General features: G+C 70.8%; 41 protein-coding genes and 8 pseudogenes (1 of these 49 only partly in view). 29 read left to right on the forward strand and 20 right to left on the reverse strand.

The window, feature by feature from the left end:
• Window positions 1-123: 123 nt before the first annotated feature.
• The 4 genes and pseudogenes from OG410_RS40905 to OG410_RS40920 form a co-directional block, all read left to right on the forward strand.
• A pseudogene (locus OG410_RS40905) lies at window positions 124-351 on the forward strand (transposase); the annotation flags it as partial.
• 411 nt (window positions 352-762) lie between these two features.
• The gene (locus OG410_RS40910; RefSeq protein ID WP_329303806.1) at window positions 763-1,470 is read left to right on the forward strand and encodes a DUF6082 family protein; all 708 of its coding nucleotides are present in this window, start codon (window positions 763-765) and stop codon (window positions 1,468-1,470) included.
• Between the two features lie 169 nt (window positions 1,471-1,639).
• Window positions 1,640-2,122 carry a helix-turn-helix domain-containing protein gene (locus OG410_RS40915; protein WP_329298340.1) on the forward strand — a complete coding sequence of 161 codons (483 nt, stop codon included), beginning with the start codon at window positions 1,640-1,642 and terminating at the stop codon, window positions 2,120-2,122.
• Complete coding sequence (locus OG410_RS40920; protein WP_329298339.1) at window positions 2,119-2,673, forward strand: transposase; 555 nt, start codon at window positions 2,119-2,121, stop codon at window positions 2,671-2,673. Before OG410_RS40915 ends, OG410_RS40920 begins: the two co-directional genes overlap by 4 nt.
• A 341-nt stretch (window positions 2,674-3,014) precedes the next feature.
• Here OG410_RS40920 and OG410_RS40925 read toward each other — a convergent pair whose 3' ends face one another.
• Window positions 3,015-3,599: a tetratricopeptide repeat protein gene (locus OG410_RS40925; protein WP_329303807.1), complete on the reverse strand. Its 585-nt coding sequence runs from the start codon at window positions 3,597-3,599 to the stop codon at window positions 3,015-3,017.
• Window positions 3,600-3,751: 152 nt separating this feature from the next.
• Between OG410_RS40925 and OG410_RS40930 the strand changes: the two genes are divergently transcribed.
• A complete protein-coding gene (locus OG410_RS40930) occupies window positions 3,752-4,192 on the forward strand; it encodes a hypothetical protein (RefSeq protein WP_329303808.1) in 441 nt (146 codons plus the stop codon).
• Window positions 4,189-8,019, forward strand: coding sequence for a hypothetical protein (locus OG410_RS40935; RefSeq protein WP_329303809.1), 3,831 nt, complete (start codon window positions 4,189-4,191; stop codon window positions 8,017-8,019). Before OG410_RS40930 ends, OG410_RS40935 begins: the two co-directional genes overlap by 4 nt.
• Before the next feature lie 243 nt (window positions 8,020-8,262).
• Here OG410_RS40935 and OG410_RS40940 read toward each other — a convergent pair whose 3' ends face one another.
• A complete protein-coding gene (locus OG410_RS40940) occupies window positions 8,263-8,937 on the reverse strand; it encodes a hypothetical protein (protein WP_329303810.1) in 675 nt (224 codons plus the stop codon).
• A 47-nt stretch (window positions 8,938-8,984) separates the two neighbouring features.
• On the opposite strand from OG410_RS40940, the pseudogene OG410_RS40945 reads away from it, so the two are divergent.
• A pseudogene (locus tag OG410_RS40945) lies at window positions 8,985-9,348 on the forward strand (transposase); the annotation flags it as partial.
• A gap of 65 nt (window positions 9,349-9,413) precedes the next feature.
• Here OG410_RS40945 and OG410_RS40950 read toward each other — a convergent pair.
• A pseudogene (locus OG410_RS40950) lies at window positions 9,414-9,566 on the reverse strand (IS5/IS1182 family transposase); the annotation flags it as partial.
• A 31-nt stretch (window positions 9,567-9,597) separates the two neighbouring features.
• On the opposite strand from OG410_RS40950, the gene OG410_RS40955 reads away from it, so the two are divergent.
• Complete coding sequence (locus OG410_RS40955) at window positions 9,598-9,762, forward strand: VOC family protein (RefSeq protein WP_329303811.1); 165 nt, start codon at window positions 9,598-9,600, stop codon at window positions 9,760-9,762.
• Between the two features lie 180 nt (window positions 9,763-9,942).
• Here OG410_RS40955 and OG410_RS40960 read toward each other — a convergent pair whose 3' ends face one another.
• Together OG410_RS40960 and OG410_RS40965 are read right to left on the reverse strand one after the other, a co-directional pair.
• Entirely contained in the window at window positions 9,943-10,596 is a 654-nt protein-coding gene (locus OG410_RS40960) for a hypothetical protein (RefSeq protein ID WP_329303812.1), read from the reverse strand.
• 45 nt (window positions 10,597-10,641) lie between these two features.
• Window positions 10,642-10,854 (reverse strand): annotated as a pseudogene (locus OG410_RS40965) (response regulator transcription factor); the annotation flags it as partial.
• A gap of 234 nt (window positions 10,855-11,088) precedes the next feature.
• Between OG410_RS40965 and OG410_RS40970 the strand changes: the two are divergent.
• A pseudogene (locus OG410_RS40970) lies at window positions 11,089-11,667 on the forward strand (transposase family protein); the annotation flags it as partial.
• A 42-nt stretch (window positions 11,668-11,709) separates the two neighbouring features.
• Here the strand turns inward: OG410_RS40970 and OG410_RS40975 are convergent.
• Window positions 11,710-12,033: pseudogene (locus OG410_RS40975) on the reverse strand (transposase); the annotation flags it as partial.
• A 63-nt stretch (window positions 12,034-12,096) separates the two neighbouring features.
• Between OG410_RS40975 and OG410_RS40980 the strand changes: the two are divergent.
• A complete protein-coding gene (locus tag OG410_RS40980; protein ID WP_329303813.1) occupies window positions 12,097-12,537 on the forward strand; it encodes a hypothetical protein in 441 nt (146 codons plus the stop codon).
• A 188-nt stretch (window positions 12,538-12,725) separates the two neighbouring features.
• On the opposite strand, the gene OG410_RS40985 is transcribed toward OG410_RS40980, so the two are convergent.
• The gene (locus OG410_RS40985) at window positions 12,726-13,595 is read right to left on the reverse strand and encodes an IS5 family transposase (protein ID WP_329303814.1); all 870 of its coding nucleotides are present in this window, start codon (window positions 13,593-13,595) and stop codon (window positions 12,726-12,728) included.
• 529 nt (window positions 13,596-14,124) lie between these two features.
• Complete coding sequence (locus OG410_RS40990) at window positions 14,125-15,111, reverse strand: M20 metallopeptidase family protein (protein WP_329303815.1); 987 nt, start codon at window positions 15,109-15,111, stop codon at window positions 14,125-14,127.
• Window positions 15,112-15,172: 61 nt separating this feature from the next.
• Between OG410_RS40990 and OG410_RS40995 the strand changes: the two genes are divergently transcribed.
• Window positions 15,173-15,355, forward strand: coding sequence for a hypothetical protein (locus OG410_RS40995; protein WP_329303816.1), 183 nt, complete (start codon window positions 15,173-15,175; stop codon window positions 15,353-15,355).
• Between the two features lie 78 nt (window positions 15,356-15,433).
• Here OG410_RS40995 and OG410_RS41000 read toward each other — a convergent pair whose 3' ends face one another.
• On the reverse strand, window positions 15,434-16,198 hold the full coding sequence (locus tag OG410_RS41000) for a transposase family protein (protein ID WP_329303818.1): 765 nt from the start codon (window positions 16,196-16,198) through the stop codon (window positions 15,434-15,436).
• Between the two features lie 419 nt (window positions 16,199-16,617).
• Between OG410_RS41000 and OG410_RS41005 the strand changes: the two are divergent.
• The 5 genes and pseudogenes from OG410_RS41005 to pheA all read left to right on the forward strand — a co-directional run.
• A pseudogene (locus OG410_RS41005) lies at window positions 16,618-16,799 on the forward strand (LLM class F420-dependent oxidoreductase); the annotation flags it as partial.
• Between the two features lie 629 nt (window positions 16,800-17,428).
• Window positions 17,429-20,185: a non-ribosomal peptide synthetase gene (locus OG410_RS41010; RefSeq protein WP_329303819.1), complete on the forward strand. Its 2,757-nt coding sequence runs from the start codon at window positions 17,429-17,431 to the stop codon at window positions 20,183-20,185.
• Window positions 20,186-20,228: 43 nt separating this feature from the next.
• Window positions 20,229-21,152 carry an NAD-dependent epimerase/dehydratase family protein gene (locus OG410_RS41015; protein ID WP_329303820.1) on the forward strand — a complete coding sequence of 308 codons (924 nt, stop codon included), beginning with the start codon at window positions 20,229-20,231 and terminating at the stop codon, window positions 21,150-21,152.
• Window positions 21,153-21,169: 17 nt separating this feature from the next.
• The gene (locus OG410_RS41020; protein ID WP_329303821.1) at window positions 21,170-21,601 is read left to right on the forward strand and encodes a nuclear transport factor 2 family protein; all 432 of its coding nucleotides are present in this window, start codon (window positions 21,170-21,172) and stop codon (window positions 21,599-21,601) included.
• A gap of 9 nt (window positions 21,602-21,610) precedes the next feature.
• A complete protein-coding gene (pheA, locus tag OG410_RS41025) occupies window positions 21,611-22,465 on the forward strand; it encodes a prephenate dehydratase (protein WP_329303822.1) in 855 nt (284 codons plus the stop codon).
• A 98-nt stretch (window positions 22,466-22,563) separates the two neighbouring features.
• Here the strand turns inward: pheA and OG410_RS41030 are convergent, their stop codons facing one another.
• Window positions 22,564-23,631 carry a LysR family transcriptional regulator gene (locus OG410_RS41030; RefSeq protein ID WP_329303823.1) on the reverse strand — a complete coding sequence of 356 codons (1,068 nt, stop codon included), beginning with the start codon at window positions 23,629-23,631 and terminating at the stop codon, window positions 22,564-22,566.
• A 117-nt stretch (window positions 23,632-23,748) separates the two neighbouring features.
• On the opposite strand from OG410_RS41030, the gene OG410_RS41035 reads away from it, so the two are divergent.
• Window positions 23,749-24,420, forward strand: coding sequence for an FMN-dependent NADH-azoreductase (locus OG410_RS41035; protein ID WP_329303824.1), 672 nt, complete (start codon window positions 23,749-23,751; stop codon window positions 24,418-24,420).
• A gap of 30 nt (window positions 24,421-24,450) precedes the next feature.
• Here OG410_RS41035 and OG410_RS41040 read toward each other — a convergent pair whose 3' ends face one another.
• From OG410_RS41040 to OG410_RS41060, 4 genes and pseudogenes are all read right to left on the reverse strand, one after another.
• Complete coding sequence (locus OG410_RS41040; protein WP_329303825.1) at window positions 24,451-25,773, reverse strand: FAD-binding oxidoreductase; 1,323 nt, start codon at window positions 25,771-25,773, stop codon at window positions 24,451-24,453.
• A complete protein-coding gene (locus OG410_RS41045) occupies window positions 25,770-26,153 on the reverse strand; it encodes a TetR/AcrR family transcriptional regulator (protein ID WP_329303826.1) in 384 nt (127 codons plus the stop codon). Before OG410_RS41045 ends, OG410_RS41040 begins: the two co-directional genes overlap by 4 nt.
• Before the next feature lie 7 nt (window positions 26,154-26,160).
• A pseudogene (locus OG410_RS41050) lies at window positions 26,161-26,965 on the reverse strand (IS630 family transposase); the annotation flags it as partial.
• 912 nt (window positions 26,966-27,877) lie between these two features.
• A complete protein-coding gene (locus tag OG410_RS41060; protein ID WP_329303827.1) occupies window positions 27,878-29,677 on the reverse strand; it encodes a S8 family peptidase in 1,800 nt (599 codons plus the stop codon).
• Window positions 29,678-30,360: 683 nt separating this feature from the next.
• Here OG410_RS41060 and OG410_RS41065 point away from each other — a divergent pair.
• Window positions 30,361-31,275 (forward strand): transposase family protein, encoded by a 915-nt coding sequence (locus OG410_RS41065; RefSeq protein ID WP_329303828.1) that lies wholly within the window; start codon window positions 30,361-30,363, stop codon window positions 31,273-31,275.
• Between the two features lie 255 nt (window positions 31,276-31,530).
• Here the strand turns inward: OG410_RS41065 and OG410_RS41070 are convergent, their stop codons facing one another.
• Window positions 31,531-32,145 (reverse strand): hypothetical protein, encoded by a 615-nt coding sequence (locus OG410_RS41070; RefSeq protein ID WP_329303829.1) that lies wholly within the window; start codon window positions 32,143-32,145, stop codon window positions 31,531-31,533.
• Between the two features lie 228 nt (window positions 32,146-32,373).
• On the opposite strand from OG410_RS41070, the gene OG410_RS41075 reads away from it, so the two are divergent.
• The gene (locus tag OG410_RS41075; protein ID WP_329303830.1) at window positions 32,374-32,985 is read left to right on the forward strand and encodes a hypothetical protein; all 612 of its coding nucleotides are present in this window, start codon (window positions 32,374-32,376) and stop codon (window positions 32,983-32,985) included.
• On the opposite strand, the gene OG410_RS41080 is transcribed toward OG410_RS41075, so the two are convergent.
• Window positions 32,986-33,903, reverse strand: a complete 918-nt coding sequence (locus OG410_RS41080; RefSeq protein WP_329303831.1) for a LysR family transcriptional regulator — start codon at window positions 33,901-33,903, stop codon at window positions 32,986-32,988.
• Window positions 33,904-34,003: 100 nt separating this feature from the next.
• Between OG410_RS41080 and OG410_RS41085 the strand changes: the two genes are divergently transcribed.
• Window positions 34,004-35,026, forward strand: a complete 1,023-nt coding sequence (locus OG410_RS41085; protein WP_329303832.1) for an NADP-dependent oxidoreductase — start codon at window positions 34,004-34,006, stop codon at window positions 35,024-35,026.
• Between the two features lie 251 nt (window positions 35,027-35,277).
• Here the strand turns inward: OG410_RS41085 and OG410_RS41090 are convergent, their stop codons facing one another.
• The 3 genes from OG410_RS41090 to OG410_RS41100 form a co-directional block, all read right to left on the reverse strand.
• Window positions 35,278-38,697: a BTAD domain-containing putative transcriptional regulator gene (locus OG410_RS41090; RefSeq protein WP_329303833.1), complete on the reverse strand. Its 3,420-nt coding sequence runs from the start codon at window positions 38,695-38,697 to the stop codon at window positions 35,278-35,280.
• 75 nt (window positions 38,698-38,772) lie between these two features.
• Window positions 38,773-39,207, reverse strand: coding sequence for a DUF6924 domain-containing protein (locus OG410_RS41095; protein WP_329303834.1), 435 nt, complete (start codon window positions 39,205-39,207; stop codon window positions 38,773-38,775).
• 81 nt (window positions 39,208-39,288) lie between these two features.
• Window positions 39,289-39,699 (reverse strand): DUF6924 domain-containing protein, encoded by a 411-nt coding sequence (locus OG410_RS41100; RefSeq protein ID WP_329303835.1) that lies wholly within the window; start codon window positions 39,697-39,699, stop codon window positions 39,289-39,291.
• 638 nt (window positions 39,700-40,337) lie between these two features.
• Between OG410_RS41100 and OG410_RS41105 the strand changes: the two genes are divergently transcribed.
• From OG410_RS41105 to OG410_RS41120, 4 genes are all read left to right on the forward strand, one after another.
• Window positions 40,338-43,457 carry an AfsR/SARP family transcriptional regulator gene (locus OG410_RS41105; RefSeq protein WP_329303836.1) on the forward strand — a complete coding sequence of 1,040 codons (3,120 nt, stop codon included), beginning with the start codon at window positions 40,338-40,340 and terminating at the stop codon, window positions 43,455-43,457.
• A 214-nt stretch (window positions 43,458-43,671) separates the two neighbouring features.
• Window positions 43,672-45,120 (forward strand): ricin-type beta-trefoil lectin domain protein, encoded by a 1,449-nt coding sequence (locus OG410_RS41110; protein WP_329303837.1) that lies wholly within the window; start codon window positions 43,672-43,674, stop codon window positions 45,118-45,120.
• Window positions 45,121-45,145: 25 nt separating this feature from the next.
• Window positions 45,146-47,446: an AfsR/SARP family transcriptional regulator gene (locus OG410_RS41115; protein ID WP_329303838.1), complete on the forward strand. Its 2,301-nt coding sequence runs from the start codon at window positions 45,146-45,148 to the stop codon at window positions 47,444-47,446.
• Between the two features lie 51 nt (window positions 47,447-47,497).
• Window positions 47,498-48,772 carry a S8 family serine peptidase gene (locus OG410_RS41120; RefSeq protein ID WP_329303839.1) on the forward strand — a complete coding sequence of 425 codons (1,275 nt, stop codon included), beginning with the start codon at window positions 47,498-47,500 and terminating at the stop codon, window positions 48,770-48,772.
• A gap of 118 nt (window positions 48,773-48,890) precedes the next feature.
• On the opposite strand, the gene eccCa is transcribed toward OG410_RS41120, so the two are convergent.
• Complete coding sequence (gene eccCa / locus OG410_RS41125; RefSeq protein ID WP_329303840.1) at window positions 48,891-52,877, reverse strand: type VII secretion protein EccCa; 3,987 nt, start codon at window positions 52,875-52,877, stop codon at window positions 48,891-48,893.
• Between the two features lie 615 nt (window positions 52,878-53,492).
• Here eccCa and eccD point away from each other — a divergent pair.
• The 5 genes from eccD to OG410_RS41150 form a co-directional block, all read left to right on the forward strand.
• The gene (gene eccD / locus OG410_RS41130) at window positions 53,493-54,887 is read left to right on the forward strand and encodes a type VII secretion integral membrane protein EccD (RefSeq protein WP_329303841.1); all 1,395 of its coding nucleotides are present in this window, start codon (window positions 53,493-53,495) and stop codon (window positions 54,885-54,887) included.
• Window positions 54,888-54,996: 109 nt separating this feature from the next.
• Window positions 54,997-56,568, forward strand: coding sequence for a type VII secretion protein EccB (eccB, locus tag OG410_RS41135; protein WP_329303842.1), 1,572 nt, complete (start codon window positions 54,997-54,999; stop codon window positions 56,566-56,568).
• A gap of 125 nt (window positions 56,569-56,693) precedes the next feature.
• On the forward strand, window positions 56,694-57,038 hold the full coding sequence (locus tag OG410_RS41140; RefSeq protein ID WP_329303843.1) for a hypothetical protein: 345 nt from the start codon (window positions 56,694-56,696) through the stop codon (window positions 57,036-57,038).
• Window positions 57,039-57,088: 50 nt separating this feature from the next.
• A complete protein-coding gene (locus tag OG410_RS41145; RefSeq protein ID WP_329303844.1) occupies window positions 57,089-57,394 on the forward strand; it encodes a WXG100 family type VII secretion target in 306 nt (101 codons plus the stop codon).
• A 154-nt stretch (window positions 57,395-57,548) separates the two neighbouring features.
• Window positions 57,549-57,671, forward strand: partial view of a type VII secretion system-associated protein gene (locus tag OG410_RS41150; RefSeq protein ID WP_329303845.1) — the beginning only. The gene runs 309 nt beyond the window's last position; the window shows 123 of its 432 coding nt (coding positions 1-123); it begins with the start codon at window positions 57,549-57,551; the stop codon falls past the right edge of the window.

Below are 57,671 nucleotides of genomic sequence, written 5' to 3' on the forward strand. Positions count from 1 at the left end.
TGTCCCCAGGTGCTCCTCTACTCCGTGCACGCCCTGCCGGACCATTCCGTGCACGCCCTGCCGGACCATCTGAGCGCCGTCCACGTGATGTGCAACGTGACGAGTGTCGACCACGACAAGTACCGCCGCCTGCTCCGGGACCGCGGCATCCGCCCGGTCATCGCCCAACGAGGCGTGGAACACGGCTCCGGCCTGGGCATTTTCCGCTGGATGGTAGAGCGCACGATCGCCTGGCTGCACGGCTTCCGACGACTGCGGATCCGCTGGGAGCGACGCGACGACATCCACGAGGCCTTCCTCGGCCTCGCCACCTGCCTGATCACCCACCGGCACGCCCAACGCCTTTGTTAGGACCTCCAAAGCGAGGCGTTGCCCGCCAGGCAGCCACGAGGTGTCACGGTCCGGCACTCGAACATCACGGGAACCAACCGCTTCCTCGGAACGCCCTTAGCAACGGATTAGGGCCTCTTGGTAGCTCGAAGGGCGTCTACGCCAACAAGCTGTTCAGGAGGCCCTGTCGTCAAAGAGTTGTCCCGTAAATGATCTTCAGGTTGGTGAGGCTGTGGTTCGTCCGGCGGCGGGCCGTCCGCCCATCCGGCGAGGCTGCGGGTGTGCAGGTGGGCGACGTCGAGCACGTCGGCTGGAAGTAGGCTGCCCCAGGCTCGGCCTAGTCACTGGGGCAGGCTCTGCCTGGGGGTGATTGACCTGATAGTTCGTCATGGGTCCGCGGCTGCAAGGGCGGCGCGTCGAGTAGGCAGAACTTTGGGGCTGGTAGCTGCTGCGGCACTCGCGCTGACGGTGGTGCTGTTGTCGCCTTTCGTGCTGGAGGAGATCTCGGGCTCCAAGGGCGTGGACTGGAACAGGCTGAGTCAGGTCGGCGCGGCGTACGGATTCACGTCGGCGATCGTCTCGGCGCTGGCGTTGGCCGGCGTCGCCGTTTCCCTGGGCGTGCAGAACCGGCAGGCCAGGGCGGACCAGGTCCAGGGGATCCGCAGCTATTACCTTGAACTGGTTCGCCTGGAACTTGACGACATGGCGCTCTTCCAGCCTGTTTGGGGCGACACGGACATCGACGATCCTGATCAGCAGAAGCGGCATGTCTATGCCGACCTCATGATGAACTACGCGTGGATGGGCTTCGAGATCGGGACTATTCGCGAGAGTCTGCTGCGGGACATGCTCTCCGGGATGTTCACCGGAGAGGCAGGGCGGCACTACTGGAGCCGGGCTCACCCCTCGTGGATCGCCAGCTCCTCTGGAAGCCGTGTCGGTCGTCGTTTCCTGGCCATCGTGGGCGAGGAGCACGCTCGGGCGGCCGCTTCCGGACCGCCGACTCGCTCGCCCATTGCTCCCAGCCCGCCTGCCGTGCCCGTTGCGGGGGTGTCGCCCGCATGGCGGACATCGGTCGGTGCCCTGATCGGTCTGGGCGCCGGACTGGCGCTCGGAACGCTGCTGCGCAGCCGACGCTAGTGCTGGATTCCTCTTTGACTGGGTATATGTGCTGGTGGCGGGGTAGTTGCGGGTGCTCGGGGGCGGGTGCTGGGCGATGGTTTTATGGGCACGACCGGGGCGTGACGAGGACGAGCGGGCTCTCGTTCGCAGGTTGTCGCGGGCACGGAAGGCTCCTCGGGATGTGGTGATGCGGGCCCGGATGATCGAGCTGAGCTGGTCGGGGCTGCGGGTCCCTGCGATCGCCGTGGAGCTGGACTGCAGCCAGAAAACGGTCCGCTGCTGGCTGCACCGCTTCAACCGCCTGGGCCTGCAGGGACTGGATGATCTGGGCGGGCAGGGCCGCAAGCGACGCATCACCGAACAGGAACGATCCCAGATCATCTCCCTGGTCAAGACCATCCCGCCGGGACGACTGCGGTGGGAGCCCGTCGGGGAACTGTGGGCCTTCGATGAGTCAGGACCGCCCGAGTGGACGCTAGATTCCCTGGCCACAGCAGCACAGGCCGAAGGAATCGAGGTGGGCCGCTCACAGGTCAGACGCATCCTGCTCGCCGAGGGCGTGCGCTGGCGCCGTACCCGGTCCTGGATGCGATCGAAGGACCCGGACTTCGTCCCAGAAGGACAAGGATCATCGGCCTCTACACCCACCCGCCCGACGGTGCGACGGTGATCTGCGCCGACGAGCTGGGGCCGGTGATCCCCCGGACCTTCCCGCCCGCACCCGCCTGGTCACCCAACGGGCATCGGATCAAGGCGGAGCTCGACTACAGCCGCGGACCGGAGAAAACCTGGGTCTACGGCGGTCTACGGCCGGCCGACGGCCAGGCCCTGACCATGACAGCGTCCTCCCGCAACAGCGTCTTCTACCAGCAGTTCCTGCAACAGGTCGAAAATGCCAACCCGGACGGGGAGATCTGGATCGTCACCGACAACCTGTCCAGCCACAACAGCCTGTCCACCCGGACCTGGCTCGAGGACCATCCCCGCATCCACCACGCCTTCATCCCCGTCGGCGCGTGCTGGCTCAACCTCCAAGAAGGCTGGTGGCGCATCTTCCGCAAAGCCGCCCTCGCCGGCCGCTCCTTCGCCAACCCCGACGACATCGCCCAAGCCACAACCCTCGCAACCAACCAGCTCAACTCCCATGCCGGCCCATGGATCTGGGGCAGAACAGCACCGCCAACCCGCTCCCTACGACGCCGATACGTGTACACCGTTTGAGGAATCCAGCACTATGGAAGACGGTGCCGTCCGGCAGGAGTTTCACCGTTCGCGCCGTAGCCCGGCCGGCATACACCGCATTCGTCGCAGCGTAGATCGTCCCGACATGCCCAGGCGTAACCAGCACGCCGGAGGCGGTCCGGCGCGGCACGGGGCCGGCGAACGAGACCACGCCCCGCACAACCGCCCATGGTCGTCGAGCTGGAGGGCGACCGCTACGGCGTGTTGAAGTCGCACGGCGTCGGGGAACTCGCCCGGCGCATCCGGGAGACGGTCGCTGGACAGATCTGCTGAGGGGATCGGGCGGGCCTGCCGGTGGCGTCCCGTCGGGGCGCCGCCAGTCAGCCGCCCGCGTTCCGTTCCGCGATCCGCAGATTGTCGGCGATGTCCACACGCACCGGATGCCCGGCCGGCAGGCCCGTGCTCTGGGCGTGGGCGCGGCGCAGGACCGTGAGGCCGTCGTGGCGGAGGCCTGCGGCGAAGAGGGTCGCGCCGAGGGTGTTGGCGGTGGTGAGGGTGGATTCGTGGGCGGCTCCGAGGCGGCGGGCGCGGCGCTGCCAGGTGTCGTCGAGAACCGCGACGGACGCGGAGACGTCGCCCTGGATGGCCAGGGCCGCGCCGAGGTTGTGAGCGCAGTCGAGGGTCGCGGGGTCGTCGGGGCCCCAGGCGCGGGCCGCACGGTCGGTGGCCTCGCGGGCGATCTGCGCGGACGCAGCCGCCTTGCGCTGCTGGTAGAGGGTGGAGCCGAGCAGGTTGAGCAGGCCGATGGTCTCCCCGTGGTTCGCTCCCAGCTCCGCCTCGCAGTCGGGCAGCAGGCGGCGCAGGAGCACCTCCGCCGCGGCGAAGTCGCCGGTGTCGAACAGGACGCGCGCCATACGGAGTTGCCGGCGCAGGCCGGTGCGGTTCGGGCCCTTGCGACGCCACACGACGCCCCCTTGCCCACGGCGTCGTCGCCGTGTCGTTGTTCCGGTGGTGCGGCCGACCACCGTATAACCGCGGCACGTTGATCGGGGAGGGCGCGGGCGCGGGCCGCGCCGCGGTGGCACGATGGGGCGGGCACGGCAACGGGAGGACACCCATGATCGAATCCCTGGCGGCGGTCGCGACGGCCGCTTCGACGACGCTCGTCGCTGCGATGGCGACGGACGCCTGGGGCGCCGCGCGCTCCGGATTGCTGCGGCTGTTCGGGCGGGATGACGCACCCGAACAGGGCGCGCTGGTCGCGCTGTTGGAGAGCGAGGCCGCGTTGGTGTCCGAGGCGGAGGATCCGGAGGCGGCGCGTCGGCAGTTGGCACCGGCGTGGCAGTTGCGGCTCGAGCAGTTCCTTCACGCGCACCCGGAGGTGGCCGACGATGTGCGTGAGCTGACCCGGCGGCTGCAGGACGAACTGCCCGCCCAGCAGCGCCACTGGGTGCAGCACGTCGAGGCGCGCGACCACGGGCAGGCGTTCGGCGCGCAGGGTGGGAACGTGATCGTCCATCAGGATCCCGGCGCCGGCCGCGGTGACCGCGCGACGTGAGCGAGCAGCACGTCAGCGCGACGGGCGGGTTCGCCTACGGTGTCGTCGGCGCGGACATCCATGTGTTCGGCGACGGCACGCCGTTGTACGTGCTGCGCCGGTGGGCGCCGACCCCCGAGGCGGATCCGCGGTGGCTGCGGCAGCAGCCCAGCCGGATGCTCCACGCTCGGTTCGCCGTGGCGCCGTTCACCGGGCGGGAGGACGAGCTGGGAGCGCTGCACGCCTGGTGCGCCGACGGTCCGCAGCGGGCGGCGCGCTGGCTGCACGCGCCGGGCGGGCAGGGCAAGACCCGGCTGGCCCAGCAGCTGGCCGCCGAGTTGTCCGGGCAGGGCTGGAAGGTGGTCACCGCGGTCGAGGGGCCCGGGACCGTGCTGCCGCCACCCGGCAGCCAGGACCTGACGCCGGACAGTGCGGCCGGGCTCCTGCTCTTGGTCGACTACGCGGATCGCTGGCCGCTGACCACCCTCACCTGGCTGTTCAGCAACGCCCTGCTGCACCGGCCGGACGTGCGCGCCCGCGTCCTGCTGCTGGCGCGCGGCACCGATCCGTGGCCGGCGCTGCGCGGGGCGCTCGCCAGTGAGCAGATCGATGTGTCGACACAGGCTCTCGGGCCTTTGGACGAGCCGAGCGGCCCGGCGGCCGGGCAGGGCGAGCGGGGGGCGATGTTCCGTGCGGCACGCGCCGCCTTCGCCGAGCGGTACGGGATCGTAGCGCCGGCGGGCGAACCCGACCTCGCCGACGACGACTTCAGGCTGGTGCTCGCCGTGCACATGGCCGCCCTGGTTGCCATCGACGCCGCGGCCTCGGGGCGGCGCGCCCCGCCCGATCTGGCGGGGCTCACCCTCTACCTCCTCGACCGCGAGCACCTGGGCTGGGTGCTGCTGCACGACCGGCGGGGCGCGGGACGGATCACCCTGTCCCCCGCGGTCATGAACCAGGTGGTCTTCGCCGCCTCCCTGAGCGGCGCGCAGCCGCAAGAACAGGGAGCATTGCTGGTGGACGCGCTGGAGGTCGGGCAGCCGACGCCCACCGTGCTGGCGGACCACGGCGTCTGCTATCCGCCGCCCGAGGGCGTGGACGGCACGGTCCTGGAACCGCTCTATCCGGACCGGTTGGCGGAGGACTTCATCGCTCTGACCGTGCCGGGCCACGCGGCCGACTACCCGGCGCAGGCGTGGGCGGCGGACACCGCGAGCGCCGTGCTGCGGTACGGCTCCGGCCCCGCCCGGGGGGTGTCGATGCTGATCGCGGCGGCGGGCCGCTGGCCGCACCTCGGGCCCGCCTGCCTGTATCCGCTGCTGGCCGCCGATCCCGGTCTCGGCGTGGCCGCCGGGGGCGCTGCGCTCACCGCTCTGGCCGAACTGCCCGACATCACGACGGCGCTTTTGGAGGACGTGGTGGACGCCGTACCGCACCCGACCCCCGCGAACCTCGTGGTGGGACGGGCCGCCGTCGACGTCCGGCTGTTCGCGTCCCGGATCGTGGCGGCACCGGACCGGCACGAACGCGCCTGGCTGTACGCCGGGCACGGCAACGACCTGCACGAACTGGGGCGCACGGAGGAGGCGCTGCGGGCGGCGCGGCGCGGGGCCGAGCTTTTCCAGGAGCTGGCCGCCGACGATCCGGAGACGTACGAGGAGCACGTCGGCCGCACCTTGACCAACGTCGCCGGTCTGCTGCACCGCACCGGCGAGGTCGACGATGCGGTGGCGACGCAGCAGCGCGTGGTGGACCTCTTCACCCGTCTCGCCGGGGATGATCTGCGCCGGTACGAACCGTACCGGGCGACCGCGCTGGCCAATGTCAGTGTGCATCTGGAGTCGGCCGGTCGGTGGGAGGAGGCGTACCGGGCCAACCAGGAGGCGGCGAGCGCGTACCGCAGGGCCGCCGTCAACGATCCGGGGCAGCGCAGGGGGTTGGCGATCGCGCTGTCCAACGGGGCGGCCCTCACGTTCCGTCCGCCTGCGGAGGACGTCGCCCTGCGCGAAGCGGTGGAGTTGGGCCGGGAGTTGGTGCGCGAGGGGGCGCTGGTCGAGGACACGCCGCTCGTCGCGTCGCTGGAGCGGCTGCGCGAGCACCTGTCCGCGCGCGGCCGGCACGTGGAGGCCGTCGAGCCGGCGCGGGAGGTGGCCGAGCTCAACCGGCGCCTCGCCGAGGCCGATCCGCACCGGTACACCTCTGCGTGGACGACGGCGCTGATGAGCCTGCACGGGATCCTGCTCGACGCAGACCGTCCCCGGGAGGCCGTGGAGGTCGGCGAGGAGGCGGTGACGTGGCTGCGCCGGCTGGCCGACCGCGCGCCCGCCACCTACATGTCGTCCCTGGGCGACGCGGTGTCGCGGCAGAACAGTGCGCTGCGGGCGGCGGGCCTGCCGCCGGAGCCGGAGGCCGACGTTCCGCGGCGGGTGCTCGACCTCGACTCCCTGGGCCGGCAGGTGCCGGAGGCCCGGATCGCGGTGGACGGGTGGCTTCCGGAGCTGCTGCCCGTGCCGCACGTGTCGGCGGCGGTACTGGAGGACACGGCGAGCGGGCTCGCGCGCCGGCGGGACTGGCCGGCGTACTGGGAGCTCGTCCGCTCCGCTCCCCTCGCCGACGCGGTGCACCTCGTGCACCGGATCCCGCGGCGCGCCGGGGCGCCGGACCATCCGCTGGACGCGGAACTGTTCGGCTGGCTGCGGTCCCTCTCCCCGCGCCGCGCCCGGGCCCTCGCAGATGGGGCGGCCGGCGCGGCCACCCGGACGCTGCCCGAGGACTTCGGTGTGTTCTCCGGGGCGCACAGCGCGTTCGGGCACGGCGGCGAGGTGCTGGCCATCGCGCACGTGACGGACGACCCGGACGAGCAGTCGCGCGAGGTGATCGAGACCCTTGAGCCGGAGTCCGGCACGCGGACGGTGCTCCACCGCGGCCCCGTGTGCCACACGTCGCTCGCCGTCCTGGGCCCCGGGGACGTGGTCGCGCTGCGCCGCAGCGAGGGGTACGCGGCCCGGGCGGAACTGGTCCGGCACACGTCGTTCGAGACGCGGGTGCTGGCGCAGAGCCGCACGTTGACCGGGGCGCACCTGGCGGCCACGGCGTACGGATGCGTGGTCTCGCTGCCCCTCACGTCGCATGTCCTGGTCCTGAAGACGACCGGGGAGCTGCGCCAGGTCGACCTCGGGCAGTGGGCGCTGAGCACCGGAGGTCCGATGGCGGTGACCCCCAGGGGCGACCGCATGGTGCTGTGCGACGGCTACCGCCTGATCGCCGTCCACGCCGCACTCGGCCACGCGCTGGACGCGGCCCCTGTACCGGCGGAGCACGCGCCGGTACGGGAGCTGGTCTTCGCCGGGGAGGACGCGCTCGTGACGGCGGGGCGGCACGGCGGGCTGGTGCTGTGGCGGCTGGACGCCGACGGGATGCGGCCGGTGGCGTCCCGCGACACCCCGATGCTGTCGCAGCTGTGCGCGGTCCCGGCCTGGGACGTGGTCGGCGGTCACGCCGGCTCCGAGGGCCGGGTCCGCTTCTTCGACCCGTGGCGGGGTCTCGCCCCGGTCGACGCCCCGCCCGCGATCGTCGGCTCCGCCCGTCGCCTGCGCGCGGTGCTGGCGGCGCCGGGCGGACGTCACGTCATCTACTCCGGGCAGCTCGACGTGGACGCGCCGCCGCGGCGCCGCTCCTTCGCGTTCGTGACCAGGGTGCACGATCTGCACCATCCCGGTTCGCTGTTGCGGCGGTCGCCGGCCGGTTTGGGCGACGCCGAGCGCGCGGCTTTGGCGCGGGCTGACGGGGATAGTCCGGGCGTGCGCGACCTGTTGCGCCTCGCGCACGTGATGGCCACCCGCCTCTGACGACCCAGGGAGCGTGAGCGTCGAGAGTGCGTACGGGTGACCCGGGCCCGAGGACGGCGGGAGGGGTGCCCCGGTCCGGCCCTCCGGTTGGCGTGTCCGGTGCTCGGTGCCACCGCGCTCGTCCTGAAATCGCTCCTCGTGCGGGTGGCAAGGCCGACATTCGGTGGCTGTGAACGACGTGTTGTCCTGACCCGCAACACCTAGGCTGTGGCACCTGTGACAGGCGTGGCGCGCATCAGAGTCTCAACGCTGCAACGCGGACCTGATCAGCCTCGCGACCGCCGAGAGGGAGTAGGACTGGTCGGAATAGTCGTAGTTCCTTAGCCCCTTGCTGCCGATATTCAGATACAGCCCGGCCTGGTTGACATCGAGAGGACCGTTCAGGTGGCCGAACTTGTCATTAACGACGAACGGGTACCGGGCGAACAGGTTCGCGATCATCGTCTCGTGGGTCGAGGAGATCTTGAACCGGGGGTCGAGGAGTGAGTCCACCTCCACTTGGAAGAACCGCACTCCGGCCTCGACGAGGCGGTCCAGGTGAGCCGTTCTGTGCACCAGGGACACCTCGTCCTTCAACAGGAAGAATCCGTTGGCGATGCCCGGCACGCCGACCCTTCGCACCAGCGCAAGCTGCGCCTCGAATGCCCCGCTCTTCTCCGGATCGCGTGGTGTGAACTCGTAGTAGTTCGGCCTTAGCGAGGCGATGAGGTCTGGCAGGTCCTTGTCGCACACTTCCGCTGACTCATCGATGGCAAGAGCGATGCTCGCGGAAGTTGCGCGTTTGATCTCCTCGTACTGCTCCCTCGCCACGGTGCGTCTGCCGTGCTGCTCGGCATCGCCGAGGCAGACACCGACGATATCGACACCGCCCACCCACTCGGCTTCGCGCGTGCTACAAACCTGATTGACCTTGATCACGTTGATCAATCATGTTTCCCGCGACCCGTACGGTCAAGCGGCGGCCCATCGACGCCGACACCCGGCTGATCGTCGTGGTCGGCCGGCCGCTCGCCGGGAACCGCAACGACTGCAAGGCATGGGAGGAGTCCGGCGCCAAGGCCGCCGTGGGCAACACCGTCACGATCGCCGACGGCGGCTACCGGGCACCGGGCTCGTCATCCCGCACCGCCGACAGCGCGGCCAGAGCGAACTCCGGCCTGGAAGGAGGAGCGCAACAAGTCCCACAAGAAGGTCCGGGCCCGCGTCGAGCACGTCTTCGCGCGTATGAAGACATGGAAGATCCTCCGCGACTGCCGCCTCAAAGGCGACGGCGTCCACCACGCCATGCCCGGCATCGCCCGGATGCACAACCTCGCTCTCGCCGGATAGGCAAGCGGGCCGCACGGCGGCCCACCATGCCCGAGGCGACTTCAAGATCTTTACGGGACAGCCTTTACCCAACGCCGTTTCACGATATGGAAGCCGCGAACTCCGGGGTTTCTGTCGACGACTTCGACTTTGATTCCGAGGCGGTCGCCGTGCTCTGCGACGGCGTTCTTGAAGCCGGTGCCAACCCGGCTCTTGGAGGCGGTCGGGTATGTCTTCTTGTATCGAGCCCCTGAGCGGCCCGAGCAGAACGTGCCGCAGCACTTCCACCTCGACTTCGGTGCGCCGAACCTGGACGAGGCCGAGGAGAAGGCTCTCGCGCTCGGCGCGACCAAGGTCGCGGTTCAGCTCAGTGAGCCTTTTCCAACCTGGGCGGTGGAGCGCCGAGGTGGGCTGAGGGACGGTGATCGGACGTGAAGAAGCTCCTGGTAGACGGGTTCTCGACCAACATCACCCGTGTCTGCCAGGAGCTTCGCGTGCTTGTCTACCCGTCCTCGATTGATCTCTCCAACCGCACCTTGCGGTTCCTGGCCGGGCGACGGAAGGCCAGGTGGCAGCAGATCGGGCGATGTTGCAGCCCCATCCCGCACCATCTGTTCACGACCACCGAGCAAATTCGACGTCGAGGCGTGTGTCGGTGCGCACCCAGACTTCGCCCCCGGCTGCCTCGGCCGGGGCGTCGACTCGTTCGATACCGAGGAACTCGATCAATCTGAGCAGTTCGGCTCGTTCGGCTCGGTCGTCGTCGACACCATGCGAGTCGAAGAACACATAGAACTGGTCGCTCGGGTCCACGCAGCCCGAATCTCCCCAGATCCGAGCGACTTCTTCGATCGCCGCTGCTTCCGTCGTGATCGTGGCGGCGTGGGCGGCACCGCGAGTCTCCGGTGACGCGTCGAGGTCGGTGAGGTCGGCGAACCACTGGCCGAAGTGGTCGAGGCCAGCATATCCGTTCTCGAAGAACAGCATCGCGCTCGGAAGGTAGCGATTGGCCCTGTCGACCCGGAGGTATTCCGACCGAGGTGGGTCCGCATCTTTGATCCGGGAGATCACACCTTGCCCGGGCATGAGTACCAAACTCTGCCCCGACGGTTCATCATTGATGGTGTAGGTGTCAGAATCTCGACCACGGAAGAACGCAGAGAACGCTACGTAGGCTTCCTGAGGGTCGCCCACGGAGACCTGTTGGTCGTTGCCATCACCGACAGCGAAGACGAACTGTTTCGGTCCGGGGTTGTAGGGGCGAGCCATGTGCGTCCTTCGTTCACGTGTGATAGCTCCACCAGCGTAGTCGAATCAGAGCGGACGGACCTGCCGTTCATCGCCGACGAACAGCCAGGAGAGCTGGCAGATCGGCCTGCCCCCGCGCCCCGTCAGGCCCGCCTCGTAGGCGGCGATGGCAGCCTCCACCCGGTTGCGTACGCCGAGTCTGCCGAGGGAGGCGCTGACGTGGGCCTTCACCGTGTCCTCGACCAGGTGCAGCCGCGTCCCGATCTCGGCGTTGGAGAGCTCTCCTCACTCCCCGCCGCTCAACGAGCCGCCATTCACCGGCAGGCGCCGGCCTCGGGTCTCCGTTCTGGTCGCGGTTCTGGTCGCACTGGAGGGCCTCGGGCAGGGCCTTGGAGACACAAGCCGTTTCCAACCTGATGGGTGGTTGGACGGGCGGCCTCGGCAGCGGGCGGGAAGAAAGCTCCTGGTAGACGGGTTCACGACCAAGATCACCAGTCCGCCAGGAGCTTCCGCGTGCTTGTCTATCCGTCCGGCATCGATCTGTCCAGCCGCATCCTGCGGCATCTCTCCGGTCTCCTCGCAGGTCACCGCCGTCATATCGGCTCCCGGTGGCGTCGCCTGACGTGTGGTCGGCACGCCCTGCTCGTCCTGGCCCACCTTCGCTGCGGCGACACCTACGCTCCCCTCGCAGCAGGATTCCGTGTCGGGATCGCGACGGTCTATCGGTACGTACGCGAGGCCGTCGGCCTTCTGGCCGCTCTCGCGCCCACGCTGGAACAGGCCATGACGACCGTGCGGAAGAAGGCGTACGTGATCCTCGACGGCACCGTGCTGCCGATCGACCGCATCGCCGCCGACCAGCCGTACTACTCGGGGAAGAAGAAGCACCACGGGATGAACGTGCAGGTCCTCGCGGATCCAGCCGGCCGTCTGATCTGGGCCTCGGACGCGTTACCCGGGGCCGTGCACGATCTGACCGCGGCCCGGACCCACGGCATTCCCGCCGCTCTCGCCGCCGACGACGTCAAGTGCTGGGCGGACAAGGCGTATCAGGGCGCAGGCCATGCTGTCCGCGTCCCGTTCCGGGGCAAGGGTCTGCGCGGCTGGCGTCAGAGGTCGTTTTCTCCCAATGTTTTATCCCGGAATTAGTGTTTGATTCGTTGATGTCGGGTCGCGCCAGGAGATGGCGTTCTCGCCGGTGAGGCGGCGGGCCATGAGGTCGGTCATGGCGAGGTGGATCATGGCTTCGGAGCGGGCGGGCAGGGTCTCGTAGTCGCGGGCCAGGCGGCGGTGGAACATCAGCCACCCATAGGTGCGTTCCACGGTCCAGCGCTTGGGCAGCGGGGCGAAACCCCTGGCCCCGGGGGTGCGTTGGATGATTTCCATGTCGATGCCGAGTGCGGTGGCGTGTTCGACGAGGTGCCGGCGGTAGCCGCCGTCGACCCAGGCCTTGCGGATCGTGGAGCAGAATGCTGCACAGGAACTGGGAGTGATATTCGTGCACAAGCAAGGTGGCGAAGAATGGAGCTGGGGTGGATGACTAGTATTTCCCCATTTTGGGAAATCGTGACGCTGACGGTCCGGGAAGAAGTGCCCGGGGTGACTTTGTCCGTCTTTATCGGCGATGGAGACGATGCGGCGGAGAATGGTTACTACTTTGACTTCCATCGCTTCCTGGAGGAGCAACCGGATGAGCAGAACGTCAGAAATGGCACAGATAGTTACTGTGTCACGAATGAGAGTGGAGGCGTTCACTATGGCGGCCTCAAGAGGGTGTCTCTACTGCCCGGTCTCCTGACTCTAAGCTTCGGTGACGAAGCCGTTGAGGCTCTTGGGCTGCCCTCCAACGTAATTCCCTTGGAGATTGCGCCTGAGGTTGATCTACTCGAGTTGCGCTCCGAACTCCAGCGGGTCCTCACTTATGGAAATCCCCAAAAGTTGCCAAGGCTGAATCTGGAGTGATCGGCTATCAGGGCGAGGGGGCGCATAAGATCTCCCTCGCTCTGGCCGCAGCTGCCCTGGGAAATCGCTTTATCTCGGTGTTTTATACCAGGATCAGCGCTTAACCTCGATCTTTCTTGACGGTCCGCCGACGGAGTCGGCGGACCGTTTCGCTTTCGGTGGCCGAGAGGTCGTTTTCTTCCGATGTTTTATCCCGGAATTGGTGTTTGATCCGTTGATGTCGGGTCGCGCCAGGAGATGGCGTTCTCGCCGGTGAGGCGGCGGGCCATGAGGTCGGTCATGGCGAGGTGGATCATGGCTTCGGAGCGGGCGGGCAGGGTCTCGTAGTCGCGGGCCAGGCGGCGGTGGAACATCAGCCACCCGTAGGTGCGTTCCACGGTCCAGCGCTTGGGCAGTGGGGTGAAACCCCTGGTCCCGGGCATGCGTTGGACGATTTCCATGTCGATGCCGAGGGTGGCGGCGTGTTCGACGAGGTGCCGGCGGTAGCCGCCGTCGACCCAGACCTTGCGAACCGTGGAGTGGGTGGCGGCCACGTGGTCGATCAGCTGGGTGCCGGCGACGGAGTCCTGGACACTGGCCGCGGTGACCAGGACCGCGAGCAGGAGGCCGAGGGTGTCGGTCACGATGTTCCGCTTCCTGCCGACGATCTTCTTCCCGGCGTCGATGCCCTGGCCGGAGAGGGGGACGTTGGTGGAGGTCTTGACGCTCTGCGCGTCGATCACGCAGGCCGACGGGCTCGCGTTCCGGCCCTCCTTCTGTCGCACCAGCTCCCTGAGCAGGCCGTTGAGCTGGTCGAACACCCCGCCCTTCTCCCATTTCGCGAAGTAGCCGTAGACCGTCTCCCAGGGCGGGAAGTCGTGCGGGAGGTAGCGCCACTGCACCCCGGTCCGGTCCACGTAGAGAATCGCGTTCATGATCTCGCGCAGGTCGTGCCCGGGCGGGCGCCCGATGTTCAGGGCGTGACGGCGCCGCTCGGCCCGCCAGGCGGACAGCACCGGCTCGACCAGTGCCCAGCGGGCATCGGACAGATCACTCGGATAGGGGCGACGCTCCGTCATGACCTGGACGTACCGCCAGGACGCGAGTGCGCCCAGGCGCAAAGACGGGGCGGACGGAAGCCCGGCCGGATTCCAGAGCGTTTTGGGATGAGACAGGCGCAAGCCGACCCCTGCCCCAACCGTCACCCCACCCGACCATCAAGCCTCGACCGCACCGATCGCCTCACCAACACAGCAGTCTCACGAGACAAAAGCTGGAAGATAGCGACGTGTCCTGGGAGAAAACGACCTCTCAGAGGTCGTTTTCATCGGCAGAGTCTGTTTGATCCCAACATGCCGCTGTAACGAAACTCGGCTCTTGAGGCGCTGGTGTTCCTTGCGGTCGGTGCGGCGGAGTGGACGACCGTATCGCCTGTCTCATCCCGGCAAGCCTGTCTCATTCCAAAGAATAGCTATATCAGCGGTTCCCCTCGTCGTGCCGCATGCGGAACCGACACGTAAGAGGCGCGAGTGCAGTTCCGAGGTGCATGTGGTGGCGCAAATTAGATGAAAACGACCTCTCAGTGAGCGTTTTCCAACCTCAGATTGGTTAAGGATGCCGATCGGTTGGCCCAGGGCTGTGATGGTGCGGCCCGGACAGGGCGGTGAGTCGGCTTGACAGGAACCCGGCCATGGCACGGACCCCGATGCCGAGGGCGCGTTCGTCCGCGGCGAAGTCCGGAGTGTGGGGTGCCCCGTTGATGCCGGCTTCTGGGTTTGCGACGCCAAGGAAGAACATCGCTCCGGGCACGTCCCTCAGGAAGAGTGCAAAGTCCTCGCCATTGAAGGGGAACGCCGCGTGGAGCACTAGGACCGCGCCATCGCCCAGGGTGTCGTGCAGATACGTGGCGGCCGTCTCGCTCAATTCAGGTGAGCACACCATGGCGGGAAACGGCTCTTTGGTGAAATCGACTCGGGCGCTGGTGAGTGAATCCGCTGTGCTCTGCGTCGCGTTGCGGATCTCGGTGTATCGGCTGTCGGGCCAAGCCCGCAACCATACACGCACGAGGGCGCCATCATCCCTTGAGGTCAGCTGAGGTTGGGCAACGACGAAACGTGCCAGCGGGCCGTCCGGTATCTGGATGTCCTCCAGGAGCCGTCTGAACTGCTCAGGTGTCCGCGGGTACTCGACGGTCGACCAACCATCGGCCAGAGCGACCAGCCGCTTCGCGTCGGTGACGGCGTCCGGCCCGGTCAGCTCGACCTGGAAGTGATCCTGCCCTGGCAGTCCAAAGCCCGGCATGACCGCGAACGTCCCGACCGGGAACGGACCGCAGTGCAGCGCATAGACCTCCTGAGGCGAAGTTCGTTCCAGGATGCCGTCCTCGATCGTCGCCCGGGCGCCCTCGAGCGTCTCCTCGGCCGGCTGGAAGACGAAGACGATCCGGCCGTTCAATTGTTCTCGCAGCCGCGCGAGGACCTGGGCGATGCCCACCCCGATCGCGGTGTGCATGTCGTGGCCGCACAGATGGGCCGCGCCCGGAATGCGTGACGCGAAATCGGTGTCGAACAGTTCGTCGTCGGCGACCGCGTCCATGTCGGCTCGGTAGGCGATGGTCGGGCCGGCACCCGCACCATCCGAGCACCGCCACCAGGCCGTGGCCGCCCACCCCGGTCGAGACAACCAGACCTGCGGCACGCAGCCGGTCGGCGACCAGAGCAGATGTGCGCCACTCGTCGCCGGCAAGCTCTGGATGGCGGTGGATTTCGCGGCGCAGCTCGATCAGCTCTTCGTCGATCCCGGCCGCGATCTCACTGATCGCCTCACGGTCCAGCGCTGATGACATGTCCCGGAGGCTACCGGACCCCGGGCCGGCCTGAGCTTGACATGGGAGATGCTCACCGAGCTGGCTCCAACCTCAGCCTGATGCGTTGAGGTGGAGGGCCAGGACCGCTTGGACGAGGCCGGTGATGCGGGTGGTGCTGCACCGCAGCTTCCGCAGCAGGCGCCAGGTTTTCAGGGTGGCCATGCCTTGTTCGCCGAGTGCGCGAATCCGGGCGTGGGAGACGTTGACGGCTCGCTGCCCCTCAGACAGCTTCTCCCACCGCCCACGGTAGGGCACTCGCACTGTGCCGTCGGCGCCCTGATAGCCCTTGTCTGCCCAGCAACGGACGCCAGCCTCGGCCAGAGCATTGATGATGCCGTGGGTGCGGGCCGCGCGGATGTCGTGGACCGCACCCGGCAGCGCGGGCGAGGCCCACAGCAGGTTCCCTAGTGGATCGGTGATGACCTGGACATTCATCCCGTGCTTCTTGTGTTTCCCGGAGTAGTACGGCCGGTCGGCGGCGATCCGGTCAATGGGCAGAAGCGTGCCGTCGAGGATCACGAACGCCTTGCACGCTGCTGTCCGGATGGCGGAGGTCAGATCCGGGGCGAGCGCCGCGAGGATCTCCGTGGCTTCGGCCACATACCGGTAGACCGTGGCAATCCCGACGCCGAAGCCGGCGGCGAGCTGGCCGTATGTGTGTCCGCAGCGAAGGTGGGCCAGCACGAGCAGGGCCTGCCGGTGCACCGTAAGACGGCGCCACCGCGTGCCTTGTTCCAGGCGCCGCGCAGTCAACAGGCCGGACAGGAAGCGAAGGTTCGAGCTGGACAGATCGAGCCCTGCTGGGTAGACAAGCACGCGAAGCTCCAGGCGGACAGGTTGGTCTTGGTCGACAACCCATCTACCAGGAGCTTCATCTCTTCCGTATCCAGCCCCACACCAATTTGGCTCGAAATCGGTCAGGTTGGAAACGGCTCAGTGTCGGTCGGCTCCGTCGCGGATTCGTACGATAACGCGATGCCCGAGGCGCCGAACGGCATTTTCAAGACTGAGTCGATCGAAATGCGGGATCCTGGAATGGTGTCGGCCAGGTCGAGTGGGTGATCTTCCAGGAGGTCACGCGGCAAAACGAAGAACGTCTCCACTCCGCCCCAACTCGACTACGTACCGACTGCCGAGTACAGACACTGCAGGACCACTGGCGGATTCCGGAAGTAGGACTGCTGACCGCTTGAAACCGTGACCGGCGGGCTTTGCGGAACTCGGGGCGGCTCAACCGGCCCGCCGCGATCGGCCGCGCGGCCGACGAGCTGAGGTCCAACGGTCTGGCCGGATTTCCCCCGAGGTCGTCGGGAACACTGGCCGCTACGCCGAGGTCGGCTCCCGGCGCTTCTGTCTCCAGATCCTCGACCTGCACGACCTGGACCACTTGGAACTGATCTCCTCCCAGGTGCAGGCGCTCGGAAGGGAAGGATCCGGATGTCGCGCCGTCTCTTTCCGGTACGTGTCTCGATTGCTTACGCCCACTGTCAGAAAAAACGGCACCGGGTTCTTTTGCAGCGCATCCGGAAGTAGCGATGTGACGGGCAGGTTGCCTGGATCGATGGTGCGCAGGTCAGAAATGGGACTCCTTTGTCGATTTTCCGCAGAACTCCGTCCGGTCGGTGTGTTCTCCCCCACATTCAGTGAGGTTTGGCGGGCTTTTTTTCCTCTTTTCTGGCACTTTCTGCTTCCCCTTTTAGCCCTTTGACAAGCCCGACCACCGGTTCTTATTCTCGGCGGATATTCGGAGCCCCGATGCCGTGGCTCCAGGAACTGGACTGGTCGGCGGGGGACGATGAACAGGTGCTTGCCCAATCGGCCGGCGGAAATCGGATCTGACCCTTCCGCTTGTTAGCTCTCTGGAGGGGGTCGCGCCCGCCGCGCCGCCCTGCTTTCCCGGCCGCTGTCACCGCCACCCTTTCCGCACGTGGTCGAGCGTGACTCACCAGCACGCCCGAACGACGTTCCGCTTTCCGTACACCGTTCGACACGCCGTTCCGGTGATCCCGGGCACGACGGCCGACTCAGAGGAAGAAGGCATCCCGCATGACCACAGCCGTGACGAGGACGCGGACCATCGTGGACCTGTTACGCGACGCCGCCCGGGACCACACGGAGTCCGGGTTGCGCTACCCCCGGGGCGCGGACGACCAGGACGCACCCTTGCAGAGCTATTCCGGCCTCCTCGACGAGGCCCGCTCGGTCCTCACCGGCCTGAGGCAACGCGGCCTCGCCCCAAGGGACAAGGTCGTCCTGCTCCTGGAGAAACCGCGGGAGTTCCTTGCCGCGTTCTGGGCCTGCCAGCTCGGCGGGTTCGTGCCATGCCCGATGGCCGCCCTGGGCGGCGACCCGGAGCGTTGGGCGGCCCAGCTGACGCACGTCGACACCCTCCTCGGCCATCCGCTGATCGTCACCAGCGCCACCCTCGCCGCCGAACTTCCGCGTGCCAAGGGCCTGTCCATCGTCCCGCTGGAGGATCTGCACGCCGAGCACCCCGCGGTCTCCTTCCACGAGGCCGATCCCAAGGACACCGCCGTCCTGGTGCTGACGTCGGGCTCCACCGGCAATTCCAAGGCCGTGATGCTCAGCCATGCCAATCTGCTCGCCTCCATGGCCGCCAAGAACGGCTACCACGGGCTGACCGCCCAGGACATCAGCCTCAACTGGGTCTCCTTCGACCATGTCGCCGCCCTCCTCGAATGCCACCTGCTGCCGCTGTACGCGGGCAGCACCCAGCTGCACGTCGAAGCGCCCGTGGTGCTCCAGGAGCCGCTGAACTTCCTTCGGATCATCTCCGGCTTCGGTGTCACCATGACCTTCACCCCCAACTTCCTGCTGGGGCTGATCAATCCGCAGGCCGACCGGCTCGACGAGGAGGACGGCGACGAGATCGACCTGTCCCGGCTGCGGCACGTCATCAGTGGTGGCGAGGCCGTCGTCCGCACCACCGGCGAGACCTTCCTCAGCCGCTTCGCGCCGTACGGGCTGCGTGCTGACGCCCTGTGGCCCGCGTTCGGCATGTCGGAGACCTGCGCCGGCAGCATCTACTCCGTCGATTTCCCGGCTGCCGACCAGGCCCAGGAGTTCGCCAACCTGGGACGGCCCGTCGAGGGGCTGCGCATCCGCGTCGCCGACGAGGCGCACCGCGAACTGCCCGCGGGCGGGGTGGGCGAGCTCCAGCTCAACGGCCCGATGATCACAACCGGTTACTACAACAACGAGCAGGCCACGCAGGACGCCTTCACCCCCGACGGCTGGTTCCGCAGCGGTGACCTCGGCCGGATCGACGACGGCCGGCTCACCCTCGTCGGGCGCAACAAGGACAGCGTCATCGTCAATGGCGTCAACTACTTCAGCCACGACATCGAGACCATCCTCGAAGGCCTCGACGACGTGGCCCACTCCTTTGTGGCCGCCTTCCCCACCCGCGCCCCCGGCAGTGACACCGAGCAACTCGTGGTCGCCTTCCATCCGGAGTGCGCCGACGGCGACGAGCTCGCCCTGTACCGGGTGCTGAGCGCGGTGCGCAGCAGCGTCGTCATGCACTGGGGCTTCCGGCCCGCACTCGTCCTTCCGCTGCCGAAGGACGCCTTCCCCAAGACCAGCCTCGGCAAGATCCAGCGGGCGCTGATGCGCAAGCGGCTGGAGGCCGGGGCGTACGACGAGGTGAAGGGCGTCGTCGACGACCTGGTTCTGCGTCGGCTCGGCGGCTATACCGCGCCCAAGGGCGACACGGAGAAAGTCCTCGCCGGCATCTACGCGGAGATGTTCGACACCGGCCCCGACCAGATGAGTGTCACCGCCAACTTCTTCGACCTGGGCGGCACCTCACTCGACATCCTGCGCCTGCGTTCCCTGGTCGCCCAGCGTCTCGGCGCGGACGGCCTGCAGATCATCACCGTGCTGCGGGCCCCCACCGTGCGTGCCCTGGCCGCCCACCTGGACGGGGCCGTGGACGGTGAGGGGGAGTACGACCCGATCGTGGCGATGCAGGTCACCGGCGACAAAACCCCGCTGTTCTGCGTCCATCCGGGCGTCGGCGAGGTCCTCGTCTTCGTCAACCTCGCCAAGTACTTCGTGGGCGAACGGCCGTTCTACGCACTGCGTGCCCGCGGCTTCAACCCCGGCGAGAAGCCCTTCGAGAGCTTCGCCGAGATGGTCGACACGTACGTCAGAGCCATCCGCTCCCGGCAGCCACACGGCCCGTACGCCGTCGCGGGGTACTCGTACGGTGGCGCGGTCGCCTTCGAGATAGCCAAGGTGCTCGAAGCGCAGGGCGAGCGCGTCGACTTCGTCGGCAGCTTCAACCTGCCGCCGCACATCAAGTACCGCATGAACGAGCTGGACTTCGTCGAGACCGCCGCCAACCTGGCGTTCTTCCTGGAGCTGATCGACAAGAAGCAGTCGCTCGAACTGCCCGCACAGCTACGGTCGTTGCCCAAGGACGAGCAGCTCGCCCACTTCATCGACCAGGCGCCCGAGGGGCGCCTTGCCGAACTCGACCTCACCTTCGAGAGGTTCAAGGCATGGGCGGAACTCGCAGACGGCCTCACGAACCTCGGACGCGGCTACTCGCCCGGCGGCAGAGTCCGCTCGATGAGCGTCTTCTACGCCATCCCGCTGCGCGGCACCAAGGAGGACTGGCTGGGCAACGAGCTGCGCCGCTGGGACGAACACGTCACCGGCGAGAACCGCTACATCGACGTACCCGGCGAGCACTACACGCTGATGGGCCCGGCGCACGTGGCGGCCTTCCAGTCGATCCTGCGCAAGGAGCTCGACCGCGCCCTCGGCGACGCCTGAACCCCACAGACCACCGACCCCCGACCCCGAGGAGGGGCAGTACGTGAACGGCAAGAAGATCCTGGTGACCGGTGCCACCGGACAGGTGGCGGGACCGGTGGCCGAGGCGCTGGCCGACGGCAACGAGGTGTGGGCGCTGGGCCGCTTCGGCGCACCCGGGGCCGAGGAGAAGCTGACCCGGCACGGCATCCGCACCTTCCACTGGGACATGGACGACACCGGCGCCGGCTCCCTCAAGGGCCTGCCGGAGGACTTCACCCACGTCTTCCACTCAGCGGTGCGCCGCGGCGAGGACGGTGACTTCAACGCGGCCGTCGAGGTCAACTCGGTCGCCGTGGGGCGCCTGATGACCCACTGCCGTACCGCGGAGGCGTTCCTGTACGTCTCCACCGGCGCCCTGTACGCCCGCCAGACCCTCGACCACAAGTACACCGAGACCGACCCGCTGGACGGCAAGGCCGACTGGCTGCCCGCCTATCCCGTGGTCAAGATCGCGGCCGAGGGTACGGTCCGGGCGTTCGCGCAGACCCTCGGCCTGCCGACTGTCATAGCCCGCCTCAACATCGCCTACGGGCCGGGCGGTTATGGCGGCGTACCAATGCTCTACTTCAAACGGATGCTCGCGGGCGAGCCGATCCCGGTCCCGCTGGAGGGCCAGAACTGGACCTCGTTGCTGTACACGGACGACCTCGTCGAGCAGGTCCCGCACCTGTGGAACGCGGCGAGCGTCCCGGTGACCCTGACCAACTGGGGCGGCGACGAGTCCGTCGGAGTCACCGACTGCGTCCGCTACCTGGAGGAGCTCACGGGGGTCGAGGCGAAGCTCGTACCGAGCGAAGTCACCCGCGAGACCTACCAGTTCAACCCGACGCTGCGCCGCTCGCTCACCGGACCGTGCAGGGTGCCGTGGCGCGAGGGCATCCGGCGCACCCTCGCGGCCCTTTACCCCGAACACCTCAAGAAGTGAGAGGACCGGATCCCGTCATGACCGACAACACCGAAAACGGCGGCAGCGCCGACAGCACCGATCCGCTGGCACCGATCCACGCCGCCTACGCCGCCTTCGCAGCCCGCGACGCGGGCGCACTCCTGGACGCCTTCGACCCGGACATCGAGTGGGTGCATCCCGAGGGGATGGACAAGTACGGCCTCGGCGGCGCCAAGCACGGGCACGCCGGCGTCAAGGAGTTCCTCGCCCACGTGCCCACCGTCCTCGGTGGCATGCGGCTGCACCCGGCCGAGTTCGTCCGCGAGGGCGAGCGTGTGGTCGTCTTCGGCCACCGGGACATCACCTCCCTGAGCGGGTACACGGAGACTCAGCCGTTCGTGCACTCCTGGGTCCTGCGCGGCGGACGGGCCGTCCGCATGGAGGACATCTTCGACACCGTCGCGTTCCACCGTGTGATCGAGAGCTGACGGGCGACGATGGCGTACGCCTACCTCGGCCCGGAGGGGACCTTCACACAGACCGCGCTGTGCCGGCTCCTGTCGGCGGTCCCTCCGGGCCGCGAACCGGCGCACCGCCCGTTCCCGAGCGTGCCCGCCGCACTGGAGGCGGCCCGCCGGGGTGAGTGCGAAGCGGCGGTGGTGCCGCTGGAGAACTCGGTGCGCGGCGTCGTACCCGCCACCATGGACCAGCTGGCCTCGGCGGAGATGCACATCAACGCCGAGGTCGAGGTGCCGGTGTCCTTCGCGCTCATGGCCCCCGAGGGCGTCGCGGCGGAGGAGGTGACCGTGGTGCACAGCCACCCGCACGCGCTGGGCCAGTGCGAGGACTGGCTGCGCACCCGGCTGCCCGGGGCCCGCACCCGGACCGCCGCCTCCACCGCCGCGGCCGCCCGGGAGGTCGCCGAGGCGGGCGCCCCCGGCCACGCGGCCATCGCGGCCGCGCCGGCCGCCGGCCTGTACGGGCTGCGGATCCTCGCCACCGGCCTGGGCCGGGAGGCGGGGGCCGTGACCCGGTTCGTGTCGGTGGCCCCCCGCTGGTCCCACCCGGCCCGGACCGCACGCGAGCGCACTTCCCTGCTGGTGTCATTGAGTACCGCGGGCCCGGCCCTCGTCCCCAACGTCCTCAACGAGTTCCGCACCCTCGGCATTGCCCTGTCCTGGATCCAGCCCTGGCCGACGGGCCGGGCACTCGGCAGCTACGACCTGTTCCTCGACGTCGACGCCCACATCGACACCCGCCCGCTGCGCCTGGCCATGGCGGCCGTGGAGGCCCGGGGCCTGGAGGTGCGCTTCCTGGGCAGCTATCCACGCTGGTCCGCCGCGGCCGGATGAATGGTCCGTCGCCGGGGCGGGAGCGAACTGGTCGCCGGGGCGGAAGCGGCTGGTCGGCCGGCGCGGAGGCAGTCGTCAGCCGGCGGCTGACGAGGCCCTCATGCCGTGGGCCGAGGAGCTTCCTCGGCCGCCGACAGGCGCGACTCGTCCGCTGCGGGTCGGGGGTGCCGGCCGGCCTCGCCTCGGTACAGCTCGTCGGCCCCCAGCGGGTGGAGCTCGTCTGTCGAGGGGTGGCGGATCGGGCCCGCCGAGGATCGACGCAGTTCGTCGGCCGCCTCCCGTACGGCCGGCAGCAGGGCCGCCACCGGCGGGCTGTCCAGGGCGCCCTCGCGCACCACGAGGGTGATCCGGCGGATGGGCCGGATCCTCTTCAGAGCGATGCGGGCGACCGGATGCCCCGGCCGCTCGGGCACCAGGTCGGGGACGAGCGCGACGCCCCAGCCCAGCGAGACCAGCCCGAACACGGCCTGCATGTCCCCGATGTCGGAGACGATGTCGGGGACGAAACCGGCGTCGGCGCACAGATGCAGGACCAGCTGCCCGAGCCTGGACGTCCGGTCCAGCAGCCACGGCTGCTCCGCGAACTCGGCGAGGTCACGTGGCCCCTCGCTCCGGGCGAGCGGGTGACCGGGCGCGATGGCCAGGCGGATGCGGTCGCTGATTACCTCCTCCTCGTACAGCCCCGGCACCCGCGGCTCGGGCACCTGCGGGTAGCCGGAGGCCAGGACGGCGTCGAGACGCCCCAGCCGGACCGTCTGCCGGCCCTCGTCGGGATCGACGCCGTGCAGGGTGATGCGCAGTTCCGGATGACGTGCGCGCAACCGGTTCAACGCCGGCACCAGCAGAGCCGGCCCCTCGTGCAGCGGTACGCCCACCCGCAGCTCGCCGGTGACCTTGCCGTCTCGGGCGAGCAACTGCGCCTCCGCAGCCTCAAGTTGGGCGAGGACGCGCTCAGTGTGAGCCACCAGCAGTCGTCCGGCGGCGGTGAGTTCGGCCCGTTTGCTGCCGCGGTCCAGCAGCGCGGCGCCGGTCTCCGACTCCAGGGCGGACAGCTGCTGGGAGACCGCGGAACGCGTGTAGTTGAGTGCCTGCGCGGCCGCGGCGATCGAGCCCCGGGCCCCCACCTCGCGCAGCAGCACCAGTTTCCGTACGTCCAGCACCGTCATCCTCGCTAACGCTTCTGGTTAAGAAGTATCACGCCAGATTACGAGACAACGGTCCTGGCGGCGACTTCAATGGAGATCGACTCCTCCAACGCGCCAACCGGACAAGGGACTTCCGCCATGCCCACACTGCTCCATCTCGACTCCAGCCCCCGCCAGGGCTCGGTCTCCCGCCAGATCTCGGGCGAGTTCGCGGAGGCCTGGCGCAAGACCAACCCCGACGGCAGTTACGTCTACCGTGACCTGGCCGCCGACCCCGTACCGCACGTCGACCACGCGCAGATCGAGGTCATGCACCGCCTGGAGGCGGAGGGCGTGCGCGACCTCGAGGCGGCCCGCGAGGCGGCGCGGACGCCCGAGGAGGCGGCGAGCTGGGCGGTGACCTGGCCGCTGATCGAGGAGCTCCTCGCGGCCGACACGATCCTGCTCGGCGTGCCGATGTACAACTTCTCGGTGCCGTCCACGTTCAAGGCGTGGTTCGACCGCGTCCTGATCGCGCCGCTGATCGCCGACCCGGCCACCGGCCAGGGCCCGCTCTCCGGCAAGAGGGTCGTCGTGGCCTCCGCGCGCGGCGGCGCCTACGGGCCGGGCACGCCCCGCCACGACTTCGACCACCAGGAGCCGTATCTGAAGGCGGCGCTCAGCATGGTGGGCCTCGCCTCCGACCTGACGTTCCTGCACGCGGAGCTGACCAAGTCGGCGCACGTGCCCCGGCTCCTCCAGTTCAAGGAGATGGCGGCCACGTCGTACCAGGCGGCGATCGACGGCGCCCGCACGCACGGCGAGGCCTGACAGCCCCCGGTAAGTCCCCGGAAACCGCTCTCAGCGCAGCGGGAAGTTGCGGTCGAAGACGTTTTCCGGGTCGTACCGCGTCTTGAGCGCGCGCAGCCGGGTCAGGGCCGGCTCGGGGAACGCCTCGGCGAGGACCTCGGGGGAGCGGCGGGTGTCGAAGCTGAGGTACATGCCGTTCACCTCCGCGGCGAGCCGTGCCCAGTGGGCGTCGAGGGAGCGCACCCGTTCGGGCACGGTCGCGGAGAGCAGCTGGAAGTTCTGGGTGCGGTGGGCGTAGGCGGTGGCCGATGGACTGATGTCGTTGACCGCGCCGCCCACCGAACGGAACTGCCCCATCAGTACCTGCCCGGACACCAGCGCGTCCGCGAGGGAGCGGGCGGTGTGCGTGGAGACGCGGTCGAGCAGTCCGGAGCGGGTGGCGCCCAGGCCCTGCCCGTGGTGCGGGGCGCCGCCGACCGGCATCAGCGCCGGGTACGGGGCGAGCACCGCCTCCTGGCGCAGCAGCGGGCCCAGGCCCAGCAGGGGAGTCAACACCCGCTGGGCGGCGTCCGGTCGGTCTCCTGCGTAGACCGCGGCGACGTGGGCCATGGCCGGGCGGCCCGGTGCGGCGGGCATGAGGGTGAGGAAGCTCGTGAGCTCGCGGGGCGCGGCATCGAGGACGGCTCCCCACTCCTCGACGAGCGACGCGGTGTCCCGCGCGTCGAAGACCAGGTTGGCGAAAACGACATCGCCGGTCTCGGACGCCTCCAGCTCCACCGCCGTTACGACGCCGAAGTTGCCGCCCGCGCCCCGGACCGCCCAGAACAGGTCGGGGTGGTGCTCCGCGTCGGCGCGGACGAAAGTGCCGTCGGCCAGGACTATTTCGACGGCCGTCACATGGTCGATGGTCAGCCCGTCCCGCCGCGCGAACCAGCCCATGCCGCCCGCGGTGACCAGCCCGCCCACGCCCACGTCGCCGGTGTCTCCGGAGCTGATGGCGAGCCCGTGCGGGGCGAGGATCTGCGCAACCCTTCCCCAGCGGGCACCCGCGCCGATCCGGACCCGGCGTCGCGTCCGGTCCAGCACCGCGACGTCGTCGAGGCGGGAGACGTCAACGACGACACCGCCGTCGTTGGTCGACCGTCCGCTGATGCCGTGCCCGCCGCTGCGCACGGACACCACTGTGCCCCTGGTGCGGGCGTACGCCAGTGCCACGGCCGTCTCCTCCACGCTCTCGGGGAAGATCACCGTGGCCGGGGCGCCCCGGTGCACGTATCCGTGGCGCACCCGCTCGTAGCGGGCGTCGGACGGCAGGACCGTCCGGCCGGTGAGGGACGGGGGTAACGCGACGTGGGTGAAGCTCTGTTCCGTCATGACGGGGAGGTCCCTTCGGAGGACTCAGGAGGACCGACGGGCTCGAGGAGGCACCGGAGAGTGCGCGTCAGGTACGCCACGAGCCGCTCCGGCATGGTCTCGGGCGGGCCGGGCAGCAGTTCGGGCAGGTCTCGGGGTGGTCCGGGCACGGCCGCGAGGAACAGCCGCTCCTTCGAGCCGAAGTGCCGCATGACCAGACCGTGAGTGACACCGGCCCGCCCGGCGATCTTCCGGATGATGGTACGGGTGTAGCCCCGCTCGGCGAACGCGGCCCACGCCGCCTCCGGAATCGCCTCGCGGTGGGCCTCGGGGGCGCGGACGCGTTTCCTGACTACGGCAGGGGCGCCGGGAGGTTCCTTACTGATCCTCTTAACGTACATCTGGTCATTACTGAGGTTGCGGCCGTGGTGTCGTCAAGGTGAGGCCGGTTTCGGCGAGGCATCCGTCGATGAGATTGCTGCGGTACTGGATCTGGCGGAGACCGTGCCGGAGCGTGCGCATGAGGTGGTCTGGGTCGGTGAAGGCGGTGTTTGCCTGGCTGCTGCGTCGCAGTAGTGACCAGATGCCCTCGACGGGGTTGAGGTCGGGTGCGTAGCCGGCAGGAAGTAGCGGCTGATCCAGTCGTGGGTGTCGATGAACTGCCGCATTCGGCGGTCCTTGTGGACATTGAGGTTGTCCCGGACGAGCACGATGGGTGCGCCGAGTTGCTGGTGGGCGTCGATGAGGAGATCGCGGTAGTCGGTCCAGGTGAAGCTGCGTCTGCCGCCCCGTTTGTGATCGACGTGGCGTTTGGGCCGGTAGGTCAGGCGTGTGCGTTCGCCGTGCTTGTAGCAGGCGAGCGCGGCGATGGAGATGCGGCGCTGGAAGCGTCCGCGCACCCGGATGACGGGTGTGTGTCCGCGCCTGGCCCAGGTGCGGGTGGTGGGCGGCGTCATCGGGAAGCCGGCCTCGTCTTCGAAGCAGAGCCAGGCCCCGAGCGCCGCCACGGTGCTTCCACCTGGGGTCAGGTCTCCTTCACCCAGCCGGTGACGGCTTTTTCGTTGCGCTCCAGTGCGCGGCGGGCGGGGACCTGGTGGCTGAAGCCGTGCCGGTGCAGCATCTGCGCGATGGCCGACAGCGTCATGCTCTTGTGGAACCGGTGCCCGATCAGCGTCTTGATCCGCGACAGCGTCCAGGTCTGGTCCGGCCAGCCGCCCCGGCGACAACACGCCTCAAAGGTCAGTAACGCACGGGCGCCAGCGGCCTCCACCGCGGCAAGGAGGCCGGCATCTGGACTGGAATAGAGCTGCTCGGAGGGCTGCGCTATTACAGGGCCCGGCTCGCGTGCACGGAACGCGAAGAGCAACAAGAAACATACTCCATCCAGCAATAGCTGGACATTTGCGCCCCCAGCGGAAAATTCCGGACACCAATATAGAAGTTCGGAGTCGGTGCCGCAGCGGATCGGCAAACCCTATATTTCTCGTAGATCATGCGTGATTCCCGAAGCATCTTGCGTGTCATATCCCGCGATGGTCCCAGAGAATGGGCCCGGCCGAGTTCGAGCCGTTCCCAGGGCCGCCTCCCCATCAGCCGGAGCCGTCGAGTTCTTCACGAGAGTGAGGGTCCCTGAGCAGGGCTGGGGCCACGTACGGCTGATGGGGTGGTGCGCCCGCGAGCGCTTCCATCAGGTCGCCGGGTGATCCTGCCGCGGCTCGATGCCGCCGGACAGACCTTCGGGGGCGCCGGTCAGACCCTCGGCCGCGCCCTCTGCGCCGCCGCGCGGGTGTCAGCAGGTCGAATCGGCCGGCACTCCTCGGGGCCGCGGCGCGCGCAGCCGTGTCCGCGCTGCCCGTACGGTCAGCGCGGACACGGCCCTGCAGCTCCTCAGGGAGGCGCACGGTGAGCTGGACGCCGGCCCCAGGCCGTTCGCGGCCTTCCTGGACGTCTCCGGCATAGGGGCCCCGACCGCGGCGTTCACCGCTGCCGAGGCCCATATGCCCTCTGCCGCCCAGCAGTTCGCAGCCCTGGCCGAACAGACCGCAGCCCGCCTTGTCCGTGGCCGCGGGCAAGGAGCTGTCGCCGGCGCAGTGCGTGTTGTACGCGGGTGTTGCCGGGCCCTGAGCTAGAAGGTCAGGTTCCAGGCGTCGATCTTGCCTGTGTCGGAGGCGGCGTTGTCGTTGACGCGCAGCTTCCAGGTGCCGTTCGCGGCCTCCGAGGAGGCGTTTACGGTGTAGGTCTGGGCGATGTTGTCGGCGCTGCCGCCGGCGTGGTTGTGCAGCGTGTAGACGGTGCCGTCCGGCGCCACCAGGTCGACCTTCAGGTCACCGATGTAGGTGTGCTTGATGTCCACACCCACCTTGAGGGTGGCCGGGGCGTTGCCGGTCACGCCGGTTATGGCGATCGGGCTCTCCACGGTCGCGTTGTCGTTGATGGCGAAGTCCGCGAGGTTCTCGAAGTACTTGCCGGGCGGCGGGGTGGTCCCGACGGCCTTGAGAGCGTCGACTTGTCCTTCGCCGAAGAACGAATTGTTGGCCGTCGTGCCCGTGCAGCGGCTGTCCGCGGGGCAGGCGATGTCGTTGGCCTGGGCGGCCAGCTTGGCGCGGATCTGCGCCGGGGTGATGCCCGGGTTGGCGCTGGCGATGAGTGCCGCCACGCCGACCACGTGCGGGGTGGCCATCGAGGTGCCGCTCTTGCTGCCGTAGCCGCCGCCGGGGACGGTGGAGTACACGCTGCTGCCCGGCGCCGCAACGTCGATGACGCCCTGCCCGTAGTTGGAGAACGAGGCCTTGGTGACACCCGTGCCGTTGGCCGCGACCGTGACCACGCCCGGCAGCTCGGTCGGGATGTCGAGGCAGGCGTTGGTGATCGTGCGGGTTACCGGCGTCGAGTCGTTCGGGCTCGCGGAGTCGGTCGTCTTGTGGGCGAGGTCGTAGTTCTCGTTGCCCGCGGCGGCGATCTGGAGGGAGCCCTTGCCCTCGGCGTACTCCTGGGCGCGCTTGACGCCCTCGATGATGGCGGCCTGGTCGATGTTGTCCGGGCAGTTGAACTGCCACGGGTCCGTGTAGTAGCTGTTATTGGTGACCTTGAAGCCGTGGTCACCGGCCCAGACGAAGCCGCAGATGGTGTTCTCGGCGAAGAAGAAGGAGTTGCCCGGCTCAGCGACCCGGACCGCGGAGATCTTCACGCCGGGGGCCACGCCGACGACGCCCTTGCCGTTCTTGGCCGCGGCGATGGTGCCCGCTACGTGGGTGCCGTGCGTGTCGACGTCCCGCCAGGCGCCGACACGGGTGTCGGGCTTGCCGTAGGCGCAGGAGACCGAGTCGGCCGCGTTGAAGTTGGGCGCCAGGTCCTGGTGCTGGTCGTCCACACCGGTGTCCAGGATGCCGACCGTGACGGAGGCGGAGCCCGGGTTCACGGCCCAGGCCTGGTCGGCCTTGATCTGGCTCATGTCGGCCCGGACCGGTTCTCCGGCCGGGGTCGAGGCCTGGGCCGGATTGGCCGGGAGCGCCGGGTTGTAGGCGTCGGCCGGGACGTCCGAGGTGCGCGTGGCGCCGACCTGCTGCACGCCGGCGACGCCGCGCATGGTGGCGGCGAATTCGCTGGACGCCGAGTGGGCGACGATCACGCCGATGGCGTCGAAGTTCGAGAAGACGGTGCCGCCGTTGGCCGCGATCGCGGAGCGGACCGCCGAACTGTCACCGGGGGCGGTGATCACGAGGTAGGCACGCGTGCCGGCCGCCCAGGTCGCACTCTGGGAAGCCGGCACGGCGGCCGGAGCGTGGGCCTTGGCGGCCGGCGTGGTGGAGGGGCCGACGGGGAGCGTGCCCGCGAGGGCGCCCGGGGCGCCGAACGCGAGGGCGGCGCCGAGCGTGGCCGCCAGGACCAGCGTGCGTCTAGTCCGGCTGGATGTGTGGGGTATCAATGCGTCCTCCGGAGACGGCCCGGCCGTGCTGAGGGCACCGGCGGGGCCGTACGAAACGAGTGGTGGATGCAAGATGTCAGGCGCGTGCTCCCGTACGGAAGTACCTTTCCGTGCAGGAGCGTTATAGGGGAATGGCTGAAAAGAGACACACTCCGGGCATCGGGGGGTCGGGATCCACCGGGAGCTCGGCGACGTCGACCGCGCCCTGGCGTACGCCGCCGACCTGGTGCCGGCCGTACTGCCCGCACCAGAGCGCCGGACCCGCGCGGCGACCGACACCGCCCGCGCCCTGGTGGCCGTCGGCGACGTGCCAGCTACATCCGTCCAGCTGCAACTCGTGGAGCGGACCGCGCCGCGGCCTCATCTGCCGGCGGCGTCTCGACAGGCCCGAATCGTGAGGGTTCAGAAGGGGAGCGGTTCGGCGTCCAGTGACTCCGTGTATCCCGGGGCCCACCGCCCGGGGACGGTCTCGCAGATCGCCTCCAAGTCGGCCCTGGACGTGCAGCCATGGCGCGCTAGCGGGTGTCGGCAAAAGCCCAGGGGGCTGGGAGCTGGAGACAACGGACGGCCTCCTGGCGTCTCCTGTCGGGAGCCCGATCGTTGTCCGGGGTGAAGTGCCGGGCCAGAGAGGGCTTACGAGTTGGTGCGTGATAGCGGGTGGGCATGCTCTGCTGGTGAGGGGCATGGTCGATCGGGCGGTGTTGGCGCATCCGTTGTTCACGGGCATATCGATGGTGCATCTGGCGTCGCTGGTTGAGGAGTTGGCCCGTCCCTGGGCAGCTGCGGCGGAGGGCCGCCGGGGGCGAGTGCGTGGTGGAGTGCGAAGGCTTGCGCCTGGTGCGGGTGCTCAGTACCGGCTGGTGTTCGTGGACCGACTGGTGGTCACCCTGATCCACCTGCGGCACGATCTGCCGCACGCGGTTCTGGGTGTGCTGTTCGGTGTCGATCGCTCGACGGTCACCCGGGCTGTCGGTGAGGTGCGCCGATTGCCGGCGGAGCGGGGCCTCGCTGTTCCTGACCGTCCTGGCCTGCGGCTTCGAACGCTGGAGGATGTGTTCTCTTATGCCCGGGTCGAGGGCGTCGAGCTGCGGCTGGACGCCACCGGGATCCAGGTTCGACGGCCGGCCGCGGGCCGGGGTGGCAGGCGGGCATTCGTGTCGAGCAAGAAGAAGCAGAACACGATGAAGGCAACTGTCATCGCCGACCACCAGGGCCGCACCCTGTGGGCCGATGGCCTGCGGCCGGGACGCATGCACGATGCGACCGTGGCACGTGTTGCGGGTATCACCAGTTGCTTCCACCACTTCGACCTGGTCGAAGTGTTACTCGACGACGGTTACCTGGGCCTGAGCCGTGACCATCCTGGTCAGGTACTCACCCCGCCCAGAAAGCCGCGGCCCGGAGCACTGCCTGGCAGAGTCGAACAATGGGAACACGATCGGCACGACCACTCATCCGACCGCATCACCGTCGAGCACGCCCTGGCTGATCACAAACGCTGGAAGCAACTGATGCGCTGGACCCACCGCCGGGATCGCCTGTCCGACACCTACCGAGCCATCGCAAGCCTTGTCTCCGACCGCACCGCCATGACCTGAAAGTGACCGTGAGCAGGGCAAACACGCCTCACCCGCTATCACGCACCAACTCGTAAGCCACTGCTACGCAACTATCGTCGTTCGGGTCTGCCGCACTGGTCATCCTCCACATCGAGCACGACCGCACCACGTGACAACTATCCGTAGTCAAAACCTTGCGCGGAATGGGCCAGTAGCCCCGTGCGCACAACGGCTCGCCATACGATCCGCCGTCATCAGAGACGGCCTTGGTTCGACACCTGAACTTGTGCCAAGTCACCGGCTTTCTGGGATGTCGGTCGGCCATACCGCTTCTAGGCCGTGGTCGGTGGCGTAGAACAGGTATGGCCGCAACTCGGGGGCGTATTCCAGGTCGCGGCGCAGCGCGTACAAATGAGCCGACCTCGCCGCCAGGAACGGTTGGGTAGCGAGCAGGCCCCTGAGATCCCCGAACCGCCAATCCACAGCCAGCAGCTTCCTTGCCCGTACCAGCAGCTGAACTCCATCGACCGGAATCCTGCCTACATAGACGTCGGCGGTTGGCGACAGTTCTGGCTCCGGGTCGGGAGGCAGGGCGAAACCGGAACGCAACCACACCTCGAACACCGGGGCAGCAACATCGAGGTCGACTTCGCCGAGACCGCCCAGGTCGGCCCAAAACACCGGGCCGCCGCCGTCGTCGCACCTGAGGAAGAATCCCCGATCGCCTTCTTGGCCGATCATGAGGTAGCCCGTGAGCCACTCGCCGATGCCGTAGGTCGTGTTGCGCTCCAGCAGGGATTCCAGGCAGTACATGACCACTCCATCGGCGACGGCGTCGTCGGTGACCGACGCCAACCATCGCTGGTAAGCGGCATCCGTCCGGGAAATGAGTTGCTCGACCATCTCCACCGCCGGCTCCTACCTGTCATCACCAGGCGCGGGCACGCCTGCACCGGCTAGCCCCAACCCGACATCCCAGAATCCAACACCGTAGCCCGAACCGCACCGCAGGAGTCATCATTAAGGCTGCCGCTGGACGCCGTATCCGTTCCCGCCGATGTTCCGGAACCGCTGGTCACCGAGTGGCGATGGCGGGCGGCCAAGCACCTTCAGGGCGCCATCGCCGCCGAGGAGAAAATGGGCAAGGAAGGCCGAGCAGGCGAGGTTCTGGCCCAGGTCACCGAGATGGCCACCCGGCTGCTGCCGACGAAGGAGGAGGTCGGGCGCACGACGGCCAACGACGGGGCGCTGCGGCTCCTGGCCCAGGCCCACTGGGCGGAGGGCTGGCTCCACCAGCTCACCGGGCGCGCAGCCCGATGGGTGGACAAGGACGCCCTGGAGAAAATGGCCTGGCTTCTGAGCGAGACCCTCGCCGACTGGTCGCAGCGTGCCGCCGAGGCCATCGCCGCCGACCGGGCCAAAGGACATGGGCCGCCCGCCACCGCCGAAGTCACCCGGGTCCTGACCCGGGTCGTGCTCTCCTTCAAGGACGAGCTGGTGCGCGACAGCCCGCTGGCGCCCTTCGCTCGCGCCTGCAGGGAACTACGGCTGCCCGTGGTCCCGGACGGTAAGGGCCGCTACGGCCGGGTGGACGTGGTGATCTGGGTGCCCGGCGGGCCGAACTTCGTGATCGAGATCGACTCCGCGCCGAACCCGGGTTCTGCCGAGAAGCTCGCCTTCGCCCTCCTCACCGTAACCGGCCGGGTCAACCTGGCCGCAGCCGTCGACCACTACCGGTCACCGACCTGATCAAGTCTCGACGCTGAGAAGGCTCACCCCCTGGGGGACCGTGGTCCGCAGTTCTCTCACCAAGGCGCGCACGACGGCGGATCTGGCCAGTTCGAAGGTGGTGACATAGCCGACCTGGCGTGTCGGACGCTTGGGGCCGAGATCGGTGACCGCGACCGAGTTCGGTGCTCCGACCAAGGAGAGCGCAGGCATGATCGCCATTCCGTGGCCTCCGCTCACCAAGGAGAGCACCGCTCCGTCGTCCTCGGCCTCGACGGTCGCCGTCGGGATCCAGTCCTGTGCAGCCCACCAGTCGCGGGTGTACGAGCCACAGTTTTCGGCCCAGTCGATCAGCGGCAGCGAACGCGGGGCGACGTGATTCACCACGTGTACCAGAGCATACGGATCCTCAAAGAGTCCGCCGGCGACCAGTCCCGGGAGAATCGGCCCGGACCCACCCAGCGTGGCGATGCCTATATCGGCCTTTCCGTCGGCCACTTCGCCTGCGGTTCCGCGCCCTACCTCGCGTACGATCCGCACCCGCGGCTCAATCCCGGGATGCCGGGCGCGCAGCCGCTGAAGGACGGTCGGCAGCAGGTGGAGAGCCGCGCTGCGGAAGGCCGAGATCCGCAGCGGTCCCTCCGCAGCGTCGGACCGGGCCGCACTGCGCGCCTCGGCGATCAGGACGTCCAGCAGGCGCAGGATGCGGCGGGCGTGCGCCACGGCCTTCTCCCCGGCAGGGGTGGGGCGGGCGCCGGTGCGGCCGCGTTCGAAGAGCACGGCACCGATCTTGCGCTCGCTGCCGCGAACCGAGTGGGAGACCGCGGACTGAGTCAGACCGAGTGTCTCGGCCGCGGCCGAGAAGCCGCCGGTATCCGCGACCGTCAGCAGGACGCGCAGTTCATGCGGGGCGAGATCGGAGTCGGTCGCGCGGGCCACGGGGTGCTCACCTCAACGTATGAGAACTGCTCATGGAACGGGGTGTTGCATGAGCCCAACGAGCTGCCCACCAGGGGTATTCCCTTCCTACGGTCCGGTCATGAACGAGACCGCGCTCACCGTGCACCAGACCGCCCGCCCTCACGGCTTTCCCGGTGCCAAGCACTTCGCCTTCGTCGAGTCCATGCTTCCCGACCCCGCAGCAGGCAGCGCGCTGGTGGAAAACCTCTACTGGTCCGTCGACCCCTATCACCGCGAGTTGATGGACGACGTGCCCGGCGGCTTCGCACTCGGCGCACCGCTGGAGGGCCGTACCATCGGGCGGATCATCGCCTCGCGTACGCCTCGTCTGGCCGAGGGCGAGATCGTGTTCCACCGGCAGGGCTGGCGCACGCACGCAGTGGTCGCGCCCGAGGAGATCCGGCAGCTGCCCCGCTTCGACAGAGTGCCTCTGACCGCATACTTGAGCATCCTCGGTGGCACAGGCCTGACCGCCTACGTGGGCCTGACCCGGATTGCCCGGCTCCAGGAGGGCGAGGACCTTTTCGTGTCGGCCGCCGCGGGCGGGGTCGGCACTGCGACCGGGAGGTTCGCCCGGCTGCTCGGCGCCGGACGTCTCGTAGGCAGCGCAGGCTCGGCGGCAAAGGTTGACCATCTCACGCGGGAGGTCGGCTATGACGCTGTCTTCAACTACCACGACGGCCCGGCCGCCGAACTGCTCGGCAAGGCCGCACCGGACGGCATCGACCTGTTCGTCGACAACGTCGGCGGTGAGCAGCTGGCCGCAGCGGTGGGAGCACTGCGAGAGTTCGGGCGCATCGTCCGCATCGGCACGATCAGCCAGTACAACACTCCCGACGCGCCACCGCCGCGCTTCAACTACGCGGACATCGTCGAGAAGAGCATCCGCCTGGAGGGCTTCTTGGTCAGCAACCATCGAGATATGCAAGAGGAGTTGTACGAGTTCGCGGTACCGCATCTGCAGAGCGGCCGACTCGCTCTGGACGAGACGGTGGTCGACGGGTTCGAGCACATCGTGGACGCGTTCCTGGGAATGCTGAGCGGCCAGAACACCGGCAAGATCATCGTGCGAGACCGCGCGCAAGCCTCTTCCGCAAACTGACACCGCCGGCGCCTCCGCACTCTTCCCTCTCCGTCCAGGCCCAAGGCGGGCCCGGCCATCCTCAGGGGAACCGGCCGCGCAACGGGCGATTAGCCTCCGGCGTCGAGGCACTGCCGAGCACGGCGAACACACAGGACCCCCGGCACGTCCCGGGGCGGCTGCTGCGCCGCCCCGGCCACCCTGCAGATCGCAAGCCGCTCGGCCGCTTCCGGCGGCTGCCGCGGGCCGACCTGCTGAGGTCGGTGGCGGCTCTACGGGGCGAACGTCCGGCGCCGGGCTCCCGGGGGCGGCAGTGCTGCGGCGGCCAGGCGGGCGGTGTCCACGTGGTGTGCCGAGTGCCAGGCCCGGGCGACCTGTTCGGCGCGCGTGTAGCAGTCGGCCGCGGCCTGTTCCTCGTCGACCAGGCGGTACAGGTCGGCCAGGGCGTGAGCGAGGGGACGACTCGCGTAGGCGCCACCGGCGGCGCCCCCGAACTGGTCCTGGAGGGGCAGCAGATGGGTGATCAGCATGGCTGCTGCGCCGGTGTCGTTCAGCAGGACCGCCAGTTCGCTGCGGTAGTCGAGTTCGAGCCCGTAGAGATGGTCGGTCACCGGTCGCTCGGGGAACGACACGGCTCTCGCCTCGTCCGCCCGGCCGAGACGTGCCAGGACGAGTGCGTGCAGTACGGCGACGGGCGCACCGACGGCTGAGTGGATCTCCCTGACGTCCTGCTCGATCTCGGCTGTCCTGCCCTGCGTGAGCCGGATGGTCATCAGGCCCATGGTGTGCCGGTCGGCGGCCCGGTGTGCCCCGATACGCCGCAACAGGACATCCGCCTCGACGTATGCCGTCTCCGCCTCGGCGTACCGGCCCTCGACGGCGGCCAGCATGGCGAGGGTGAGGGTGTTGATGCCCTGGGCCCACAGCAGCCGGTACCGGTGCGCGAGGCGCAGACCGTCGGCGGTGTGCCGGCGTACACGGTCAGGGTCGTTGCGCGCGGCTGCGGTCAGGGTGTCCAAGTGCTCGCAGACCCAGTGGTAGGCGGGGAGGTCGTGGGCCAGGGCGAGCTGACGCAGCTCGGCGACCAGCGGCTCCCGCGCGGTGTGCTGCCCCTCATGCGGCATGAGCCTGGCCGACGTCATCAGGGCGGAGGCCAGCAGGCGTGGTTCACTGCCGGCGCGGGCCAGGGCCAGCTGGGCGTGTGCCACTTCCAGAGCCCGTGGCGCGTCCTCCGCCGCCACGGCGTCCACGAGGACCTGGAGTACCCGTGTGCGCGTCGGATCGTCGAGAGACCGGTCCTGGGCCAGCTGCTCCAGGCGGGCCAGTGCGGTGCGGTCGAAGAAGCCTTCCAGTCTGCTGCGCCACAACGAGGGTTCGGTCCACGCGCCGTAGACAGCTGCGACCAGATCGTCCCGGTTCGCAAGGATGGCAAGGTCGACTGCCTGCTGCCGGGTTCGTCGGGCGGCGTCGGATGCTCCGGCCCGCACCTGTGCGCCCAGCAGCCGTATCAGGAGGCCGACGGTGGCCTCGCGGTGCCCATCGGAGTCGGACGCGATCGTGGCGTGCGCCTGCAGCGCCTGCTGGATCAGCCCCACGGCCATGTCGTGGGCGTACCGCCGTTCCGCCATCTCCGCCGCCCGCAGCGCGTAGTCGAGGGCCAGTGCCGCGGTGTCGCTGCGGCCGGCGCGTGCGAAGTGGTGGGCCAGGGCGGGCAGATCGGCGGGGCGATGGTTGCGCAGCTGCCGGGCGACACGGTCGTGCAGGCGGGAACGCCGTATGACGGGTACGTCCGTGTAGACGGTGTCGCGCACCAGCGCGTGCACGAAGCGGACGCGTCCCGGTGCGGGTTCGGTGAGCAGATCCGCGGTCAGGGCGGCCTCCAATCCGTGCAGAAGGCTGTCCTCGTCCATGTCTGTCGTGTGCGTCAGCAGGGAGATGTCGGCTTCGAGTCCCACCACGGCAATGAGCTGTATGACGGAGCGGGCGTCTGCCGACAGCAGGGCCAGGCGTCTGCGCAGCACGTCGCGTACGCCCTGCGGGACTTCGGAGACGGCGACCAGGGCCCCTTCACTGGTCAGGAGACGTGCGCTCTCCAGGACATAGAACGGATTCCCGCCGGTGCGGTCGGTGAGGGCTGTCACCGTGGCGGGATCGACGGGCTCGCCGCAGACGGTCTCGACCAGGGTCGCGACGTCCGCGGTGGGCAGGCCACCGAGCGTGATCCGGTGCGGAGCGCTCGGCGCGAGATGCGCGAGGGTCTTGCCCAGGAGATCGCCGGCCTCGGCGGGCCGATAACTGGCGGCGGTGAACACGGGACGGCCGGTGACCGCGGCCGCGGCTTCGAACAGGGCGAGCGTCTCGGCGTCGGCCCGATGCAGGTCTTCGAGAAAGACGGCGAGCGGCTGCCGGCCGGCTGCGTCCCGGAGCCAGGCCGCGAAGGCGCGGTGCATGCGGAATCGTCCGACGGTCGCGGCGTCGCCGGTCGGGGCGGTTCCGGCGTCGGACTCGCTCAGCAGCGCGGCCAGCTCCGCGGGCTGGGCCGGAGGGAACGTGCGCGCGAGTGTTTCGAGGGCCTCCACCCAGGCCCAGGCGGGCGGCGCTCCCTCGTATTCGGGGCAGCGGCCGATCAGTACGAACCACCCCTCGGTTCTCAGGCGCTCGGCGAATCGCTCCAGCAGTGCCGACTTCCCGGCGCCCGCCTCGCCGGTGACCAGCGCGGTGGAGCCCGACTGCCGGGCGGCCGTCGCAGCGGTGCCCAGCGCGCGCAGCTCGTCGCCTCGGCCGACGAACGGCAGGCGCGCGGAGGCGGCCGGTTCGGGGACCGGAGCCGGGTCGCTCACGATGTCGGCCGTAGCGGCAGGAGCGTCGGCGGTTCCGGACACGACCGCCACGGTGGTGCCGGGGACGGCAGTCGTCGTGGTGAGCGGTACGTGCGCGGGCAGGACGTCGAGGCGTTGGGTCAGTACAGCCTGTTCGAGTTCCGCGAGGGCGGGCGAGGGATCGCAGCCGAGTTCGTCCCGCACCGCCTTCGCGGCACGGCGCAGCGAGGCCAGGGCATCGGCCTGCCGGCCGCACGCCCAGTGAGCCAGCGTGAGCAGCCGCCACCCTTCCTCCCGCAACGGGTTTTCCCGCACCAGGTCTTCGGCGGCGAGCGCCGCCTCGTTGGCATGGCCTTCGCGCAGATCGGCCGCGGCGGACAGCTCTCGGGCCTGGACGTACAGCTCGGTCAGCCGGGCCACTTCGGGCGCCGCCCACGTCTCGCCCGCGTGCTCCAGGAACGGAGGTCCTTGCCAGGATCGGAGCGCGTCGGCCAGCAGTTCGCGGGCACGGCCCGGTGGAGCCTTTCTGGCCTCGCCCACCCGGGACTCGAAACTCCAGGCGTCCACGGAGCCGGGGGGCAGCCGAAGGACGTATCCGGGGGCGGAGGTCGCCAGAACGGTCGAGGGCGCCCGGCTGGGGCGGCGGGGTTCGAGCAGGCGGCGCAGGTTCGACACATAGGCGTAGAGGGACGAGCTGGCCTTGGCCGGGGGGAGTCCGTGCCACACGGCATCCACCATCTGGTCGGCGCTCACCACCGTGCCGCGGGCCGTGACCAGCAAGGCGAGGACGGCGCGCTGGCGAGGGGTTCCCAGTTCGACCGGTCTGCCCTCGACTTCGGCGCCCATGGAACCCAGGACTCGTATTCGCAGCACCCACGGGAATGTACCCGAGCGGTGGCCCCGCCCGGTCCATGTCTGCACCGTTCCGGCCGCGGGCTGCCGTCAGGGTCACATGCCCTCGAGCCCCCGGTAGACCCCGTCGTGGCCGACGCCTTCCACGTAGTCGCCGAAGTCCGTGTTCGCCAGGGACAGATTGGCATCGATCTCCGCGAGTGACGACGCCACGGCCCGGAACACCTCTCCCGGGCCCTCCTCGTCCAGGTCGACCACGAGGAGGGTGCGGTCGCGAGCCGCGAGGTGAGAGGCGAAGGTGCCGGAGTCCGCCACCGCGAGGTACGGGTACTCCGCACGGTCGGGCACGAGCGAGCGGAGCTGCCCTGTGGTCATGCCCTGATTCCGCGGATCATCCACGGTACGCACGTCCACCAGCAGGCCCTCGGGGGCGTATGAGTCCATGTAGGTGCGGAGTTGATCCCAGGCCCGCTCGTCGGTGAAGTCGGTTCGGATCACTACGGCACCGCTGCCCTCCGGAAGCCTGTCCATGAAGGTCCCTCTCGTTCGGTTCGTTCGGTTCTGTTGGTCCGGCGGTCGGTGAATTCAGTGTGTGGCGCTCCCGGATCCGCTTCAGAACCCGCGGAACACCCCGTCCTCGTCCGCGGCGTCGGTGAACTCGGCCCAGTCCATGTTGGCCCAGGTGATGTTGTTCTCGATGGACCACAACTCCGCGGCGATCACGCGTAGTTCGTCATGCGGTCCGGTGCCCGTACGGATGACGAGAAGAGGTTTCCCGGGCACGGTGAGCGCGGCTTCGTCGGCGAGCACCACCAGCTTCGTCCCGGGTGGGGTGAGGCTCGCCATGCGCTGGGCCGACAGCCCTTGGTAGGCGATGTCGTCGACGATGTCGAGGTTCGCCAGGAAGTCCTCCTCGGTGGGTGTGGTGACGTCGACGAGCAGTGCCTGCCACGACTGCTCGTCGGAGAAGCAGGTGCGTACCAGGGGAGTCGTGTGCGCATGGCAGGACAGGTACTTGGGCATGGCTGTGATCCTCGGGACGGGTGACGGAATGGACGCGCGGGCGTGTTCAGCGCGGAAGCCGACGGGCAGAGTACGTGAGCGGTGAGGTTGCCGTGCGTCGCGGTCACTTCCTGCGCACAACGTCCTTCGCCCTGTGCCGGCTTCGAACGGCGCCACGGCCTGGTCCGGGCGCAGGGACTCAGTACCGTGACCTGGGCGATGCCGGAGACGATCGCCGGCCGCTTCGACACGGCCGAGGCCATCTGCCTGGAGGTCCCCGGCCTGCTGGAGCGACGCGTGAGGTGTACGAGTGCGTCGGAGTACCGGTCGGCGCCGTCGTCCGACGGCGAACCACGTCTTGCCGCGCCCCGGCACCGCATCGGCACACGCTCCAAGAGGGCGCCAAGGTGTCTGCGCTGCCCGAGGTGTTCGCCGAGCCGGACGCGTTCCCGAACCCGAACCGTTCCTCCTCCTGCCTGTCCACCTGTCCACCTGTCTGCCTGTCCCGAAGTCCGAGCGCCGACCGTCGGACACCCGCCGCGTTTCCCCGATGTCCCGTGGAACGACGTCCGGCCCACCCGCCAGGTCGGTTCCAAGGTGACTCCAAGCGACTCGCTCTAGCTTTCGGATCGCAAGTGAGCTCAGGGTGCGGGGCGATCGTGGACGACGTCGGTGCCGGAACGGGGAAGGCCGAAGACATGCCGACGGGTGTCACCAAGGACAGCGGGACCACATCCGAGCGGGGCGAACTGTGGTTCTCGGTTCTCGGGCCCGTCCGCGCCTCGCGTGACGGAACCGCCCTGGAACTCGGCCCGCCCCAACAGCGCGGACTGCTCGCACTGCTGCTCGCCCGCCCCGGGCAGCCGCTGGAGGTCGAGCAGATCGTCGACGCCCTGTGGGGAGAGGAACCGCCGGTCAGCGCCCTCACCCTGGTCTACCGGCACATCGGCCTGCTGCGCCGCACCCTGGAACCAGACCTCCCCGCGAGGGCGCCCGGCGGCTGGCTCCTGCGCGGAGCCGGCGGCTACCGCATCGAGGCCGACGCGGACTCCCTCGACCTGCTGCGCTTCCGTCAGCTGGCCCGGGAGGCCCGGCGGGTACGGGACGACGGCGCCACCCGGCGGAGCGTGGCGATGTACGTCGAGGCACTGGCGCTCTGGACCGGCCATCCGCTCGACGGACTGCCGCCGTTCATGCACACCGCCCCCGCCTTCAAGGCGTTGGACCGGGAGCACCACGCCGTGGTCAAGGAGGCGGCCGACGCCGCCCTGCACTGCGGCCTCGTGAGCGAACTGCTCGGCCCGCTGCGTCGCTGTGCCGCCGAACGGCCCCTCGACGAGCCGTTGCACGCCCGCCTGCTGTACGCCCTGATGGCCACCGACCGGGTGCAGGAGGCGCTGCGGACCTACCGGGCGGTGAAGGCCAAGCTCGCCGACGAGCTGGGCATCGGACCGGGCGAGGAACTGCGGTCCGCCGCCCGGCACTTGCTCGGCCAGCCCACCAGCGTGCCGACGCCCACCGGCGTGTCGGCGCCCGTCGCGCCGGCGCCCGCCACCGTGGGCCCCGCCCCGTCGTCCACCGTCCCGCGCCCGGCCGGCCGGGCGTCGGTCGCCTACTCCGTTCCCGCCCAACTCCCTCCGGGTCTGCCGGTGTTCGTCGGTCGGAAGCGGGAGCTGGCGCTTGTGTCCGGGCCGGGCGCCGCGGACGGACCCGCGGCGGTGATCGTCCTCAGCGGGCCGCCGGGCGTGGGCAAGACCGCGCTGGCGGGCCGCTGGGCCCACCGCGCGGCACCCGGCTTCCCCGACGGACAGCTCTACGCGAACCTGCGCGGCCACACGCCCGGCGCGCCCCCGGCCGACCCCGCCGTGATCCTGGGCGGGTTCCTGCGCGCGCTGGGCCTGCCGCCGGAGCGGATACCCGGGAAGGAGCGACCGCGGCGCTATCGGGAGGCACTGGCCGGCCGCCGGGTCCTGGTCTTCCTCGACGACGTCCGCGACGCCGCGCAGATACGGGATCTCCTCCCCGACGTCACAGGCTGCCTCGCGGTTGTCACCAGCCGGGGCCCGCTCCGCGAGATCGCGGGCGGCGAGCGGGACAGCCGCTTCCTCGACCTGGCTCCTTTCGACGCCGACGAGGCCCGCGACTGTCTCGCCGCCCGGCTCGGCGGAGAGAGGGTGGCCGCCGAGGAGGACGCCGTCCGCGAGCTCACCGTGCTGACCGGGGGACTGCCCCTGGCCCTGGCGGCCGCCGCGGCCCGCGCCTCCGCGGGACCGGCCTTTCCCCTCGCCGCGCTCGCCGAGGAAATCCGCTCGGCGAGCGGGGGACTGGACGCCGTACCCGAGGTACGGGCGGCCCTCGACGCCTCCTGCCGCACGCTCACCCCGGGCGCGGCCCGCGTCTTCCGGCTCCTCGCCGCCTGTCCGGGTACGACGATCTCCACGGCCGCCGCCGCGAGTGCCGCCGCGCTGCCCGTGGAGCGGGTCCGGCACCCGCTCGGCGAACTCGTCCGCGCGGGACTACTCACGGAACGGCTCGGCGACCGGTACCACCGGGCGCGGCTGGTCGGGACGTACGCGCACGAACTCGCCCGGCCCGACGAGCACGAGACCGCCACCACGGCACCCGGCCCCGCCGAGGACGGGGAGCCGGACGGCCGTGGCGGTGAACCGCGTGTGCCACGGGACGACGTCCAGCCCGACGCCGAGGCGTCACGGCTGGCCCTGCGGCGGGTGCTCGACCACCATCTGCACACGGCCCGCAACGCCCTCGCCCGGCTCTCCCCGCACCGGACCGTCCCCGCGCCGCCGCCCGCCCTGCCCGGAGTCAGCACGCTCGAGCACGGCAGTGCGGCCCAGGCCCTCGCCTGGTGCGGCGCCGAGATCCGAGGCCTGGTCGATCTGGTGAGCCTGGCCTCCCGCCACGGATTCCACGACCACACCTGGCGGCTCGCCCGGCTGGTCGAACTCCTCCTCGACCAGCAGGGACTGCGCCACGACGCCGTTGAACCCCGGCGGGCCGCCCTCGACTCGGCCCGGCACCTGTGCGACCCGGTAGCGCTCGCCCACGCGTACAGCTCCCTCGGGGAACTCACCGGACGCCTGGGCCGTACGCAGGACGCCCACATCCATCTGCGCCGGGCCCGCGAACTCTTCGGTGAACTGGGCGACCTGCCCGGACAGGGCGACGTGCACCGGCGGCTCAGCCGGCTGTACGAGGGGCAGGGCCGCCTCGACGAGGCTCTCAGCCACGCGGAGCGGGCCGTGGAGCGGCACCGGGGCGCCGTTGACCGGGTGGGCGAGTCCGGTGCGCTCCTCGCGCTCGCCAGGATCCTTCGCCTGCTGGGCCGGCACCGCGACGCGTTCGCCGTGACCCGCCAGGCCCTCGAAGCCCTGCACGGCCTCGCCGAGCCGCATGCCGAGGCCGCGGTCCGCGGCGCGCTCGGCCGCTGTCACGACGCACTCGGCAATCACCGCCGTGCGCTCCTCGCCCACCGGCGTGCCCTGACGCTGTACCGGGCGGCCGGGGACGGGCACCACGAGTTCCGCTGTCTGGTCCGCATCGGCGAGGCGCACCGTGCCGCCGCCGACCCGGGGGCCGCCCGGACGGCCTGGGCGCGCGCGCTCGCCGTACGCGACACCCTGGACCACGAGACCCCCGAGGTGCGGGAGGCCGCCGCCCTGCTCCGGACCAGGATCCGAGACCTGCCCCCGCAGGACGACACCGGCGCGGAGCCCCCGGCGCGCCCGTCCCTGCGGCTGGTGTCGGACGCCTCCACGTGACAGGCGCGGACACCTGCCGGAACCTGACGTTCCGTACGTTCCGGCGGGGTCAGTTTCCTGTCACTGGACCGACCTACGCTGACCCGGAGGGGGATGTTCCCACCGTCGCCCGGTCGCCCGGCGGACGGTCGTGGCGCCGCGCCAGGGCGCGGGCACGGGTGCGAGCACAGCCGGTCACACGCTTGATTCCAGGCTTGATCCAGGGGAGTGGACTATGACGCGCGGGGTAACACCACGCCCCGGGGACGCGAGGGCGTTCTCGTCCAGCGGCCTCGCGGTGGCGGCGGCGGAACCGCCGGAGACGGACGGCGCCGCGGAGCGGGGATCCACGGAGGCCGCCGCGGCCTTCGCACGGGGCCGCGACGGGACCCGGTCCGCCGGACCGGCCGAGGGCGCTGGACCGGCCGAGGGCGCTGGACCGGCCGAGGGCGCTGGACCGGCCGAGGGCGCCGGACGGACCGTCCCCGCGGAACCGGCCACCGGACCCGCCGGAGAGACCTCGGCCGAGGAACCCCCGGCCGCACCCGGCACCACCGCGCCGACTCCGGACATGTCGGCCGCCTTGACCACCGTGACGGCCGCGGGCGGGTCCCTCCGGCCGGCCGCCGACGAGGACACCGACGCGGAGACCCCGGACGGCGGAGCACCGGATGCCGGAGCAGCGGGCGCCGGGCGCCGGGAGGAGGGAGCCGCCGGGCCGGGCTCCTCCGAGGGGCGTTCCGAAGACCGCCCCGAGATCCCGGGCGGCACGGCCGAGGGCACTGCCGCCGGTGCCGCCCGGACGGTGGCGCTCGTCTCGGACACCGGCCGGGACGGCGACGACGGCGACGCCGAGAACAGCGGCCGCCGTATCTCCCGCGAGTCGGTCATCGGCGTCTCTCTGCTGGCCCTGCTCGTGGCGGGGAGTTCCTTCCTGCTGGTCGGCTCCGGAGGCGACTCGTCCGCATCCGGCACCGTCGAGTCCGCGCGCGGCGGCTTCTCGCAGGACGGCGAGGACGGACCGGGCGGTGTCCCCGGCACCGCCGCTTCCACCGCTCCCTCCGCCCGGCCCACCACCGGCACCCGGCCGGGCACCGACGCCTCCGCCTCGCCGCGGAGCGCCGCGAACGGGTCCGGGTCCACGATCGGTGAGGGCTCCCACCACAGCGGATCCGGCTCGGCCACGGACAAGGCCGCCGCGGGTGCCGCGGCGGCAGCGCCCGCTGCCGCCGACCGGCCCGTGAAGTCCACGGCCTCGACGCCGTCCGCGGGACAGGCCGCCGCGGCCCCGTCCGTGCAGTCGGCGGGCGCCCTCGTCGGCTCGGCCTCCGACCGCTGCGCGGACGTCACCGACGGCACCGCCGGCGCCGGTACGCCCATCCAGATCTGGGACTGCACCGGCGCCAAGTGGCAGCGCTGGTCCTTCTACTCGGACGGCACGGTGCGCTCGCTAGGCCTGTGCATGGAGGTCGCCTCGGCCTCCGTGAACGACGGCGCCGCGATCCGGCTCGCGAACTGCGACGCCGGCGTGGGCCAGCGGTTCCGGCTCAACTCCGCGGGGGACCTGGTCAACATCCGGGCCGACAAGTGCGTGGACGTCAAGGACCAGCAGACCGACAACGGCGCCCGGCTCCAGCTGTGGACGTGCACCGGGGCGCAGAACCAGAAGTGGGGCCTGAGGTGAGGACGGTGCTGTGGAAGAGCCGGTGATGCGTCAGGACCCGACGGCGCCGTCGTTCTCCGTGCTGGGGCCGATGCGTGCCTGGCGCGACGGTACCGAGCTGGATCTCGGCCCCCCACAGCAGCGCGCCACCCTGGCGGTGCTGCTGGTCCGCGTGAAACGGCCCGTCCCGGTCGGTGAGATCGCCGACGTGCTGTGGGGCCAGGGGCAGCCGGTGAGCGCGACCAACGTGATCCACCGTCACATCGGCATGCTCCGCCGGGTCCTGGAGCCGGAGCTGCCCAACCGCACCGAGGGACAGCGGCTGGTCCGGGTCAGCGGGGGCTACCGGCTGCGCGTCGACGCGGACGACGTCGACCTGACCCGCTTCCGCCGACTGCGCGAGCGGGCCCAGGAGGCTGCTCGGACGGGGGACGCGGCGGAAGCCGTGGAGCGGTTCAACGACGCCTTCGCGCTGTGGCGGGGGCCGGTCGCCGCCGGAGTCCCGGCCGTCGCGCGAGCCCACCGCATTTTCACCGCCCTCGACGACGAGTACGTGGCGGCCGTCCGCGAGGCCGCGGACACGGCCTTGTGCGACGGCCTGGCGGACCGCGTCCTCCCGGCGATCGAACGCTGCGCCGCCCGTCATCCCCTCGACGAGGGGGTCCACGCGAAACTGGCGTTGGCGCTCGCCGCCACCGGCCACCAGGCCGAAGCCCTCGACGTGTGCCACCGCGCCCGGACCCGGCTCGCCGAGGAACTGGGCGTCACCCCGGGCACCGAACTGCGTGCCGCGCACGAGCGTGTGCTCGGCGGCGACCTGAACGGCCCCCCGGCCGGTGTCCGGATGAAACACCCGGTACGCCCGAAGTCACCGAAGCGCCCGGCGCATCCGCGGCACTCGGAACACGCGCGGCACCCGGAGCGCTCCGGGCACCCCGAGGAGCCGGAGCACCGCCGGACCGCTCCGGTGCCGCGTGGCGAACGCGGTCCCGCGCCGACGACACCCCCGCCCGCCCCGGCACCGGGCCGCACCGGGGAACCGTGGCTCGTACCGGGGACCACGGCGGGCCCGTCGGCCGCCCCGCCCACGGACGGCGCTCCGCCCCGCCCGGAAGGTCCCGGCGGCCATGACGAGGGGCGCCCGCCGCTCTCGTTCGGCGGAGACGCGCCCGCGCCCGCGCACGCGTTCGTCGGGCGCCGGACCGAGACGGCAAGGCTGCTCGCCGATGCCGATGCCGATGCCGATGCCGATGCCGCCCGGCCGGGGGACGAGACCGTGAAACTCGCCGCCGTCTGCGGCCCGGCCGGGTCCGGCAAGACCGCCCTCGCGGCCGAGACCGCCCGCCGCCTGGCCGACCGGTTCCCCGACGGGCTGATCCGCATCGCCCTGCGGGGCTTCGACCCGTCTGCCGCGCCGGTCGCGCCGGGCGAGGCGATCCGCGCTCTCCTCACGGCACTGGACGTCCCCCCGGACCGGCTGCCCACCGACCCCGACGACGTGGACGCGCACACCGCCCTGTGGCGCAGTGTGCTCTCCCGACGACGCTTCCTGCTGCTGCTCGACGACGCCCGCGACACCGCGCAGATCCGGCCGCTGCTGCCCGCCACGCCCGGCTGCATGGTCCTGGTGACCAGCCGCGACCAGCTCTGGGGCCTGGTCGCCGCGGAGGGCGCCCACCGCGTCGTCCTGGGCCCGCTCACCCCCGAGGAGTCGCGGGAACTCCTGGCGGCGCGCCTGGGTTCCGACCGGCTCACCGCCGACCCCGAGCGGACCGAACGGCTCGTGGAACACTGCGCCGGACTGCCGTTCGCCCTCCACCTGGCCGCCGGACGGCTCACGGACACCCCCGGGGGACCGGCGGCGTCGCCCGCACCGTCCGCCATCCTCGGGGAGAGCGACCGGACCACCGTACGGCGGAGTCTGTACGGCTCGTACCGGACGCTCGACCCTGACGCCGCCCGGCTGTTCCGGCTGCTGGCCCTGCACCCGGAGCCCGAGACGGGCGTCGTGGAGGCCGCCGCCCTGGCCGGCACCGGACCCCGGCGGGCCCGCGTCCTGCTGTCCGCGCTCACCGGAGTGCACCTGCTGGACGAGCGCGCGCCCGGCCGCTTCACCCTGCGTCCCCTGGAACGCGCGTACGCCCACGAACTGGTGCACACGGCCGACGGCCCGTCGGCACGCGCCGCCGCCGTGCGCCGCCTGCTCGGCCATCTCGTGCGCCACGCGCTCCCGGACGACGGGCCGTGGACCCCGTGGCCCCGCGGTGACGGATCCGCCGACGCACCGGCCCGGCTGCTGGACACCGGCCGCTTCCTCCCCACGGAGCCGGAGATGTTCTCGCTCTGACCGGCTCGCCCCGACCGGCGGCCGCCCCACCACCGAAGGACTGGACCGCACATGCCCCTCTCCCGGCCGTCGCGCAGGACGGCCCGGCCCGCCCCGTCCCTCCGCCGCACCCGGTACGCCGTCCCCGCCGGACTGTGCGCCCTGGCGCTCACCGTCGGTCCCGCGCCGGTCGCGCTGGCCGACGACGCGTCACCGGCCCCGGCCGCGACCGGCTCGACCGTACGGCTGCCCGTCATCCCCGGCTCCCTCGGCAGCGGCGCGGTCTGTACCCGGCCGTCGCCGACCACGATGACGGTCGTCCCGTGGACGCATGCCGTGCTCGGACTGTCCGGTGCCCGGGCCTACTCCCGGGGCGCGGGAGTCACCGTCGCCGTCGTCGACACGGGCGTGGCGACGCGGACCCATGGCCTCGAGGGCCGGGTCGAGGCGGTGGGCGACGCCGCCGAGGACTGTGTCGGCCACGGCAGCTTCGTCGCGGGACTCATCGCCGCGGAGTACGACGGCACCGGCGCCGACTTCGGTGGCATGGCCCCCGACGCCCGCGTTCTCGCCGTACGCGGCACCGACGCCCGCGGTCTGGCCGACGCCGCGAGCGTCGCCGCCGGCATCCGCGCGGCGGCCGGCGCCCGTGCCGGGGTCGTCGTGGTCCCGCTGGCGCTGTCCCGGGGCAGCAAGGCGCTGAGTGCGGCGGTCCGCTACGCCGTCGCCCGCGACTGCCTGGTGGTCGCCGCGGCCGTGCCCGACGCCACGGGGGACGTCACCGGCGTCTCCGGTGACACGACGCGGGCCGCCCCGGCCGCGCGCTACTGGCCCGCGTCGGACGAGGGCGTGCTGTCCGTCCTGGACTTCGGCCCCGACGGCAGCCGCCCCGACGGGGCGCCCGAGCCGGTCCGGGCCGATCTGGCCGCACCGGGCGACAAGGTGGTCGGTACCGGCCCGCGCGGCACCGGCGACTTCACCGGCACCGGCGCCTCCTTCGCCACCGCCCACGTCGCCGGGGCCGCCGCGCTCGTCCGGTCGCGGTACCCGGACCTGAGCGCCGAGGAGACCGCGCGTCGGCTGACCGGCACCGCGTACCCGGCGGACGTGCCGCGCCTGGACACCTATGCCTCCCTCACCGTCGTACCGCACGACGCAGGGACCGCCGCGCCGCGGCCGGCGCCGGCGGAGCGGGTGGTGCTGTCGCTGCCCGCCGACGACCCGGGCCCGCGCCGGATCGCCGTGGCCGTGGGCTCGGTGTGTCTGCTGACGCTGCTGACGGCGGCGGCCGTGCGGGGCGTGGTCCGCGCCCGGCGAGGCCGCCGCGACGGCGCCGCGCAGGCCTGAACGCGTCCCGGGCGGAGGGGGCCGTCGCGTGGGGCGCCCGCGACGGAGGAACCGCCGAGCGCGGAGGGGCCCGGCCCACGGGCCGGGCCCCTCCGCGGTGTCGGTCCCGTCAGTTCCGTCAGTCCTCGTCCAGCAGAGCCGTCTGCACCTGGAACGTCTTGCGGCGGGTGATGCGCAGCGCCCGGCCCGGCACCAGGACACGGGGCTTGACGCTGCCGAACAGATACCCCTCGGACGGCGGGCACGACATCAGCAGGCCCGGGGTGTTGATCTCCAGCATCCGGCGCAGGACCGGGTCGCCCAGGCCGCGTCCGGCGCCCGCGGCGGAACGCGTCACCACCAGATGGAAACCGACCTCGTAGCCGAGCGCCAGGAAGTCCAGCAGCGGTTCGAACGGGCTGCGCCCCAGCGGCGCGTTGATCAGGTCGTAGTCGTCGACCAGGACGAACAGGGTCGGCCCCTGCCACCAGTCCCGCAGCCGCATCCGGGACGGCGCGATGTCCGGACCCGGCATCCGGGAGCGCAGCGCGCGGGCCGCGCCGTCGGCCAGTTCCCGCAACTGGTCCACGGAGACCGCGTGGCCGAGCCGGTACTCCTCCGGCACCGCCTCGACCAGTTCCCGCCGGTAGTCGACCACCAGGACCCGCGCCTCGGCCGGGGTGTAGCGCTCTGTGATGCCCTTGGCCACCAGTCGCAGCAGGTTGGTCTTGCCGGTCTCGGCGTCCCCGACGACGACCAGATGGGGGTGCTCGGAGAAGTCGTGCCAGGCCGGGGCCAGCTTGTCCTCCTCCATGCCGAGCGCGACGCGCAGATCGCCCTCGGCGGGCGGCAGTCCGGCGGCCGGGAGCCGTACCGGCAGCATCCGCACGGGAGGCGCCGGGGGCCCCGCCCAGTGCTCGGCGACGGACGCGACGACCTGCGCGACGCCCTCCGCCAGGTCCTCCTGGTGCTGTACGCCGTCCAGTCGCGGCAGCGCGGCGAGGAAGTGCAGCTTGGTCTCGGGGGTCAGACCGCGGCCCGGGACCCGGGGCACCGAGCGGGCCCGCCGGATGTCGATCACCGATTCCATCGGGTCGCCCATCTTCAGCTCCAGGCGGGTGCCCACCTGATCCCTGACCTGCGCGGCGAGTTCGACCCACCGGGTGGTGGTGACGACGAGGTGCACGCCGTAGTTCAGGCCGCGCAGGGCGAACTGCGACAGGGTGGTCACATGGTCGAGGAAGTCCTGCCGCAGGGTGCCCCAGCCGTCCACGACCAGGAACACGTCGCCGTACGGCTCGTCGGGGAACTCCCCGGCCGCCCGCCGCTTGCGGTACGTCGCCATGGAGTCGATGCCGTGCTCCAGGAAGAACCGTTCGCGTTCGGCCAGCAGCGAGGCCACCGCCGCGACGGTCCGGCCGATCCGCTCCCCGTCGACATGGGCCGCGACACCGCCGACATGGGGCAGCCCGGCGAGCCCGGTCAGGCTGCCACCGCCGAAGTCCAGGCAGTAGAACTGCACTTCGCGAGGGGTGTGGGTGAGGGCGAGGGCGGTGATCAGCGTGCGCACCAGGGTCGACTTGCCGCTCTGGGGGCCGCCGGCGATCGCCACATGGCCGCCCGCCCCGGACAGATCCACCACGAGGGGGTCCCGGCGCTGCTCGAACGGCCGGTCCACGATGCCGATCGGGACCCGCAGGGCGCCCCGCGCCACCGCCGCCGCGCCGGATCCGCCGGCCGGGACCGTCAGACCGCGCTCGGCGTCCGGCGCCGTCGGCGGCAGCAACCGGTCCAGGGTCGGCGGCAGTCCGAGCGGCGGCAGCCACACCTGGCGGGCCGCGGGACCCGAGTCGCGCAGCCGGTCCACGGCCGTGGCGAGCAGGCTCCGAGCGTTCGCCTCCTCCGCGGCGGCCTCCTCCGCCTCCGCCCGCACCACCGACTCGGGCAGCTGCCGCGGCGCGATCCAGCCGACGCTCCAGGGGGTGACCTGTCCGGCCACCTGCGCACGGGCCAGGGCGCCGCGCCGACGCCGGTAGGTCCCGGAGACGTACGCGGCCCGGAACCGGGTCAGCGCCTCCACCCCGCTCTTGAGATAGCCGGCGCCCGGTTGGGAGGGCAGCTGATAGGCGTCGGGCACCCCGAGCACACCCCGGCTCTCCATCGCGGAGAACGTCCGCAGACCGATGCGGTAGGAGAGATGGCTCTCCAGCTGGTGCATCCGGCCCTCGTCCAGGCGCTGGGAGGCCAGCAGCAGATGGACCCCCAGGGACCGCCCGAGACGGCCGATCATGACGAACAGCTCCATGAACTCGCTGTGCGCCGCCAGCAGTTCGCTGAACTCGTCCACGACGACGAACAGGCTGGGCAGCGGCTCCAGCGCCGTGCCCGAGGCGCGCGCGTTCTCGTACTCCAGGGCCGAGGTGTAGTTGCCCGCGGCCCGCAGCAGTTCCTGACGGCGGATCAGTTCACCGTGCAGGGCGTCCTGCATACGGGAGACGAGCGCGACCTCGTCCGCCAGGTTGGTGATCACCGCGGAGGTGTGCGGGAGTTCCTCCAGGCCCAGGAAGGTCGCGCCGCCCTTGAAGTCGACGAGTACGAAGTTCAGGGTCTGCGAGGAGTGGGTCAGCGCCAGACCGAGGACGAGGGTGCGCAGCAGTTCGCTCTTGCCGGAGCCGGTGGCGCCGATGAGCATGCCGTGCGGGCCCATGCCGCCCTGCGCCGACTCCTTGATGTCGAGTTCGACGGGCGCCCCGTCCGCGCCGACCGCGATCGGCACCCGCAGCCGCCCGGCGGCCCCGGTGCGGGCGGCCCAGTAGCCCGCCGGATCGTGCCGGTGCAGGTCGGGAATGCCGAGCAGTGAGGTCAGCTGGATGTCGGAGGCGAGCGGTTCCGTGCTGTCGGTGGCCAGACTCAGCCGGTACGGGGCGAGCAGCGCGGCCAGCGTCCGGGCCGCCGCCGGGCCCATCCGGTCGGGACGGCCGAGGGGGGTGGTCTGCTCCTGGCGGCTGCGGTCGGTCCGCACCAGGCGCAGTTCGGGGTCGGTGAAGTCCAGGCGCAGCGTCGTACGGCCGGGCCGCCAGGTCAGCGCGCCGGACAGGTCGACGGTGACGCTGTTGCGGAAGCCCTGTCCGTCCAGCCGGTGCCCGGCCGGGATCCGGCCGCCGTCCACGACGATCACGGTGAACGGTTCCTCGCGCCCCGGCACCGCGTCCGGGTCGAAGGCGGGCCGCTCCTGGAACTCGGCGCCGAGCAGGTTCTCCAGTTCGGTGACCGACGGGGCGACGAGGCGGGCCGGTCCGGCGCCGTCACGGTCGTGCCGGTGCTGGGAGTGCGGCAGCCACTTCAGCCACTCCCAGTCGGCCCGCCGCTCGTCGGACACGCACAGGGCCACCCACAGGTCCTCCGGGGCGTGGAACGCGGCGAGTTGGGCCACCAGGGCGCGGGCGGCCGACCGGATCCGGTGCTCGTCGCCCCGGGTCAGCACCTTCGACCAGGCCCGCAGATAGACCGAGACGGGCTGGTCGGGGACGGTCGAGTAGGCGCGGATGAACCGGCGCAGGGCGTGCGCGCTCAGCGGCTCCAGGTCCTCCACGGGCTTCGTGGAGACCGGGCTGAGCCGCACCCCGAGCCGCTGGTCGCCCACGGCGATCCGCACCTCGGCGAAGTCGTCGTCGGCGGGGCGGCGTTCCCACAGCCGGGTGGTGCGCACCATCGACCAGAGCACGGCGGGGTCGGGATGGCGCCAGACCAGGGCCTGGCGCTGCTCGGTCACCGCACGCCGGACCTTCTTGCGCACCTGCGCCAAGTACCGCAGATAGTCCCGCCGTTCGCCCTTCGTACGACGCTTGCGCTCGCCCCGGCCGCGCATCATCTGGCCGACCAGCATGGCCACCATGGACAGCATCATCATGCCCATGGCGATATAGCTGAGGACGGAGTTCTCGCCCGGTCGCAGGAACATCACCAGCATCGACGCGGACATCATGCCCATGGGCAGGAAGGTCCAGACGGCGGACGAATCCGCCTGCGTCTCCGGCAGGGTCGGCGGCTCCTGGAGCGCCAGTTCGCCCTGGGGCACGTCGGGACCGTGACGGCGGGCCGGCCTGCGGAAGAGTTCGACGGACAACGGGATGACGCTCCTTCGGTGGGGTTGCGCAGGGTTCGGGTCCCTCCGCACGCTCCCGCCCGCGGACGGAGTACGGCGGATGCGGGGCGGACGCCGGGCGGACACCGGGCGATCGCCGCACGGGCCCCGCCGCCCGGCCCTCGCCCCGCCGGCCGCCTCTCGCGGCCGGGAGCGTCTCCACGACCCCACCCGGGATCCTAGGCGGCCCCGAGTGCGTAAAAAGTGTTCGTTCCCGAAGGGGGAGTGCGGCGTCCGTGGCCGGCTCCGGGGACACATACCGACGTCCCCCGCGGCGGTGCCGGTACAGCCGTACGGTCCGCGCACGGTGACCCGCACCGCCGGTCAGTTTTCCCTCACACACGCCTGCCTACGATCGCCCGGTGCTTGTGGGGCGGACGGCCGGACCGTCGGTCGTCAGTGTCCCCGCCCGCCTCCGCGCCGTCCGGATCCCTTCGCGTTCTCTGCGAGGCCCAGGCCCGCCCGTACGACGGGCAGTCGAAGAACTTTCGAGAAGAGCGGTCCGGAAGAGCAGTCCGGAAGCGCTTCACGGAATCCCCAAGAGCCCAGAAAAGCCGAAGAGTTGCTGAAGAAGAGCCGAACAAGGAAGGCAGGAGCGTGAGCGACAACGCGCTGGCCGGTCTCTGCCGCGTGAACATACGGACGTCCGAGCGGTCCGTCGACCTCGCCGTGCCCTCGGACGTCCCGATCGCCGATCTGCTGCCCGTCGTCATCGGCTACGCCGGCGACGACCTGGAGGAGTCCGGACTCGAACACGGCGGCTGGGTGCTCCAGCGGCTCGGCGGCACACCGCTGGACCTGGAGGCCACCGCACAGTCCCTCGAACTGCGCGACGGCGACACCCTCTACCTGCGGCCGCGCGTCGAGACGCTGCCCGAAGCGCACTTCGACGACCTGGTGGACGGCATGGCCGCCACCCTGCGCGAGCGTCCCCACCAGTGGTCCCAGGACGCGACCCGCTGGCTGCTGCGCACCCTGCTGGTCTGCTCCGTGGCCGTCGCCCTGGCGATCCTCGTGCTGCCCGGCGCCCCCGTCGCCGTACGCGCGGCCACGGCGGCGCTGATGGGCCTGCTCCTGCTCGCCGGGGCCGCCGCGGCCAGCCGTGCCATGGCCGACAACGGCACCGCCACCGCGCTCGCCCTGATGGCCGGTCCCTGCCTGGGCGCCACCGGCTGGCTGCTGCCCGTGCTGGGCGCGGGGGACGGCGCCGCCTCGACCGGCAGCAGACTGCTGTCCGCCGCCGCGGCGTCGGCAGCGGGCACGGGACTCGCCCTGATCCTGATCTCGGGGCCGGCCCGCTTCTTCCTCGCCTCGGCCGTGGTGGCGGTCGCCGTCTGGCTGGCCGGACTGCTCATGGTCCTCGCCGGACTGCCGGCCGCGCACGCCGCCGCGCTCGTCGCCGTCGTCGCCACCCTGCTCGGCGCGAGCGTCCCGGCCGTCTCGTTCTGGCTCGCGGGCCTGCGCATGCCCCCGCTGCCCACCAACGCCGGGGAACTCCAGCAGGGCATCGACCCCGAACCCGGCGAGCGCCTCGTCGTCCGCACGATCCGCGCCGAGGGCTGGATGACCGCGCTGTACGGAGCGGTGGGCGTGATCTGCGCGGGCGCCCTCACCATCTTGGGCGCGGAGCCCACCACCCCGGCCCGCGTCACCACCCTCGTCCTCGCCCTGCTGCTCACCCTGCACAGCCGGGGCATCGGCAATGCCGTCCAGCGAGTGTCGGTGCTGCTGCCCGGTCTGTGGGGCGCGGCCGTCCTGGTCGTGTCCCTCGGCCTGCGCTCCGGCACCGCGGACCGGCTGCTGCTCGTCGTGCTGCTGTCCGGCCTGGCCGCCGCGCTGGCCGTGCTGTGCTGGGCGCTGCCGGGCCGCCGCCTCGTCCCGCACTGGGGGAGAGCGGCCGAACTGCTGCACTCGGCATCGGCGATCACCCTGGTGCCGCTGGTCCTCTGGGTGCTCGGGGTCTACGGCCGGATGCGCGGCGTCTTCGGCTGACCGGCGGGAGCACGCGGGGCGGTCACCCCCCCCCGGCACACGCGAGGCACCCGGTACGCGCGGCAGGTGACGACGAGAGAGCCAGAGACGAGAAGGAAGGGAGGATCCGGTGCAGTCCAAGCGCGACCAGGTCGAGGCGCACGTCTTCATGATGAGCCGCCTCACCTCCGGCATGCTGCTCACCGATCCGGACGCGCCGGAGAGCCCGATGGGCCGCACCGGCCGCGGCGCCGCCTGGGGGCTGCTGCTGGGCGCGCTGGGCACGGCGGGCTGTGTTCTGTTCGGGGTGCTGTCACCCGGCGGCGACGACTCCTGGAGGAGCGCCGGCGCCGTCATCGTCCGCAAGGACACCGGCACCCGGTACATCTACCAGGACGGTGTCCTGCACCCGATCCGCAACTACGCCTCGGCGCGGTTGATCGGCGGCTCGGACCTCGCCACCCGCATGGTCTCCGGCGCCTCCCTGGAAGGCACTCCGCGTGGAGCCGCCGTGGGCATCTCCGGCGCCCCGGACGACCTGCCCTCCGCCTCGGACGTCAACGCGGGCCCCTGGCTGGTGTGTTCCGGGATCTACACAGCCGACGACGGCAAGAGGCCGGCCACCACCACCCTCGTCATCGGCTCCGAGCCGCCCGAGGGCGACGGGCTCACCACCGGACAGGCACTCCTGGTCACCTCCGCCGGCAGTGAGCGGTTCCTGGTCTGGCACGGGCGCCGGCTGCCGCTCGACACCGAGCACGGCGCACAGCGTGCCCTCGGCTACGGTGACGCCACCGCCCGCACGGTCTCGGCCGAGTTCCTCAACAGCCTTCCCCTGGGACCCGAGCTCGCGCCCCTCGACGTGCCCGGACGGGGCACGGCGGGCCCGTCGCTCGACGGTCACGCCACCCGCGTGGGCCAGGTGTTCACCGTGCAGGTTCCGGACGGCCCGGTCCGGTACTACCTGCTGACCGCGCAGGGCCTGCGCCCCGTCGACGCCACGCGGGCGGCGCTCGTGCTGGGCGATCCCCGTACCCGGCAGGACAGTTACCAGGGTGAGCCGCCGGCCGCGGTGGCGCTGGCCACCGACACCCTCGCCGCTCATCTCACCCGCTCCGGCACCGGGGACACCGACTCCGCGCAGTGGCCCTCGGGCCCGCCCCGGCTGGTGGAGCCCGCCGGGCGGCAGGACCTCTGTGCGAACGTGGAGCCGACGGACGGCGGTCCGGCGACGAGCGTCGCCGTGGTCACCACCCTGGACGCCTCGCCCGCCGTGGCACCCGAGGGGGTGCGGGCCGCCTGTTCCCCCGTGGACGCCATCGCGGTGCGGCCGGGCGCCGGAGCCGTGGTGCGCGCCCTCGCGGCGGGGGGCGGGGAACTGGGGGACACCACGTACCTGGTGACCGACACGGGAGTGAAGTACCGCATGCCCTCGGGGCAGGCCGTCGCGGATCTCGGCTACGGCGGGACAAAACCGGCGGCCCTGCCCTCGACGCTCCTGGAGATGCTCCCGACCGGCCCCGACCTGGATCCCGACGCGGCCTCCGGTGCCACCGCCGCACGCACCACGCAGGCCGGGGACTGCTCCGGCGGCCCGGCACGCGACGGCGCCGCCGGGACGCCGAAGGGACCCGCCGACGGCGCCCCCACCGGTCCCGCCGCCGGCCACGTGCCCGGCCTCGCCGCGGGCAAGCAGGAGTGACCCCGGCAGTGGCCCCCGAGCGACCCGATCCCGTCCCGGACCGTCCCGGACCGCCTCGCCGAGGCGGGGCCGGGAGACATCAGGACCGACAGCATCCGACCGCACCCAGTGGAACGAGGTAATCCGTGAGCACACCGATCCAGCAGTCGTCGCAGTCGTCGACGCTCCTCGGCATCAACGCCCTCAACAGCGCCCACGCGGGCATCCAGCGCTGCAAGACCGACGTGGACACCACCGCGGGCGGCCTGGCCACCAGTTACAGCTCCTCCTCCGAGGACGGCCATGAGTTCCAGAAGCTGCTCCAGCAGTGGGACGCCCAGGCGCAGATCATCCTCAACAAGCTGCAAGGCCTGATCAACAACCTGAGCACGACGATGCGGCACCACAACGCCACCCAGTCGGCCAACACCGACATGGTGCGCACCTCGCAGAGCACGTCGGACTCCGCCTACAGCCAGCTGGCCGGCTGACCGGTCGATCGGCCGACCGGGAAACCACCCTTACGACCCGAGGAGTTGCCATGAGTGCCGACGGTGTCATCCACGTCGAGTACAACCACGTCGAGCAGGGCGTGGAGGACCTGATCCAGCAGACCAGGGCCATCGAGACCACGCTGGACAGCCTGGAAGCCGAGCTGGGCGAGCTGAAGGCCACCTGGCAGGGCTCCGACGCCCAGGCCTACACCGACGCGCAGCGGGACTGGAACAACGCGGTCGTCGCCATGGAGCAGCTGCTGATGTCCCACGCCACCCTGCTCGGTGAGGTGTCGAACAACTACCGGCAGACCGAGAACAGCCTCGCCCAGATGTGGAGCGAGCTGTCCTGACCGCGGGCCGGGCCGCACCGCCGGCGGTCGTGTCGCACGACCGCCGTGCCGCACCGCCGTCCGGCGGGGCGTCCCGACCCCGCTCAGCGCATCGCGAGACCCGCCAAGAGACCCGCCAAGAGACCCGCCAAGAGACCCGGAGGGGAGAAGAGACATGGCAGACCTCACGCACCTCGACGCGAGCCAGCTGACCTCGTTCGTCGACCACGAACTGACGGCCTTCAGCGGAGACCTCGCGAAGATCCGCAACGACACGGCCGACCAGCCGCCCGTCGAG

It is taken from the genome of Streptomyces sp. NBC_00659, from assembly GCF_036226925.1.
Classification (GTDB): domain Bacteria; phylum Actinomycetota; class Actinomycetes; order Streptomycetales; family Streptomycetaceae; genus Streptomyces.

Coding starts and splice junctions, on each gene's coding strand:
- OG410_RS41075 (WP_329303830.1), top strand. CDS start 32,374: ATGGGCAAGGAAGGCCGAGCAGGCGAGGTTCTGGCCCAGGTCACCGAG.
- OG410_RS40960 (WP_329303812.1), bottom strand. CDS start 10,596: ATGGCTCGCCCCTACAACCCCGGACCGAAACAGTTCGTCTTCGCTGTC.
- OG410_RS41120 (WP_329303839.1), top strand. CDS start 47,498: ATGCCCCTCTCCCGGCCGTCGCGCAGGACGGCCCGGCCCGCCCCGTCC.
- pheA (WP_329303822.1), top strand. CDS start 21,611: ATGGCGTACGCCTACCTCGGCCCGGAGGGGACCTTCACACAGACCGCG.
- OG410_RS41010 (WP_329303819.1), top strand. CDS start 17,429: ATGACCACAGCCGTGACGAGGACGCGGACCATCGTGGACCTGTTACGC.
- OG410_RS41145 (WP_329303844.1), top strand. CDS start 57,089: ATGAGTGCCGACGGTGTCATCCACGTCGAGTACAACCACGTCGAGCAG.
- OG410_RS40980 (WP_329303813.1), top strand. CDS start 12,097: ATGGAGCTGGGGTGGATGACTAGTATTTCCCCATTTTGGGAAATCGTG.
- OG410_RS41040 (WP_329303825.1), bottom strand. CDS start 25,773: ATGACGGAACAGAGCTTCACCCACGTCGCGTTACCCCCGTCCCTCACC.
- OG410_RS41085 (WP_329303832.1), top strand. CDS start 34,004: ATGAACGAGACCGCGCTCACCGTGCACCAGACCGCCCGCCCTCACGGC.
- OG410_RS40915 (WP_329298340.1), top strand. CDS start 1,640: ATGCGGGCCCGGATGATCGAGCTGAGCTGGTCGGGGCTGCGGGTCCCT.
- OG410_RS41065 (WP_329303828.1), top strand. CDS start 30,361: ATGGTCGATCGGGCGGTGTTGGCGCATCCGTTGTTCACGGGCATATCG.
- OG410_RS40990 (WP_329303815.1), bottom strand. CDS start 15,111: ATGGACGCGGTCGCCGACGACGAACTGTTCGACACCGATTTCGCGTCA.
- OG410_RS41035 (WP_329303824.1), top strand. CDS start 23,749: ATGCCCACACTGCTCCATCTCGACTCCAGCCCCCGCCAGGGCTCGGTC.
- OG410_RS41020 (WP_329303821.1), top strand. CDS start 21,170: ATGACCGACAACACCGAAAACGGCGGCAGCGCCGACAGCACCGATCCG.
- OG410_RS41045 (WP_329303826.1), bottom strand. CDS start 26,153: ATGTACGTTAAGAGGATCAGTAAGGAACCTCCCGGCGCCCCTGCCGTA.
- OG410_RS41110 (WP_329303837.1), top strand. CDS start 43,672: ATGACGCGCGGGGTAACACCACGCCCCGGGGACGCGAGGGCGTTCTCG.
- OG410_RS40985 (WP_329303814.1), bottom strand. CDS start 13,595: ATGACGGAGCGTCGCCCCTATCCGAGTGATCTGTCCGATGCCCGCTGG.
- OG410_RS41115 (WP_329303838.1), top strand. CDS start 45,146: ATGCGTCAGGACCCGACGGCGCCGTCGTTCTCCGTGCTGGGGCCGATG.
- OG410_RS41100 (WP_329303835.1), bottom strand. CDS start 39,699: ATGCCCAAGTACCTGTCCTGCCATGCGCACACGACTCCCCTGGTACGC.
- OG410_RS40930 (WP_329303808.1), top strand. CDS start 3,752: ATGATCGAATCCCTGGCGGCGGTCGCGACGGCCGCTTCGACGACGCTC.
- OG410_RS41030 (WP_329303823.1), bottom strand. CDS start 23,631: ATGACGGTGCTGGACGTACGGAAACTGGTGCTGCTGCGCGAGGTGGGG.
- OG410_RS41095 (WP_329303834.1), bottom strand. CDS start 39,207: ATGGACAGGCTTCCGGAGGGCAGCGGTGCCGTAGTGATCCGAACCGAC.